General features: G+C 73.4%; 55 protein-coding genes and 4 tRNA genes (1 of these 59 running past the window's edge). 41 read left to right on the forward strand and 18 right to left on the reverse strand.

All coding sequences use genetic code 11. The features are described 5' to 3' along the window. Window positions 1-405 precede the first annotated feature (405 nt). The 4 genes from ACFSHS_RS12095 to ACFSHS_RS12110 are packed head-to-tail and all read right to left on the reverse strand — an operon-like array spanning window position 406 to window position 4515. Window positions 406-1257 (reverse strand): ABC transporter ATP-binding protein, encoded by an 852-nt coding sequence (locus ACFSHS_RS12095; RefSeq protein WP_376875948.1) that lies wholly within the window; start codon window positions 1255-1257, stop codon window positions 406-408. Further along, window positions 1254-2282 (reverse strand): ABC transporter ATP-binding protein, encoded by a 1029-nt coding sequence (locus ACFSHS_RS12100; protein ID WP_376875951.1) that lies wholly within the window; start codon window positions 2280-2282, stop codon window positions 1254-1256. The genes ACFSHS_RS12095 and ACFSHS_RS12100 overlap by 4 nt, the downstream gene beginning before the upstream one ends. Continuing rightward, window positions 2272-3270: a branched-chain amino acid ABC transporter permease gene (locus ACFSHS_RS12105; RefSeq protein WP_376875954.1), complete on the reverse strand. Its 999-nt coding sequence runs from the start codon at window positions 3268-3270 to the stop codon at window positions 2272-2274. Before ACFSHS_RS12105 ends, ACFSHS_RS12100 begins: the two co-directional genes overlap by 11 nt. 3 nt (window positions 3271-3273) lie before the next feature. Further along, on the reverse strand, window positions 3274-4515 hold the full coding sequence (locus ACFSHS_RS12110) for an ABC transporter permease subunit (RefSeq protein ID WP_376875957.1): 1242 nt from the start codon (window positions 4513-4515) through the stop codon (window positions 3274-3276). Between the two features lie 331 nt (window positions 4516-4846). Between ACFSHS_RS12110 and ACFSHS_RS12115 the strand changes: the two genes are divergently transcribed. Further along, window positions 4847-5467, forward strand: coding sequence for a GNAT family N-acetyltransferase (locus ACFSHS_RS12115; RefSeq protein ID WP_376875960.1), 621 nt, complete (start codon window positions 4847-4849; stop codon window positions 5465-5467). 8 nt (window positions 5468-5475) lie between these two features. On the opposite strand, the gene ACFSHS_RS12120 is transcribed toward ACFSHS_RS12115, so the two are convergent. Continuing rightward, window positions 5476-5889, reverse strand: a complete 414-nt coding sequence (locus ACFSHS_RS12120) for a PaaI family thioesterase (protein ID WP_376875963.1) — start codon at window positions 5887-5889, stop codon at window positions 5476-5478. Between the two features lie 195 nt (window positions 5890-6084). Here ACFSHS_RS12120 and polA point away from each other — a divergent pair, with 195 nt between their 5' ends. Further along, window positions 6085-8826 (forward strand): DNA polymerase I, encoded by a 2742-nt coding sequence (gene polA / locus ACFSHS_RS12125; RefSeq protein ID WP_376875966.1) that lies wholly within the window; start codon window positions 6085-6087, stop codon window positions 8824-8826. Here polA and ACFSHS_RS12130 read toward each other — a convergent pair. Continuing rightward, entirely contained in the window at window positions 8823-9401 is a 579-nt protein-coding gene (locus tag ACFSHS_RS12130; protein WP_376875969.1) for a histidine phosphatase family protein, read from the reverse strand. The genes polA and ACFSHS_RS12130 overlap by 4 nt on opposite strands. A gap of 101 nt (window positions 9402-9502) precedes the next feature. Next, window positions 9503-10339, reverse strand: a complete 837-nt coding sequence (locus ACFSHS_RS12135; RefSeq protein ID WP_376875972.1) for a class I SAM-dependent methyltransferase — start codon at window positions 10337-10339, stop codon at window positions 9503-9505. Window positions 10340-10560: 221 nt separating this feature from the next. On the opposite strand from ACFSHS_RS12135, the gene rpsA reads away from it, so the two are divergent. Further along, window positions 10561-12027, forward strand: coding sequence for a 30S ribosomal protein S1 (gene rpsA / locus ACFSHS_RS12140; protein ID WP_376875975.1), 1467 nt, complete (start codon window positions 10561-10563; stop codon window positions 12025-12027). A 121-nt stretch (window positions 12028-12148) separates the two neighbouring features. On the opposite strand, the gene ACFSHS_RS12145 is transcribed toward rpsA, so the two are convergent. Next, a complete protein-coding gene (locus ACFSHS_RS12145; RefSeq protein ID WP_376875977.1) occupies window positions 12149-12421 on the reverse strand; it encodes a hypothetical protein in 273 nt (90 codons plus the stop codon). 160 nt (window positions 12422-12581) lie between these two features. Between ACFSHS_RS12145 and coaE the strand changes: the two genes are divergently transcribed. Together coaE and ACFSHS_RS12155 are read left to right on the forward strand one after the other, a co-directional pair. Then, window positions 12582-13178, forward strand: a complete 597-nt coding sequence (coaE, locus tag ACFSHS_RS12150; RefSeq protein ID WP_376875980.1) for a dephospho-CoA kinase — start codon at window positions 12582-12584, stop codon at window positions 13176-13178. Beyond that, the gene (locus ACFSHS_RS12155) at window positions 13175-13402 is read left to right on the forward strand and encodes a hypothetical protein (RefSeq protein WP_376875982.1); all 228 of its coding nucleotides are present in this window, start codon (window positions 13175-13177) and stop codon (window positions 13400-13402) included. Before coaE ends, ACFSHS_RS12155 begins: the two co-directional genes overlap by 4 nt. Before the next feature lie 53 nt (window positions 13403-13455). On the opposite strand, the gene ACFSHS_RS12160 is transcribed toward ACFSHS_RS12155, so the two are convergent. The 4 genes from ACFSHS_RS12160 to ACFSHS_RS12175 all read right to left on the reverse strand — a co-directional run bounded on the left by ACFSHS_RS12160 (window position 13456) and on the right by ACFSHS_RS12175 (window position 14331). Then, a tRNA-Val gene (locus ACFSHS_RS12160) sits at window positions 13456-13530 on the reverse strand. A 53-nt stretch (window positions 13531-13583) separates the two neighbouring features. Continuing rightward, a tRNA-Cys gene (locus tag ACFSHS_RS12165) sits at window positions 13584-13654 on the reverse strand. Between the two features lie 41 nt (window positions 13655-13695). Then, a tRNA-Gly gene (locus tag ACFSHS_RS12170) sits at window positions 13696-13768 on the reverse strand. A gap of 95 nt (window positions 13769-13863) precedes the next feature. Then, window positions 13864-14331 carry an SsgA family sporulation/cell division regulator gene (locus ACFSHS_RS12175; RefSeq protein WP_376875985.1) on the reverse strand — a complete coding sequence of 156 codons (468 nt, stop codon included), beginning with the start codon at window positions 14329-14331 and terminating at the stop codon, window positions 13864-13866. 189 nt (window positions 14332-14520) lie between these two features. On the opposite strand from ACFSHS_RS12175, the gene ACFSHS_RS12180 reads away from it, so the two are divergent. The 4 genes from ACFSHS_RS12180 (at window position 14521) to ACFSHS_RS12195 (ending at window position 16506) form a co-directional block, all read left to right on the forward strand. Then, the gene (locus ACFSHS_RS12180; protein ID WP_376875988.1) at window positions 14521-15153 is read left to right on the forward strand and encodes a sigma-70 family RNA polymerase sigma factor; all 633 of its coding nucleotides are present in this window, start codon (window positions 14521-14523) and stop codon (window positions 15151-15153) included. Continuing rightward, entirely contained in the window at window positions 15150-15926 is a 777-nt protein-coding gene (locus tag ACFSHS_RS12185; RefSeq protein ID WP_376875991.1) for an anti-sigma factor, read from the forward strand. The genes ACFSHS_RS12180 and ACFSHS_RS12185 overlap by 4 nt, the downstream gene beginning before the upstream one ends. Window positions 15927-16009: 83 nt before the next feature. Further along, window positions 16010-16408 carry a TIGR02611 family protein gene (locus tag ACFSHS_RS12190; RefSeq protein WP_376875994.1) on the forward strand — a complete coding sequence of 133 codons (399 nt, stop codon included), beginning with the start codon at window positions 16010-16012 and terminating at the stop codon, window positions 16406-16408. Window positions 16409-16434: 26 nt separating this feature from the next. Further along, a tRNA-Val gene (locus ACFSHS_RS12195) sits at window positions 16435-16506 on the forward strand. Between the two features lie 55 nt (window positions 16507-16561). On the opposite strand, the gene ACFSHS_RS12200 is transcribed toward ACFSHS_RS12195, so the two are convergent. The 3 genes from ACFSHS_RS12200 to ACFSHS_RS12210 all read right to left on the reverse strand — a co-directional run bounded on the left by ACFSHS_RS12200 (window position 16562) and on the right by ACFSHS_RS12210 (window position 19676). Next, the gene (locus ACFSHS_RS12200) at window positions 16562-17278 is read right to left on the reverse strand and encodes a DUF4190 domain-containing protein (RefSeq protein ID WP_376875997.1); all 717 of its coding nucleotides are present in this window, start codon (window positions 17276-17278) and stop codon (window positions 16562-16564) included. 189 nt (window positions 17279-17467) lie between these two features. After that, window positions 17468-18832 (reverse strand): multicopper oxidase family protein, encoded by a 1365-nt coding sequence (locus ACFSHS_RS12205; protein ID WP_376876000.1) that lies wholly within the window; start codon window positions 18830-18832, stop codon window positions 17468-17470. A gap of 10 nt (window positions 18833-18842) precedes the next feature. After that, window positions 18843-19676, reverse strand: coding sequence for a hypothetical protein (locus tag ACFSHS_RS12210; protein WP_376876003.1), 834 nt, complete (start codon window positions 19674-19676; stop codon window positions 18843-18845). 205 nt (window positions 19677-19881) lie between these two features. Here ACFSHS_RS12210 and ACFSHS_RS12215 point away from each other — a divergent pair, with 205 nt between their 5' ends. The 20 genes from ACFSHS_RS12215 to ACFSHS_RS12310 all read left to right on the forward strand — a co-directional run bounded on the left by ACFSHS_RS12215 (window position 19882) and on the right by ACFSHS_RS12310 (window position 40195). Continuing rightward, complete coding sequence (locus ACFSHS_RS12215) at window positions 19882-20430, forward strand: MOSC N-terminal beta barrel domain-containing protein (protein ID WP_376876006.1); 549 nt, start codon at window positions 19882-19884, stop codon at window positions 20428-20430. 9 nt (window positions 20431-20439) lie between these two features. Then, window positions 20440-21543: a CapA family protein gene (locus tag ACFSHS_RS12220; protein ID WP_376876009.1), complete on the forward strand. Its 1104-nt coding sequence runs from the start codon at window positions 20440-20442 to the stop codon at window positions 21541-21543. A gap of 57 nt (window positions 21544-21600) precedes the next feature. Then, complete coding sequence (thrS, locus tag ACFSHS_RS12225) at window positions 21601-23649, forward strand: threonine--tRNA ligase (RefSeq protein WP_376876012.1); 2049 nt, start codon at window positions 21601-21603, stop codon at window positions 23647-23649. A gap of 14 nt (window positions 23650-23663) precedes the next feature. Continuing rightward, complete coding sequence (locus ACFSHS_RS12230; RefSeq protein WP_376876015.1) at window positions 23664-24197, forward strand: HIT family protein; 534 nt, start codon at window positions 23664-23666, stop codon at window positions 24195-24197. Beyond that, window positions 24198-24836, forward strand: a complete 639-nt coding sequence (pgsA, locus tag ACFSHS_RS12235; protein WP_376876018.1) for a phosphatidylinositol phosphate synthase — start codon at window positions 24198-24200, stop codon at window positions 24834-24836. Then, window positions 24833-25774 carry a phosphatidylinositol mannoside acyltransferase gene (locus ACFSHS_RS12240; protein WP_376876021.1) on the forward strand — a complete coding sequence of 314 codons (942 nt, stop codon included), beginning with the start codon at window positions 24833-24835 and terminating at the stop codon, window positions 25772-25774. Before pgsA ends, ACFSHS_RS12240 begins: the two co-directional genes overlap by 4 nt. Next, complete coding sequence (locus tag ACFSHS_RS12245; protein WP_376876024.1) at window positions 25774-26982, forward strand: glycosyltransferase family 4 protein; 1209 nt, start codon at window positions 25774-25776, stop codon at window positions 26980-26982. Before ACFSHS_RS12240 ends, ACFSHS_RS12245 begins: the two co-directional genes overlap by 1 nt. 11 nt (window positions 26983-26993) lie before the next feature. Next, a complete protein-coding gene (locus ACFSHS_RS12250; RefSeq protein WP_376876027.1) occupies window positions 26994-27542 on the forward strand; it encodes a LemA family protein in 549 nt (182 codons plus the stop codon). A gap of 53 nt (window positions 27543-27595) precedes the next feature. After that, window positions 27596-28492 (forward strand): pyridoxal 5'-phosphate synthase lyase subunit PdxS, encoded by an 897-nt coding sequence (gene pdxS / locus ACFSHS_RS12255; RefSeq protein ID WP_458199687.1) that lies wholly within the window; start codon window positions 27596-27598, stop codon window positions 28490-28492. Then, a complete protein-coding gene (locus tag ACFSHS_RS12260; protein WP_376876033.1) occupies window positions 28489-29592 on the forward strand; it encodes a heparan-alpha-glucosaminide N-acetyltransferase domain-containing protein in 1104 nt (367 codons plus the stop codon). The genes pdxS and ACFSHS_RS12260 overlap by 4 nt, the downstream gene beginning before the upstream one ends. Before the next feature lie 11 nt (window positions 29593-29603). Continuing rightward, a complete protein-coding gene (gene pdxT, locus ACFSHS_RS12265; RefSeq protein WP_376876036.1) occupies window positions 29604-30278 on the forward strand; it encodes a pyridoxal 5'-phosphate synthase glutaminase subunit PdxT in 675 nt (224 codons plus the stop codon). Continuing rightward, on the forward strand, window positions 30275-31027 hold the full coding sequence (locus ACFSHS_RS12270) for a YebC/PmpR family DNA-binding transcriptional regulator (protein WP_376876039.1): 753 nt from the start codon (window positions 30275-30277) through the stop codon (window positions 31025-31027). The genes pdxT and ACFSHS_RS12270 overlap by 4 nt, the downstream gene beginning before the upstream one ends. A gap of 135 nt (window positions 31028-31162) precedes the next feature. Continuing rightward, window positions 31163-31732, forward strand: a complete 570-nt coding sequence (gene ruvC, locus ACFSHS_RS12275) for a crossover junction endodeoxyribonuclease RuvC (protein WP_376876042.1) — start codon at window positions 31163-31165, stop codon at window positions 31730-31732. Beyond that, on the forward strand, window positions 31708-32367 hold the full coding sequence (gene ruvA / locus ACFSHS_RS12280) for a Holliday junction branch migration protein RuvA (protein ID WP_376876045.1): 660 nt from the start codon (window positions 31708-31710) through the stop codon (window positions 32365-32367). The genes ruvC and ruvA overlap by 25 nt, the downstream gene beginning before the upstream one ends. Next, complete coding sequence (ruvB, locus tag ACFSHS_RS12285) at window positions 32364-33509, forward strand: Holliday junction branch migration DNA helicase RuvB (protein WP_376876048.1); 1146 nt, start codon at window positions 32364-32366, stop codon at window positions 33507-33509. The genes ruvA and ruvB overlap by 4 nt, the downstream gene beginning before the upstream one ends. Before the next feature lie 161 nt (window positions 33510-33670). Next, on the forward strand, window positions 33671-34009 hold the full coding sequence (yajC, locus tag ACFSHS_RS12290; RefSeq protein WP_376876051.1) for a preprotein translocase subunit YajC: 339 nt from the start codon (window positions 33671-33673) through the stop codon (window positions 34007-34009). A gap of 14 nt (window positions 34010-34023) precedes the next feature. After that, the gene (gene secD / locus ACFSHS_RS12295) at window positions 34024-35709 is read left to right on the forward strand and encodes a protein translocase subunit SecD (RefSeq protein ID WP_376876053.1); all 1686 of its coding nucleotides are present in this window, start codon (window positions 34024-34026) and stop codon (window positions 35707-35709) included. Then, a complete protein-coding gene (gene secF, locus ACFSHS_RS12300) occupies window positions 35706-37025 on the forward strand; it encodes a protein translocase subunit SecF (RefSeq protein WP_376876056.1) in 1320 nt (439 codons plus the stop codon). Before secD ends, secF begins: the two co-directional genes overlap by 4 nt. After that, window positions 37022-37636 (forward strand): adenine phosphoribosyltransferase, encoded by a 615-nt coding sequence (locus tag ACFSHS_RS12305; RefSeq protein ID WP_376876059.1) that lies wholly within the window; start codon window positions 37022-37024, stop codon window positions 37634-37636. Before secF ends, ACFSHS_RS12305 begins: the two co-directional genes overlap by 4 nt. A gap of 93 nt (window positions 37637-37729) precedes the next feature. Then, on the forward strand, window positions 37730-40195 hold the full coding sequence (locus tag ACFSHS_RS12310; RefSeq protein WP_376876062.1) for a RelA/SpoT family protein: 2466 nt from the start codon (window positions 37730-37732) through the stop codon (window positions 40193-40195). A 50-nt stretch (window positions 40196-40245) separates the two neighbouring features. Here the strand turns inward: ACFSHS_RS12310 and ACFSHS_RS12315 are convergent, their stop codons facing one another. Next, window positions 40246-41085 carry a peptidylprolyl isomerase gene (locus tag ACFSHS_RS12315; protein ID WP_376876064.1) on the reverse strand — a complete coding sequence of 280 codons (840 nt, stop codon included), beginning with the start codon at window positions 41083-41085 and terminating at the stop codon, window positions 40246-40248. A 176-nt stretch (window positions 41086-41261) separates the two neighbouring features. Here ACFSHS_RS12315 and ACFSHS_RS12320 point away from each other — a divergent pair, with 176 nt between their 5' ends. From ACFSHS_RS12320 to aspS, 4 genes are all read left to right on the forward strand, one after another. Next, window positions 41262-41957: an MBL fold metallo-hydrolase gene (locus ACFSHS_RS12320; RefSeq protein ID WP_376876067.1), complete on the forward strand. Its 696-nt coding sequence runs from the start codon at window positions 41262-41264 to the stop codon at window positions 41955-41957. Then, window positions 41954-43216, forward strand: coding sequence for a histidine--tRNA ligase (hisS, locus tag ACFSHS_RS12325; protein WP_376876070.1), 1263 nt, complete (start codon window positions 41954-41956; stop codon window positions 43214-43216). The genes ACFSHS_RS12320 and hisS overlap by 4 nt, the downstream gene beginning before the upstream one ends. Before the next feature lie 109 nt (window positions 43217-43325). After that, complete coding sequence (locus tag ACFSHS_RS12330) at window positions 43326-44309, forward strand: aldo/keto reductase (protein ID WP_376876073.1); 984 nt, start codon at window positions 43326-43328, stop codon at window positions 44307-44309. Between the two features lie 17 nt (window positions 44310-44326). After that, on the forward strand, window positions 44327-46102 hold the full coding sequence (aspS, locus tag ACFSHS_RS12335) for an aspartate--tRNA ligase (protein ID WP_376876076.1): 1776 nt from the start codon (window positions 44327-44329) through the stop codon (window positions 46100-46102). Between the two features lie 77 nt (window positions 46103-46179). Here aspS and ACFSHS_RS12340 read toward each other — a convergent pair whose 3' ends face one another. Together ACFSHS_RS12340 and ACFSHS_RS12345 are read right to left on the reverse strand one after the other, a co-directional pair. Next, window positions 46180-47052 carry an endonuclease domain-containing protein gene (locus ACFSHS_RS12340; protein ID WP_376876079.1) on the reverse strand — a complete coding sequence of 291 codons (873 nt, stop codon included), beginning with the start codon at window positions 47050-47052 and terminating at the stop codon, window positions 46180-46182. Between the two features lie 169 nt (window positions 47053-47221). Further along, window positions 47222-48082 (reverse strand): aldo/keto reductase, encoded by an 861-nt coding sequence (locus ACFSHS_RS12345; protein WP_376876082.1) that lies wholly within the window; start codon window positions 48080-48082, stop codon window positions 47222-47224. Window positions 48083-48116: 34 nt separating this feature from the next. Here ACFSHS_RS12345 and ACFSHS_RS12350 point away from each other — a divergent pair, with 34 nt between their 5' ends. The 8 genes from ACFSHS_RS12350 to ACFSHS_RS12385 form a co-directional block, all read left to right on the forward strand. After that, window positions 48117-49451 (forward strand): replication-associated recombination protein A, encoded by a 1335-nt coding sequence (locus ACFSHS_RS12350; RefSeq protein ID WP_376876085.1) that lies wholly within the window; start codon window positions 48117-48119, stop codon window positions 49449-49451. Between the two features lie 148 nt (window positions 49452-49599). Then, window positions 49600-50025: a DUF948 domain-containing protein gene (locus tag ACFSHS_RS12355; protein ID WP_376876088.1), complete on the forward strand. Its 426-nt coding sequence runs from the start codon at window positions 49600-49602 to the stop codon at window positions 50023-50025. After that, window positions 50025-50324 carry a hypothetical protein gene (locus ACFSHS_RS12360; protein ID WP_376876091.1) on the forward strand — a complete coding sequence of 100 codons (300 nt, stop codon included), beginning with the start codon at window positions 50025-50027 and terminating at the stop codon, window positions 50322-50324. Before ACFSHS_RS12355 ends, ACFSHS_RS12360 begins: the two co-directional genes overlap by 1 nt. A gap of 73 nt (window positions 50325-50397) precedes the next feature. Continuing rightward, window positions 50398-53079 carry an alanine--tRNA ligase gene (alaS, locus tag ACFSHS_RS12365; RefSeq protein WP_376876094.1) on the forward strand — a complete coding sequence of 894 codons (2682 nt, stop codon included), beginning with the start codon at window positions 50398-50400 and terminating at the stop codon, window positions 53077-53079. A 74-nt stretch (window positions 53080-53153) separates the two neighbouring features. Then, entirely contained in the window at window positions 53154-53765 is a 612-nt protein-coding gene (gene ruvX / locus ACFSHS_RS12370; protein ID WP_376876096.1) for a Holliday junction resolvase RuvX, read from the forward strand. Next, window positions 53762-55669, forward strand: coding sequence for an endolytic transglycosylase MltG (gene mltG / locus ACFSHS_RS12375; protein ID WP_376876099.1), 1908 nt, complete (start codon window positions 53762-53764; stop codon window positions 55667-55669). The genes ruvX and mltG overlap by 4 nt, the downstream gene beginning before the upstream one ends. Continuing rightward, on the forward strand, window positions 55666-56469 hold the full coding sequence (locus tag ACFSHS_RS12380; protein ID WP_376876102.1) for a shikimate dehydrogenase: 804 nt from the start codon (window positions 55666-55668) through the stop codon (window positions 56467-56469). The genes mltG and ACFSHS_RS12380 overlap by 4 nt, the downstream gene beginning before the upstream one ends. Before the next feature lie 4 nt (window positions 56470-56473). Then, window positions 56474-56702: the start of a prepilin peptidase gene (locus ACFSHS_RS12385; RefSeq protein ID WP_376876105.1), read on the forward strand. It continues 434 nt past the right edge of the window; only the first 229 of its 663 coding nucleotides appear in the window; the start codon lies at window positions 56474-56476; its stop codon lies beyond the right edge, outside the window.

A 56702-nucleotide genomic window follows, 5' to 3' on the forward strand; every position in this document is an offset into this window, starting at 1 on the left:
CCGTCTCGGTGCCGGGCCACTGTGCTGCGGTGGGGAGCCACCTGCGGATGCCGGGGCCGAGCGGCGGATCCGGATCGTCGGTGGTGCGGTCCAGTGCCGAGCGAGGGGTCGACGGGGCGTTCCTCCCGTCCGGCTCCGGCCGTCGGCTGTCGAGTGGTGGCACCGGGCCGAGCCACCTTCCACGACCGCGTCCTCGGCACCCCTTCGGACCTGACGAACGCGCGGACACGCCACGGCCCTCGTGAGCCTGCGTTCCGTACCGCAGGAGGGTCGGGACAGGGCTGCGGCAGCAACGTCCCGGTCGCCGCCGCGGAGGACCGCGCTCGACGAGACGGCGCCGGTCACTCCTCGGGGAGTGGCCGGCGCCGTCTCGGGGGCCCGGCCGCGCGGGCCGTGTGCTGCGGCCTAGTGCGCCTTCGCCAGCGTCCCGAGGTAGAGCTCGATGACCTTCGGGTCGTGCATCAGCGACTCACCGGTGTCGGTGTAGGCGTTGCGGCCCTGGTCGAGCACGTAGCCCCGGTCGCAGATCTGCAGGCACCGCCGGGCGTTCTGCTCGACCATGATGATCGAGACGCCGGTGGCGTTGATCCGGCGGCAGCGGATGAACACCTCGTCCTGGTAGGCGGGGGACAGGCCCGCCGACGGCTCGTCCAGCAGCAGGACCGACGGGTCCATCATCAGCGCCCGGCCCATCGCGACCATCTGCCGCTCACCGCCCGACAGCGCCCCCGCCTTGCCCTTGCGCCGCTCGCCGAGCAGCGGGAACAGGTCGATGACGTAGTCGAAGCGCTCCTTGAACGTCTTCGGCCGCAGGTAGACGCCCATCTGCATGTTCTCCTCGATGGTCAGCGAGGGGAACACGTTGTTGTTCTGCGGCACGTAACCGACGCCCAGCGACACCAGCCGGTGCGCCGGCGCGGAGGTGATGTCCTCGCCGCGCAGCGACACCGTCCCGGACCGCACGGGGATCAGCCCGAACAGTGCCTTGAGCAGCGTCGACTTTCCGGCACCGTTCGGCCCGATGATGCCGACGAGCTCGCCGTCCTGCAGGTAGAAGTCGCAGCCACGCAGGATGTTCACGCCGGGCACGTAGCCGGCCACCAGGTCGTCGGCGCGCACGAGCGCGCCCTCGGCGAGGCGCATGTGCTCCTCACGGGTGGCCGCCTTCTCGGCGGGGGAGAGCTGCGTGGAGGCGACGGTGTCGGCGCGGGTGAGGTCCTCGCCGGACTCGTCGACCTCGAACAGTGGCTCGCTCATCGCTCGGTCCTCTCCGGGCCAGCGTCGGTGCTCAGCACGTCACCGTCGGTCTGCTCCTCGCGCGCGATCGCCTTCTCCGCCTGGGCGAGGACCTGGTCCTCCTCCTCGACCGTCAGCGGGGCGTCGTGGTGGGCGCCCAGGTAGGCGTCGACCACGGCCTGGTTCTGGCTGATCGACTCGGGTGGCCCCTCGGCGATGATCCGGCCGGCGGCCATGACGACGACCCAGTCGCTGATGTCGCGGACGACGTCCATGTCGTGCTCGACGAAGATCACGGTCATGCCCTGCTCGCGCAGGTCCTTGACGTGCCCGAGCAGGCTCTGCGTCAGCGCCGGGTTCACCCCGGCCATCGGCTCGTCGAGCATGACCACCTTCGGGTCGCTCATGAGCGCCCGAGCCATCTCCAGCAGCTTGCGCTGACCACCCGACAGCGTGCCGGCGAAGTCGTCCTTCTTCGCGTCCAGCTTGAAGCGCCGCAGCAGCTCCATCGCCTTCTCGGTGTTGGCCTTCTCCTGGGCGCGCCACGTGCCCGGCACGAGCGCGCGGAGGAAGCTCTCACCCCGCTGGCCCTGCGCCCCCAGCAGCATGTTCTGCAGCACGGTGAGCCGGGACAGTGCCTTGGTGAGCTGGAAGGTGCGGACGACGCCCAGACGGGCCACCTGGTGCGGCGCCAGCTTCCCCAGCGACTGGCCGTTGAACGACCACGTGCCGGTGTCGGGCTGGTCGAAGCCGGTGAGCAGGTTGAACAGCGTCGTCTTGCCCGCGCCGTTGGGCCCGATCAGGCCGGTGATCCCGCCGCGCTGGATCTCCAGGTGGTCGACCGAGACGGCGGTGAGGCCACCGAAGGTCCGCGTCACGCCGTCGACCACGACGGCGGGGTCGGGCTTGGCGACGCCGACCTCCCAGGGGAGGTCGCGCAGCGCCATCTGGGCCAGCCGCCGGGGCGCGCCGCCGTCGCCGGGGGCAGCGCCGGTCGAGCCGGCGCCGGACGCCGTGGCGCCGTGCGGGGTCGGGTCAGCGGGCATCGAGCATCACCTCTCGTCGGTCGCCGAAGATGCCCTGTGGTCGGAAGACCAGCAGCAGCATGAGGCCCAGCCCCACGAGCACGAAGCGGATCGCCGCCACGTCGGTCGCGGTGAGCAGGCCCTCCGGGATGACGCCGTTGCTGATGAGCGTGCGCAGGCCGGTGTCGGCGAACTGCACGATGAACAGCAGCAGCATGGCCCCGATCACCGGGCCGAGCACCCGCGCCGCACCACCGAGGATCAGCGCCGCGTATGCCAGGAAGGTGTTCGCGTTCTGGTACTGGTCGGGGATGGCCGAACCGGTCCCCACGGCGTAGATCATCCCGCCCAGCGCACCGAAGACGCCACCGAGCACGAGCGCCTGCATCTTGTAGACGTAGACGTTCTTGCCCAGCGCCCGCACGGCGTCCTCGTCCTCGCGGACGGACTTGACGACCCGGCCCCACGGGCTGCGCATCAGGGCCCAGACCAGCAGGCAGCCGAGGATCACGAGGACCCACCCGACCAGCGCCACCCACAGCTCGGCGCCGGACCACGACGTGCCGAGGATGGAGTACCGCTGGCTGGTCTCCCACGGGGCGAGCGCGACGAAGTCGCGGTTGAACGCGGCCAGACCCCGGGTGCCACCGGTGACCTCCGTGGCCGACACCGAGCGGAACAGCAGCCGCAGCCCCTCCGCGGTCGCGATGGTCGCGATCGCCAGGTAGTCGGTGCGCAGCCGCAGGGTCGGCAGACCGAGCAGCAGCGCCAGGACGACGGCGGCGAGCAGGCCGACGACGACCCCGACCCAGAAGTTCAGGCCCCACTGGGTCACCGAGACGGCGATGCCGAACCCGCCGAGCATGGCGAAGGCGATCTGGCCGAAGTTGAGCAGCCCGGTGTACCCGAACTGCACGTTGATGCCGATCGCGAGGAGCGCGAAGAAGATCGCCTGGAAGCCGAGACCGGCCTTCAGGGCGATCGACAGCGCGTCGAGCAGCTCTCCCATGGCTCAGCCGATCCGTGCGCGGCTGCCCAGGATCCCCTGGGGCCGGATGACGAGGATGACGATCAAGAGCAGCAGCCCGCCGACGTACTTCATGTCGTCGGGGATGACCAGCGTGGACATCTGGACGAAGACGCCCACCACGAGGCTGCCGACGAGCGCGCCGTAGGCGGTCCCGAGCCCGCCCAAGGTCACCCCGGCGAACATGAGCAGCAGGAGCCGGAAGCCCATGTCCCACTGCACTTGATCGGACAGGCCCAGCAGCACGCCGCCCAGAGCGGCCAGGGCCCCGCCCATCATCCAGACGACCATGATCACCCGGTTGACGTCGATGCCGGACGACGCGGCCAGGTCGCGGTTGTCCGCGACCGCCCGCATCGCCTTGCCGATCTTCGTCCGCTGCAGCATGACGGCGACGAGGATCAGCACGACCACCGAGATGACGATCGAGAACAGCGCCCGGTTGGTCAGGTTGAACAGGCCGTAGTCGACCGCCCGCTGGGACTGGTACTGCCCGTACGGGCTCGACCGGCCGCCGTAGAAGATCTGGATGGCGTAGCGCAGCAGCAGCGACAGGCCGATCGAGACGACCAGCGCCGCGATCAACCCGGTTCCGCGGCGGCGCAGCGGCCGCCAGATGCCCAGCTCGTTCAGCGCGCCGACGACGCCCCCCACGACCATGGCGAGCAGAGTGGCCGGGACCAGGGGGATCCCGCCCTGCACGTTGATGTACCAGGCGACGACGGCGCCGATGGTCACCAGCTCGCCGTGCGCGAAGTTGGTCAGCCCGGTGGTGCCGAAGATCAGCGACAGCCCGACGGCGCACATGGCGATCAGCAGGCCGAAGCGCAGGCCGTCGACCAGCAGCTGCACCGCCCGGATGCCGCCCCCGCCGGCTCCGCGGCTGCCGTCCTCGAGGCCGATGTTGACCGGCTGGCGCCGTCCCTCGTCGACCGTCACGGTCCGGCTGTTCGAGCCGCTGAGCGACACCCCCTCGGGGAGGTCGTCGGCGTCGATGCTCACCACGTACTGGCCGGGGCCGGGGAGGTCGACCGACCAGCGGCCGTCCTCGTCGGTCTCCACCTCGTCGATCCGCTCGCCGTCGGCGGTCTCGACGAGCACCTCGACGCCCTCGATCGGGCCGCTGAGGCTGGTCTGGAGAGTGCCGGCCACGGCCTCGCCCTGGGCGTGCGCCACGCCGGGCGTGAGGGCCGCCAACCCGAGTCCGAAGGCCAGGACCAGCAGCATCCGGACGAGCCGGTGCCCTCCCGACGGCCGCCGGTGGCCCGCGGATCCGTGCGGGGCCCTGCCGGGGCCCGATCGTCGACCGTGCCGGCGGGCACGGTTTCCCGCGTGCGTCACTCGACCTCCCAGGGCGGATGATTGAGCACGGACCCTAACCCGGTTGTGTTGCGGAGCTCTCTCTCCTGACTGACCTGTGACCTTTCCGCGACACGCCGCTGTGATGACGGTGCGTGTTCGTGCGGCGCGTCGGCGTGATCAGGGCTGATCAGCGGTGCAGTCTTCCCCCACCGTCCGGGGGAGGGCTCCTGTGCCAGGAAGTGGTTCGCGGTCCCGCGTGGTCACGCGCACGGCGCGTCCGGCCGACCTGCCCGCCGTCCTCTCGCTCGTCCGCCAGTACCGTGCCGACGCCCACGCGGAGGAGGTCCTCACCGGGCACACCCGCCTGAATGCCGCGGCGTCCGGGTTCCGCCGCCTGCTCGAGGACGGGGGGCACCGTGTCGTCCTCGCCGTCGTCCCGGGGCCCGACGCGGCCGCCGGGGGCGACGGCGGGGAGGTCGCGGTCGGCCTCGCCGTCCTCGGACTGGACCCGCTGTCGCTGGTGCTGGGCAATCCCCAGGTGACCGTGGACTCGTTCGTCGTCCACCGCGAGCACCGGCGACTCGGCGCCGGCGCCGTCCTGCTGGCCGCGGCGGCGGCCTACGCCCAGGAGAACGGGGCGGCGCACGTCGTCGCGGCGGTCGGGGGCCACGAGGCGGAGCGGCAGCGCTTCTTCGCCCGCATGGGCTTCGCGCCGCTCACCACGCGCCGGATCGTGGCCCTGGACTCGCTCAGCCGGTCGCTGGTCGCTTGGCAGCGCGGCGGCGTGCCTTTCCCGGCACCCCGCCGCGGACCGATCCGGAGGCGGCCGGTCGGCCGGGCGGCGCCGTCGACGGGTGCCGTCGCCGCCGAGGGCTGAGCCGGTCGTCAGCCCGCCCGCTCCGGCAGGGCCATGGTGGTCAGCCGCGCGGTGGCGGTGGGCCGTCCCTCGTCGTCGGTGACCTGGATGAGGAACGTCGACAGGGTTCGTCCGCGCCGGACCGGCGTGCACACCGCCGTGACCGTGCCCGATGTGGCCGCGCGCAGGTAGCTCACGTTGAGCTCGATGCCGACGACCTGGCGCTGTGGCCCCGCGGCGAGCGCGCCCGCCATCGACCCGATGGTCTCCGCCAGCGTGCACGTGGCTCCGCCGTGCAGGAGGCCGAACGGCTGCTCGTTCCCCGGCACCGGCATCGTGGCGACCAGTCGGTCGGGGTTCCAGTCGGTGACGCGGACACCGAGCTTGTCGTCGAGCGGGCTGGCCATGCCTGCGGGCAGCCAGTCAGGGGGAGGCGTGGTCACCCCGGCACGGTAGCCAGTCGCGGCTCCGGTGCAGGGTCCCGGCCCGAGCTCGCGCGGGTCGGGGGGCAGTGTGGCCCCGGTGCAGGGTCCCGCCGCGAGCTCGCGCGGGTCGGGGGCAGTGTGGCCCCGGTGCAGGGTCCCGGCCTGAGCTTGCGAGGGTCGGGGGGCAGCGGGGTCCTTCTAGGATCGGACGTGATGTCCGCACCGGTCTCCACCTCCGCGTCCACCCCCGTCGCCACGTCCCCGGGGCTGCGTCCGCGGCTCCTCCTGCTCGACGGCCACTCGCTGGCCTACCGCGCGTTCTTCGCCCTGCCGGTCGAGAACTTCTCGACCACGACGGGCCAGCCGACCAACGCCGTCTACGGCTTCACGTCGATGCTGATCAACGTCCTGCGCGACGAGCAGCCCACGCACCTGGCAGTCGCCTTCGACGTCAGCCGGAAGACCTTCCGCAGCGAGATCTACGCCGACTACAAGGCCAACCGCTCGGAGAGCCCGACCGACTTCCGCGGCCAGGTCAGCCTCGTGCAGGAGGTCCTGGCCGCCCTGCACATCCCGGTCATCACCGCGGAGGGCTACGAGGCCGACGACGTCATCGCCACCCTCACCGTCCAGGCGGTCGAGCAGGGCATGGACGTCCTCATCTGCACCGGTGACCGGGACGCGCTGCAGCTGGTCAACGAGCACGTGACGGTGCTCTACCCGCGCAAGGGCGTCTCCGACCTGACCCGGTTCACCCCGGAGGAGGTCGAGAGCAAGTACGGCCTCAGCCCCGCCCAGTACCCCGATTTCGCGGCCCTCCGGGGCGACCCGAGCGACAACCTGCCCAGCATCCCGAGCGTGGGGGAGAAGACCGCGGCCAAGTGGGTGCGCGAGTACGGGTCCCTCGACGCGCTGGTCGACCAGGTGGACACCGTCAAGGGCAAGGTCGGCGAGAAGCTGCGGGAGCACCTGTCCTCGGTGCTGCAGAACCGCCGGCTGACCGAGCTCGACCGCTCCGTGCCGCTCGAGGTGGGCCCGGCCGACCTCGTCGTCCAGCCGTGGGACCGCAACGAGGTCCACACCCTGTTCGACAACCTCCAGTTCCGGGTGCTGCGCGACCGGCTCTTCGCGACCCTCACCAGCGCCGAGCCCGAGGTCGAGGGGGGCTTCGAGGTCACCGCCGACGAGGTGCCCGCCGGCGGCCTGGGCGACTGGCTGCAGGCCAACGCCCGCACGGGCCGCACCGGCGTGATCTTCCGGGGCAGCTGGGGGCGGGGGACCGGTGAGCTCACCGGTCTGGCGCTGGCCGCGGCGAACGACCACGCCACCTTCGTGGACGTGGGGCCCGACCTCGACATCGCCGACGAGCAGGCCCTGGCCGCGTGGCTGGCGGACCCGACCACCCAGAAGGTGGTGCACGAGGTCAAGGGCCCGCTGCTGGCGATCTGGTCGCGCGGCTGGGAGCTGAACGGCGTCATCAGCGACACCGCCCTCGCCGCCTACCTGGCCATGCCCGGTCAGCGGTCCTTCGACCTCGGTGACCTGGCCGTCCGCTACCTGCGCCGCGAGCTCAAGGACGCCGCCGAGCCCGAGGGCCAGCTGACCCTCGACGGCATGGGTCCGAGCGAGGCCGACCTGGCCGCCGCGGCCGCGCACGCCGACGTCCTCAAGGCCGTCGCCGTCAACGACCTGTCCGACGCGCTGGAGACGGTCCTCGGCCAGCGCGGCGGCGACCAGCTGCTCGGCCGGATCGAGCTGCCACTCACCCGGGTGCTCGCGGCCATGGAATACCGCGGCATCGCCGCGGACCTGGACTTCCTGCACGACCTGCAGAAGGAGTTCGCCGACGGCGTGGCCGCGGCGGCGGCGGAGTGCTACGCGGTCATCGGCCGTGAGGTCAACCTGGGTTCCCCCAAGCAGCTGCAGGCGGTGATCTTCGACGAGCTGGGGCTGCCCAAGACCAAGAAGAACAAGACCGGCTACACCACCGACGCCGACGCGCTCACCTGGATCTTCGAGCAGACCGGCCACCCGTTCATGGAGCACCTCCTCCGCCACCGCGACGTCACCCGCCTCCGCACGGTGATCGACGGCCTGATCCCGATGGTCGACGACGGCGGGCGCATCCACACGACCTTCCAGCAGACGATCGCCGCCACCGGCCGGCTGTCCTCGACCGACCCGAACCTGCAGAACATCCCGATCCGCACCGCCGAGGGCCGGCGCATCCGCCAGGCGTTCGTGGTCGGTAAGGGCTACGAGTCGCTGATGACGGCGGACTACAGCCAGATCGAGATGCGGATCATGGCCCACCTCTCCGGCGACGAGGGGCTGATCGAGGCGTTCATGTCGGGGGAGGACCTGCACTCCTTCGTCGCCTCGCGGGCGTTCGACATCCCGATCGAGGACGTCGACCCCGAGATGCGCCGCCGGATCAAGGCCATGAGCTACGGCCTGGCCTACGGGCTCTCGGCGTACGGCCTCTCGCAGCAGCTGAAGATCACCCCCGAGGAGGCGCGGGGGCAGATGCACGCCTACTTCGAGCGCTTCGGTGGCATCCGCGACTACCTCGACACCGTGGTGGAGGAGGCCCGGCTGACCGGCTACACCGAGACCACCCTCGGCCGCCGCCGCTACCTCCCCGACCTCACCAGCGACAACCGTCAGCGGCGCGAGATGGCCGAGCGCATGGCGCTCAACGCACCCATCCAGGGCTCGGCCGCCGACGTCATCAAGGTGGCGATGCTCAACGTCGAGAAGGCCATCGCCGCCGAGGGGCTGGCGTCACGCATGCTGCTGCAGGTCCACGACGAGCTGGTGCTCGAGGTGGCGCCGGGGGAGCGGGAGGCGCTGGAGGGGCTGGTGCGCCGGGAGATGGCCGGCGCGGCGCAGCTGTCGGTGCCGCTGGAGGTCTCGGTCGGCTTCGGCCGGACCTGGGACGAAGCCGCGCACTAGGACGTCGCGGTCGGGCCGTCGAGGCGCCGCCAGCCGTGCACCACCCGGCGGCTGTCCGCGTCGAAGCGGAAATAGCTGCCCTGCCCCGGCTGGTCGTGCCGGCGGTCGATCGGGACGCCGAGCAGGTGGCACAGCAGCAGCGTCCCGACGCCGCCGTGCGAGACGATCGCCAGGTCGCCGGTCGCGCGCGACACCGCTCGCTCCGCCGCCGCGACGATGCGGCGCTGCGCGTCCACGGCACGCTCCCACCCGCGGATGCTCTCCCGCGGCCGGGCGAAGAACTGGTCGGCCACCGCCTCGAACTCGGCGGGCGGCAGGTACCCGGTCCCGGAGCGGTCGTTCTCGTGCAGCGCCTCGTCCACCGTGCGGGGCGCGGCGGCGCGCGCCGCGAGCGACTCCGCCGTCTCGACGGCCTTGCGCTCGGCGCTCGACACCACACTCGTCAGCGCCGGCACCCACGGTTGCGCCAGGAGGTGCTCCAGTCGCGCCCGTCCGGCGGGGCTGAGCGCCCACTGCGGAACCGGCACGTCCGGCCGCACCGCGACTTCCGGGTGGGTGATGAAGAAGACCCGCACGCGGGCAGTCCACCGTGCCGCCGGTCCTCCGGTCCACACCCGGCCGGATGGCGTCCGACTCCGGCGGTGCCGTCCGCACGCGACGGGCCGGGGCGGTCACCTCAGCGGCGGCAGACCAGGACGAGCGTGCCCGGGACGAGCGCGCCGCGGGCGGGTGACCACTGGCCCCAGTTCTGCGTGCGGCCCGGCGTCCACTCGGGTTCGACCAGGTCCTCGAGCACGAGGCCCGCGCCCACGACTGCCCGCACCCAGTCACCGACGGTGCGGTGGTGCTCGACGTAGACCGTCCGCCCCGCCGCGTCGGTCTCCACGTACGGGGTGCGGTCGAAGTAGGAGGACACGATCCGCAGGTCCTCCGGATCGGGGGAGTCGGGGAAGGGCCAGCGCATCGGGTGGTTCACCGACGCGACGAACCGGCCCCCCGGCCGCAGCACACGGGCCACCTCCCGCAGTGCCGCCCCGACGTCGGCGACGAACGGCAGACCACCGAACGCCGAGCACGCGAGGTCCAGCGAGGCGTCGGTGAAGGGCAGCGCGCCTGCGTCGGCCTGCACCAGCGGGAGGTCGATCCCCGTCGACCGGTTCAGCTCCGCCGCGCGGGCGAGCATCCCGGCGGAGAGGTCGAGAGCCACGACGTCGGCCCCTTGGCGCCGCAGCCAGCGCGCGCACGGTGCGGACCCACAGCCGATCTCGAGCACGCGACGCCCCGCGACCTCCCCGAGCAGGTGCGCGTCGGCCTCCCGCAAGCCCTCGGGGCACCACAGGAAATCGACGTCCCCGAGGTCAGCACCGTGCTCGGTGAGGTAGGCGGGGGCAGCGGCGTCCCACCACCGGCGGTTGGCCCGCACCGACTCCTCGGCACCGGCCGGGCGGCGGGCGACCCCACCGGCCGCGGGATAGCCGTCGTCGGCGAGCGGGAGGGAGGGAGAGTCGACCATGGCGCGCCGATCGTGACACGCCGGGAGACCGGTTTCCCGCGTCGCACCCAGGTGGACCGGCGGGTCTCGGCGTCCGTACCATGGGGGACGCGCCAGAGGTCTGTCGTGGTTTTCCCCATGCGGGAACGCCAAGCCCGGCTCTCCCCGCTGAACCTCCCCGCGGCTCCACGGTCGCGGGTCGTCCTGTCCCTACGCATTCCCCGTCCGGAGCAACCAACCACATGACCTCCACCCAGGTCCGTCCTTCCAGCACCCCCCAGGTCGCCGTCAACGACATCGGCTCTGCCGAGGACTTCCTCGCGGCGATCGACCAGACGATCAAGTACTTCAACGACGGCGACATCGTCGAAGGCGTCATCGTCAAGGTCGACCGGGACGAGGTGCTGCTGGACATCGGCTACAAGACCGAGGGCGTCATCCCCTCGCGCGAGCTCTCCATCAAGCACGACGTCGACCCCAACGAGGTCGTCAGCGTCGGCGACGAGGTGGAAGCCCTCGTCCTCCAGAAGGAGGACAAGGAAGGCCGGCTGATCCTGTCCAAGAAGCGCGCCCAGTACGAGCGCGCGTGGGGCACGATCGAGGCCAAGAAGGAAGCCGACGAGGTCGTCACCGGCACCGTCATCGAGGTCGTCAAGGGCGGCCTGATCCTCGACATCGGCCTGCGCGGGTTCCTCCCCGCCTCGCTGGTCGAGATGCGCCGCGTCCGCGACCTGCAGCCCTACGTGGGCCGCGAGCTCGAGGCCAAGATCATCGAGCTCGACAAGAACCGCAACAACGTCGTCCTCTCCCGCCGCCAGTGGCTGGAGCAGACCCAGTCCGAGGTCCGCAGCGAGTTCCTCAACAAGCTCGCCAAGGGCCAGGTCCGGACCGGCGTCGTCTCCTCGATCGTCAACTTCGGTGCGTTCGTGGACCTGGGCGGCGTCGACGGCCTGGTGCACGTCTCGGAGCTGTCCTGGAAGCACATCGACCACCCGTCCGAGGTCGTCGAGGTGGGCCAGGAGGTCACCGTCGAGGTCCTCGACGTCGACCTGGACCGCGAGCGGGTCTCCCTGTCGCTGAAGGCGACGCAGGAGGACCCGTGGCGTCAGTTCGCCCGGACCCACCAGATCGGTCAGGTCGTCCCGGGCAAGGTCACCAAGCTGGTTCCTTTCGGTGCGTTCGTCCGCGTCGACGAGGGCATCGAGGGCCTGGTGCACATCTCCGAGCTGGCCGAGCGCCACGTCGAGATCCCCGAGCAGGTCGTGCAGGTCGGCGACGAGCTCCTGGTCAAGGTCATCGACATCGACCTGGACCGCCGCCGGATCTCGCTGTCGCTCAAGCAGGCCAACGAGGGCGTCGTAGGCGAGGACGACCAGTTCGACCCCGCGGCCTACGGCATGGCCGCCTCGTACGACGAGCAGGGCAACTACCTCTACCCCGAGGGCTTCGACCCCGACACCGGCGAGTGGCGCGAGGGTTACGAGGCCCAGCGCGAGGAGTGGGAGCGGCAGTACGCCGAGGCCCAGGCTCGCTACGAGGCGCACCGCAAGCAGATCGCCGCGGCGAAGGAGGCCGACGCCGAGGCCGCCGCCGGTGGCAACTACTCGAGCGAGGGTGTCGACTCGGTGGGCGCCGAGGTCTCCGGTGGCACGCTGGCCAGCGACGAGGCCCTCGCCGCGCTGCGGGCCAAGCTCGCCGGCGGTGAGTGAGCAGTAGCTCGGCTCTGAACGCCAGAGGCCCGGCACCCTCTCGGGGTGCCGGGCCTCCGGCGTTCTCGGGTACGAGAGAAGGCCCGTGGACGGTCGTCCACGGGCCTTCTCGCGGCGCCGCTCAGAGGCTGAGGATGATCGCGAACGCGGTGCGGGGGCGGCCGCCGGAGCCGGCCAGGAAGCTCCACGTGTGGCGCCCGCCCGACGGCGCCGCGAACAGCCACTGCAGGAACGTGCTCCGCCGGGCGGTCCCGGTGCGTTGGAACTGCATCCGCTCGCGGACGGCAGGGATGTCGGTGCAGCGCACCCCGGTGGGGGCACCGAGCCGGTGACGTCCGGCGCCCCGGCGGGCGGCGCGGAACGACGAGGGACCGGTGGGGGTGGGACGGGACATGGTCGAGTTCTGCCTCTCTCGGCGGGGAAGATCGCCGGGACGGACGTTAGTGCCGTGACGCGTGTGACTCGTGCGACGCGCCGGACGGGGCGGGCGTGCGTTACCCGCCCGTGACCTGACGCGGGTCGGCCGTCCTCCCGGCAGTGGCTAGTGTCCGGTCGTGCTGCGCATCGGACTGACCGGCGGGATCGGCTCGGGGAAGAGCACGGTCTCGGCCCTCCTGGCCGCGCGCGGTGCGGTGATCGTCGACTCGGACCGCATCGCGCGTGAGGTGGTGGCCCCGGGCAGCCCGGGCCTCGCGCAGGTCGTCGAGGCCTTCGGCGAGGGAGTCCTGGCGCCCGACGGCTCCCTCGACCGGGCGGCCCTCGCGGCCGTGGTCTTCTCCGACCCCGAGGCGCGCCGGCGGCTCGACGGCATCGTCCACCCCCTGGTCCGGGCGCGGGCCACCGAGCTGGCCGCCGCCGCCCCGCCCGACGCCGTGGTGGTGCACGACGTGCCGCTGCTCGTCGAGACCGGCCAGGCGTCCTCCTACGACCTCGTGCTGGTCGTGGAGGCAGATGCCGCGACGCGGGTGTCCCGGCTCGTCCAGCGGGGCCTCACGGCCGAGGACGCCCGTGCCCGGATCGCCGCCCAGGCCTCCGACGAGGAGCGCCGGGCGGTGGCCGACGTCGTCCTGGACAACAGCGGCCCGCCGGAGCAGCTGGCGGAGCAGGTGGACCGCTTCTGGACCGAGCGCGTCGCCCCGGTGGCCGGGTGAGCGGGGCTCCGCCGGTGCGGCCGACCCCGGCGCCCGAGGTCCGCCGGGCCCAGGTGACGACCTGGGTCGCGCTGGTCGTCGTCGCCGGGGGATCGGCCGGTGCCTTCCTGCTCGACCAGGACGCCAACCCCGTGGCGCAGGGGCTGCTCGCCGTGGTCGCGGCCCTGGAGATCATGCTCGCCGTCGTCTGGTGGCGCTCCCGCAGGCGGCGCGACCGTCCCTGATCGCCCTTGGCCGGGAACGACGAGAGCCCCAGGTCGACGACCTGGGGCTCTGCTGGTGGGCGATACTGGGATCGAACCAGTGACCTCTTCCGTGTCAGGGAAGCGCGCTACCGCTGCGCCAATCGCCCCTCCCGGCCTCGCGACCGGACCCTCCTCCGCGCTCGTGCTCCGCGAGGAGACGAGGTGGAGACGGGATTTGAACCCGTGTAGACGGCTTTGCAGGCCGTTGCCTCGCCTCTCGGCCACTCCACCGCACGCGGGCGCCAGTCTCTCGACCAGCGCCCGAGGTTCCGAGCGGACGACGGGATTCGAACCCGCGACCCTCACCTTGGCAAGGTGATGCTCTACCAGCTGAGCCACGTCCGCGTTGCGTGGAGAACTCTAACCGACGCCCCTGGGCCCTCCAAGCAGGGGGGTCCCTGCGCGTCCCGGATCGGGGCCGCAGGGACCGTTCCCGCAGGTCAGCGACCCGAAGGGTCCGCCCCACCGTTGGACAGCAGGACGTGCAGCTCGTCGTCGAGGTCGAGCTGCTCGCTCTCCGACCCCGAGGGCACGAGGGCCTCGGTGTGCCGGAGGAAGGCGGCCACCGTCGCCCGGGACAGCTCGAAGAGCGCCTCGCCCGAGGGTGCCCGCAGGTGGAGGAACAGCACGTCGCTGGCGCCGTGCGCCGGCCACAGCCGGACGTCGCCCTCCCCGGCCGGTGCCTGCAGCCCCGCCTGGAGCAGCTCGCGGCTCAGCAGCCAGGCGATGCCGCCGTCGTCGGGATCGACCACGCCGCTCTCGTCGCCCACGTCACCGAAGGCGATCCGTACGGCGAACGGGTCGGCGGCGTCGTAGCAGAGCAACGCCGGTACCTCGGTCCACGACTGCGGACCGACCAGCTGAAGCGTGATGGGGGAGGAGTACCCGCGGGTCCATCGGCTCGGCATGTCAGGTCAACGACCGTCGGGTCTCGGAGTGACGAGGCATTGCACTTCCTTCACATCTGTCACACCCGTCACGCGGGCGGGTCATCGTCGCCCCTGACATGCCCGCGACGGGCGGTGGTGAACCGTCGAACCCGGCCGATGAACCGCCGCACGGGCGGTGTGCGAAGACCGCATGTGAGCATGGGAGCCGTGATCTCCACGGCGCGGCGTCCGGACGATGCGGCCGGGGACGCTGACGTCGTCCGCCGCATCCGTGCGGGGGACCGCAGCGCGGTGGACGACCTCTACGAGCGGTTCCGCCGCCCGGCCTTCGCGCTGGCACGGCGGATCCTCGGCGACGACGCGCTGGCCGAGGACGTGCTGCAGGAAGTGTTCCTGAGCGTGTGGCGGGACCCCGCCGCCTTCGACCGCGGGCGGGGCAGCGTGGCCTCGTGGCTGCTCGCCGTCGTGCACCACAAGGCGGTGGACGCCGTCCGGCGCGAGGAGTCGCAGCGCCGGCGACAGGCGCAGGCAGGGGACGAGCTGGTGCTGGACGCGCCGACGGCGACGCGCGACGTCGAGGAGGAGGCCTGGTCCCGCATGGTGGCCGAGCAGGTGCGATCGGCGATGGGTCTGCTCCCGGCCGGTCAGCGCGAGGCGCTGACGCTCGCCTACTACGGCGGCTACACGCAGCGGGAAGTGGCCGCGCTGACCGGCACGCCGCTGGGCACGGTCAAGACGCGCATGCTCGCCGGCATGCGGCGGCTCAGGCAGGAGCTCGGCGGCCCACCGGGCGGGGGCGCCCTCGGGGACGCCGTGACGGTCGAGGAGTCGCAGGCATGACCGCCGGCCACGCGATCTTCGACGAGCTCGCCGTCGGCTGGGCGCTGCACGCGCTCGAACCCGAGGACGAGGCGCTCTTCGCCCGCCATCTGCCCGGCTGCGCGCGCTGCGCGGCGACCGTCGCCGAGACGACCGAGGTCATGGGGGCGATGGCCGCCGACCTGCCGCCGGCCGAGCCCTCGGAGGGGCTGCGGTCACGGCTGCGCGCCGCGGTCGCCGAGACCGGGCAGGCGCACCGTGCCGCCGTCCCGGCGGATCCGCCGCCCGTGTCCGTCCTCCCGGCCCGGCCCTCCCGTCGCCGTGGACTGTCCCTCGCGCTCGCCGCGGCGTTGCTCGCCGCGGCGGTCGGGCTGGGCTCCTGGATCGTCGGCCTGCGCTCCGACCGTGCCGAGCTCGCGGCGGTCGTCGCCGAGCAGCGGGAGGTCGTCGACGCGCTCCTCACCCCAGGGCGCGCCACGATCGCGCCCCTGACCCGGGACGGCCGGACGGTCGCCACGGTGGTGGCCCGGGACGACGAGCTGCACGTCGTCAGCCAGGGCCTGCCGGTCAACGACGCCGAGGCCACGAGCTACGTGGTCTGGGGACTGGGCGGGGACGCGCCGGAAGCACTGGGGACCTTCGACGTGGAGAGGACACAGATCGGCCTGCGAACCGTAGGCTCCGGGTCGACCGGTCTCGACGACTTCGCGCAGTACGGCATCAGCATCGAGCCCGGCCAGGAGGCTCCGTCGGCACCGACGGAGGTCGTCGCGACCGGGCAGGTGACCAGCTGAGCGACCAGGAGACCGCGGCACGGCCGGCGCCGGCGCACCGGGAGACCGCGTCCGAGCGCCGCGCACGCTACGACGCCGACGAGGTGCGCAGCCTGCGCGAGCGGGTGGCCCACACGCGCTGGCGGCGCCGGATCGCGGCCCGGCGCAGCCTCGAGCACGGCTACCGGGTGGGCGTCGGCATCGTGGGTGCGGTGATCGTGTGCCTCGGGCTGGCGACCATCCCGTTGCCGGGTCCCGGTTGGCTGACCGTCATCGCCGGCCTGTTCGTCCTGGCCACCGAGTTCACCTGGGCCGAGCGGCTGCTCGAGTTCACCAAGAAGCACGTCAAGCGGTGGACCGACTGGGTGAGCGCGCAGCGGGTGTGGGTGCGGGTGCTGATCGCGGCGGCCACGGCGGCGTTCGTCTACGGCATCCTCGTCGTCACCCTGCACCTCGTGGGCGTACCGGACTGGGTGCCGGGGTGGGTGCCGCTCTGGCGGTGAGGATCTGGCACAATCGATCGCGTCCCGGGCGATTGGCTCAGTGGTAGAGCGCTTCGTTCACACCGAAGAGGTCACTGGTTCGAACCCAGTATCGCCCACAGACGCAGAACGCCCCCTCCCGCGGCCGGGAGGGGGCGTTCGCGCGTTCGGCTCCTACTCGACGTAGCCGTTGGCGGCGCAGTCCTGACCCACGAGCATGCCGCCCTCGGTGAGCGCGCCCTCGAGGTAGCTGGGGTCCTCCCCCGCGCTCACCGCGTCGGCGGTCAGCTGCAGGCCGTCGGACAGCTGCTGCACGCTCTGGACGAAGGCCGGGTCCGACGTGCCGGCGGCCGCGCCCTCGATCGCGGTGCGGGTGGTTGCGACCACCTGCGCGAACTCCTCGGGGGTGGTGGCGGCCATCATCCCGCTGTCCATGTCCACCAGCGCGGGAAGGATGACCTGGCACGCCGCGACGACGCCCTGGGCATCGGTCCCGGGCGTCACGGCGCCCGCGCCGGTGTCGGCCGGCAGCTCGAGCTCCTCGGCCGGGGTCTCGACCACGGCGTCGGACTGCGCGGCGGTCTCCGACGCCTCCTGGACCGCGGCGAACGCCAGGGCGAAGATCGCGATGCCGATCACGATGAAGACGATCGACAGGATGAGGCCGGCGAGGGCCAGCCCGCGGCCGCCTTCGCGGCGCTTCTTGATCTGGCTGAGGCCGATGGCGCTGAACACGAGGCCCAGCGGGGTGAACACGAAGGCGAAGACCAGGCCCAGGATGGCCATGGTGTTCGTCTTCTGCGGCTGCTGCGGATACGGCGCGTGAGCCGGCTGCTGGGCCGGGTACGGCTCCGCCGGGAGCTGGTCCTGGCCATAGGGGTGCTGCGACACGTGGTCTCGCTTTCGTGGGGCCGCCTGGTCGGCAGCCTGGAGGTGGTCGCGGGAACACTAGGTTCGATCGAGAACGACCTGGTCCGGGACGGCGGAGACACCCGGGGCGCCGGCCGCATCCGTCCCGGGCGACCCACGACCCACCGTCGGCACCACGGCCAGGGACTCGACGACGGTCGTCGGCGGTGCTCACCGGTACTCGACGAGCCGCACCATCCCGTCCTCCATGTGGTGGTGGTTGTGGCAGTGGAACAGCCACCGGCCCGGGTTGGTCGCCAGGAAGTCGAAGGTCACCTCGCCGCCCCGCGCGGGAACGGCGACGGTGTCCTTGACCGGTCCGAGCCCCGTCGGCGTCAGGACCTGGAAGTGGTGGCCGTGCAGGTGCATGGGGTGCCACTTGGAGCTCGTGTTGCGCATCCGGACGCGGACCCACTCGCCCTCGGCCACCGGCAGCGGGTCGGCGTCGGGAAAGCTCTGCCCGCCGATCTGGGTTCCCGAGAGCACGAAGTCGTAGGTCCGGTCGGGAGCGCCGGCGGGCAGCGACAGCGGCTCGCGCGCCACGACCTCCTCGTAGGCGACCAGCCGGCCGTCGAGCTCCGCCGGCCGTTCCGCCACCGCGGGAGCCGGCGACGCGTCGCTGCCGGTGCAGCGCAGCACCGCGCGGCCCCAGCCCGGCCGCCCCTCCGGCTGCACGCCGATCTGCCAGACCCCACCGGACGGCGCGGCCTCGAGGAGGACGTCGTACCGCTCGCCCATGCCCAGCCGCAGCGCGTCGACCGTCACCGGCTCCACCGGCATGCCGTCGGTGTGGGTGACGGTCAGCCGGTGGCCGGCGACGGCGACCCGGAACCCCGTGTCGGCAGCGATGTTCATGACCCGCAGGCGCACCCGGTCGCCCGGCCGCGCCTCGAGCACCGGCGGGTCCTCGGGCGGGCGGCCGTTGACCAGCAGCAGGGGATAGGCGCGGCCACCGAAGGACACCGCGTCCGCCGGGTCCGGGTCGGCCCCGGCCGGCTCGTGACCGGCGTGGGCGTCCATCCCGTCCCGCCAGTCGTCGAGCATCAGGGTGTACTCCCGGTCGTAGGACAGCTCCTCGTGCCGCGGTTCCACGATCAGCGGCCCGTAGAGACCGCGGTCCAGCTGGACGCCGACGTGCGCGTGATACATGAACGAGCCGGGGATCGGGGTCTCGAACTCGTAGGCGAAGCCGGCCCCCGGGGCGACGGGGTCCTGGGTGACGCCCGGGACGCCGTCCATGGCGTTGGGCGGGGCGAGTCCGTGCCAGTGGACCGTCGTGTCCTCGGACAGCTCGTTGCGCAGCTGCACCCGCAGCACCTCCCCGGCCCGGAGACGGATCTCCGGGCCGGGGACGGTGCCGTAGCCCCAGGTCGGTACGGCGTGCCCGGCCAGGTCCAGGCGCATCGGCGCCGCCGTCAGCCGCAGGCCCCCGGCGGTCCGGGGACCTGCGGCCGGCTCGCGGCCGGTGCAGCCGGTGACGAGCGTCAGGCCGGCGGCCGCGGTCAGCCCCAGGAACTGGCGTCGTGTGACCGGCATGCGGGTCCCGTCACCCGGCCGTGAACTCGGCGACCATGCCCAGGGTGAAGTGCGGCGGGCCGTCGCCCTCGTGCTCGTGCGTCGTTCCCTGCGGGATGAAGCACGCCGCCCCGTACCGCCCGGGCTCCAGCCGAAGGAACGTGGTGTCCGAGCCGCCCGGCTCGGCGAAGGCGGCACCGGTGAAGGTGATCATCGACATCAGCTGCTCCTCGGGCAGCGCGAGGAGCTCCTGGACGGGCTGGGTGACGTCGTCGTTGATGCGGGCGATGCCGATCTCGTGCAGCTCGTCGCCCTCGTTCGTGAAGGTCACGGCGACGACCCCCGCCTCCACCGTCTCGGGGATGCCCTCGTACTCGTAGTTCACCCCGGTGGCCTCGATCTGCTCGTAGCCGCACTCGGCGAGCATGTACTCGTCGATGCCGTCGTCGGCCTCCTGGTACTCCGGGCTCTCCAGGACCGACGGGTCGCCGCCGGCGAGGGCGTCCCTGACGATCCCGGCCGCCGTGTCGACGTGGTCGGCGACCTCCTCGGGAGCGGTCTCCTCGGCGCGGGCGAGCAGGGGCTCGACCTGGCCGGCGAACTCCTCCAGGGCGGCCTGCTGCTCCTCCGGCGGAGCGCTCTCGTCGATCGGCGGGCCCATGCTGAAGGCGGCCTCCACGTCGACCGACGCCTCGCAGAACTCGGCGGGGTCGGCGGCGGGCTCCGCCGGGCTGCTCGCCGCCGCCTGGGTGTCCTCCCCGCCCGGGTCGTCGGAGCCGCAGCCCACCATCGTGGCCGCGATCACGAGCGAGGCTCCGCCCACCAGCCAACGGCGCACTGCCGGCAGTCCGGTCGTCCTGTGCATGGTCTCCAACCTCTCTGGTGACGGACGGCGGGCGCCGGCCGTGTCGACGGTGCAGAGTCGCGGGGAGGAGGCCGCGGCGGAGGGGGTGGATACACGGCGCGACGCGGGAACACGCGGCTGACCTGCGATCCGTCACGGATCGTCAGCACGGTGGGCGGCTTGGTGACACCGCGGCGCACAGACATCCCCCGGTACCGTCCCGGTCGTGACGACGGGACGACCGGTGGGCCGGGTCGAGGAGATCCGGATCTACCCGGTCCGCTCCCTCGCAGGGAGGGCGCTGACCCTGGCGGAGGTCCTGCCGGGCGGCCTGGCCGGCGACCGCGTGTGGACGGTCCTCGGAGCCGACGACTCGCCGGTCCGGCCGAAGGAGGCACCCGCCCTGCGCGATGTGGAGCCGACCGGTGACCCGTCGGCCGACGCCGCGCGCCTCACCGAGCTCCTGAACCGGCCCGTGCGGCTGGCGCCCTCCCCGGCCGCGCGGCCGGACGTCGCGCCCGTGCACCTGGTCTCGCGCCAGGCCGTCGACCGAGCCGCCGCGGGCGAGGTGCCGGAGGGCTGCTCGGCGGAGGACCCCCGCGCCAACCTGCTGCTCGACCTCGACGGCGACGAGCGGGCCTGGGTGGGGCGCGAGCTGCGCGTCGGCGGGGCTGTCCTGCGGATCACCCGCACCCCGAAGCACTGCCTGGGCGTCTACGCCGACGTCCTCGCTCCCGGCCCGGTGCGCACCGGGGACACCGTCCTGCTGGTCTAGCCTGCCGCCGTGCGGAGGTGCCGGGCCAGGGCAGCCCTGGGGCTTCTCCTGCTGGTCGGCGGGTGCTCCGGTGCCGCCGAGCCCGCAGCGGACCGGCCGCACGCCGTTCGTCCGCCGACGCCTCCGGAGTCATTCACCCTGCTGGCTACCGGCGACGTGCTCGTCCACCAGGACCGGGTGCTCACCTCCGGTGCCCGCAGGGCCGACGGCGGCTACGACTTCTCCGGCGTCCTCGCGCCCGTCGCCCCGCTCATCGGCGCCGCGGACCTGGCGATCTGCCACCTGGAGACGCCGGTCGCCCCGGAGGGCGGCCCGTACCGGAGGTACCCAAGCTTCGCCGTCCAGCCGGAGATCGTGCCGGCGCTGGCCGGCGCCGGTTACGACCTGTGCTCCACGGCGTCCAACCACTCGCTCGACGACGGGACCGAGGGCCTGGTCCGCACCCTCGACGCGCTCGACGCGGCGGGCATCGCGCACACCGGCACCTACCGCACGGAGGCCGAGAGCCTGGCGCCCTCGCTGGTCGACGTGGGCGGGGTGACGGTCGGGCACGTCGCGGCGACGTTCGGCCTCAACGGCGTACCCCTGCCGGAGGGCCGGGCGTGGTCGGTGGACGTCGCCGCCGTGCCCGACGTCACGGGGATGCTCGCCGCGGCGGCGCGGGCCCGGGCCGCGGGGGCGGACGTCGTGGTCGCGAGCCTGCACTGCTGCCAGGAGTACGACCACGACCCGACCGGAGCGCAGGTCGCGGCGGTCCACGCGCTGCTCGCCTCGCCCGACGTCGACCTGGTGCTGGGCCATCACGCGCACGTGGTGCAGCCCTTCGAGCGGATCGGCGGGGAGTGGGCCGCCTACGGGCTCGGCAACCACGTGGCCGAGCACGCCACCCGCGGGTACGCGACGGAGGACTCGGTGGCCGCACGCTTCACGTTCACCCGCGGGGCCGACGGGCGGTTCGCGGTCACCGGCGCCGAGGCCGTGCCGCTGCGGATCGAGATCGGGGCCGACGCGGTGACCGTACGGCCGGCCGACCCGGCGACCTCCGGGCGGGTGGCCGAGGTGCTCGGCCGGCGGGGGGCCGTGGCGGCCGGCCTGGATATCGTCCCGGGCTGAGCGGAGGCTTCGCACTAGGCTCGGGGGGCCTGTTTCGCCGACCCTCCGGGAGTTCTCGTGTCGACCCCGCCCTCGCCCACCGCTGTCGCCCCGATCCGGGTGGCGGCCGGAACCACGGCGATGCAGGCGCTCAAGGACGCCGGAGTGCCGCTGAAGGGCGCCGACGGCGCGGTGGTCGTGCGCGAGGTGGCGACCGGCGACCTCAAGGACCTGGCGTGGGTGCCCGACGCCGACGTCGAGGTCGAGCCGGTGCCCGCGGCCAGCGCCGATGGCCGCGCGGTCATCCGCCACTCGACCGCGCACGTCCTGGCGCAGGCGGTCCAGGAGCTCTTCCCCGGCACCCGGCTGGGCATCGGGCCGCCGGTGGAGAACGGCTTCTACTACGACTTCGACCCCGAGCGCCCCTTCACGCCCGAGGACCTCACGGCGCTCGAGAAGAAGATGCAGGAGATCGTCCGGGCCGGTCAGCACTTCGCGCGGCGGGAGATCAGCGACGAGGACGCCAAGGCGGAGCTCGCCCACGAGCCGTACAAGCTCGAGCTCATCGGGCTCAAGGGCGGCGAGGCCCCGTTCGAGGACGATGGCGCCTCCGTGGAGGTCGGCGGAGCCCAGCTGACCATGTACGACAACCTCGACGCCCGCACCGGCGACCGCGTGTGGACCGACCTGTGCCGTGGTCCGCACGTGCCGCGGACCAGCGCCATCCCCGCGTTCAGCCTCACCCGCTCGGCCGCGGCGTACTGGCGGGGCAGCGAGAAGAACCCGCAGCTGCAGCGGGTGTACGGCACCGCGTGGGAGAGCAAGGAGGCGCACAAGGCCTACCTCGAGCAGGTCGCCGAGGCCGAGCGGCGCGACCACCGCCGGCTGGGCGCCGAGCTGGACCTGTTCAGCTTCCCCGACGAGATCGGGTCCGGGCTGGCCGTCTTCCACCCGAAGGGCGGTGTCATCCGTCGGGAGATGGAGAACTACTCCCGGCAGCGGCACGAGGCGGCGGGCTACGAGTTCGTCAACACCCCGCACATCACCAAGGGCCAGCTGTTCGAGACCTCCGGGCACCTCGGCTGGTACTCCGAGGGCATGTATCCGGCCATGCACCTCGACGAGGAGCGGGACGCCGACGGCAACGTCCGACGGCAGGGCCAGGACTACTACCTCAAGCCGATGAACTGCCCGATGCACAACCTGGTCTACCGGTCGCGCGGGCGGTCCTACCGCGAGCTGCCGCTGCGGCTGTTCGAGTTCGGCACGGTGTACCGGTACGAGAAGTCGGGCGTGGTCCACGGCCTCACCCGGGCCCGCGGGTTCACCCAGGACGACGCGCACATCTACTGCACCCCCGAGCAGATGCAGGGCGAGATCCGGTCGCTGCTGCAGTTCGTCCTCGACCTGCTCGCCGACTACGGCATGACCGACTTCTACCTGGAGCTGTCCACCCGCGACCCGGAGAAGTCCATCGGCAACGACGAGGACTGGGAACGCGCCACGGACGCACTGCGCGAGGCGGCCGAGGCCAGCGGGCTCGACCTGGTCCTCGATCCGGGCGGTGCGGCCTTCTACGCGCCGAAGATCTCGGTGCAGGTCCGCGACGCCATCGGCCGCTCGTGGCAGATGTCGACCATCCAGGTGGACCTCATGCTGCCCGACCGCTTCGACCTGGAGTACACCGCGAGCGACGGCAGCCGGCAACGGCCGGTGATGATCCACCGGGCGCTGTTCGGCTCGATGGAGCGGTTCTTCGGCGTGCTCACCGAGCACTACGCCGGCGCGTTCCCGGCCTGGCTGGCGCCGGTGCAGGTCGTGGGCATCCCGGTCACCGACGAGCAGGTGCCGTACCTGACCGACGTCGCGCTGAAGCTGCGGGCCCGTGGCATCCGCGTGGAGATCGACGACTCGGACGACCGGATGCAGAAGAAGATCCGGACGGCGAGCAAGCAGAAGATCCCGTTCGTGCTCATCGCCGGCGCCACGGACGCCGACGCGGGAGCCGTCTCCTTCCGCTACCGCGACGGATCGCAGCGCAACGGTGTGCCGGTGGACGACGCGGTCGACCAGGTCGCCGCGTGGGTGGCCTCGCGGTCCAACCTCGACCCCTCGGCGGCCGGATGAGCGACGACGGGCCGATGACGCCCTTCGAGCACCTGTGGACGCCGTACCGGATGGCCTACATCCGGGGCGAGGGCAAGCCCACGGGCGAGCACGACTGCCCGTTCTGCCTCATCCCGACGATGAGCGACGAGGAGGGCCTCGTCGTGGCTCGGGGGACGGCGGTCTTCGCCGTCCTCAACCTCTACCCGTACAACGCCGGGCACCTGATGCTGGTCCCGTACCGGCACGTGCCCGACTACACCGACCTGACGCCCGCGGAGGTCGCAGAGCTGGGCGCGTTCACCCAGGCGGCGATGCGCACGGTGCGCGCGGTCAGCGGCGCGCACGGCTTCAACATCGGCATGAACCAGGGGTCGGTGGCCGGCGCCGGCATCGCCGACCACCTGCACCAGCACGCCGTGCCGCGCTGGGGCGGCGACACCAACTTCATGCCGGTCATCGGGCTGACCCGGGTGCTGCCCCAGGTGCTCCGGGAGACCCGGGCGCTGCTCGCCGAGGCCTGGGTCACCGATGCGGCGTCCGGGGTCCCCTCCGTCCGGGAGGCCTGAGTGCTCGGCAGCAACGCGCGAGCGGCCGTCGCCCGCTTCTGGGCGCCGGTCGTCGCGCGGCTGGCCCGCGCCGGGGTCACACCCGACATGATCACGATCACCGGCACGGTGGGCGCCGTGGTGTCCGCCGTGGTGCTCATCGGGACCGGGCACCTGTTCTGGGGCGCGTTCGCGGTCACCGTCTTCGTGCTCCTCGACATGCTCGACGGGGCACTGGCCCGCGCCCGCGGCGGCGGATCGGTCTTCGGCGCGGTCCTGGACTCCACCGGCGACCGGGCCGCCGACGCGGCGATCTTCGGCGCGCTGGTCTGGTGGTTCTCCGGGGCGGGGGACAACCGGCTGCTGGTCCTGCTGGCGCTGGTGTGCCTCGTCCTCGGCGTCCTCACCTCGTACGTCAAGGCGCGGGCCGAGGGCGTCGGACTGGCCTGCGACGTCGGCATCGTCGAGCGCACCGAGCGGCTGATCCTGGTGCTGGTGGGCACCGGCTTCACGGGGCTGGGCATCCCGTACGCGGTGCACGTCGCGCTGTGGGTGCTCCTGCTCGGCAGCGCGGTCACGGTCGGCCAGCGGTTCCTCGCCGTCCGCCGCGCCGCCGGAGACCGTTCGCTGCCCGCACCGCCGTCCCGGCCGGCGCCGTGAGCGGCACGCTCGGCGCCCGGCTCACCGACGCCGGCTTCGCGGCCGGCTGGCACGCGGTCCGCCTGCTGCCCGAGCCGGCGGCCCGGGCGGCGTTCGACGCCGCCGGTCGCTGGGCCGGGGGGCGGGAGGGCCGGGGCACCCGCCAGCTCCGGGCCAACCTGCGCGTGGTCACCGGCGGCCGGCTCGGCGAGCCGGAGCTCACCGAGCTGACCAGCCGCGCCGTCCGGTCCTACGCCCGCTACTGGCAGGAGGCGTTCCGGCTGCCGACGCTGCGCACCGACCGGATCGTGGCCGGCACGGAGGTCGTCGGCCTGGAGCACCTGGAGAAGGCCCGCGCCGGCGGGCGCCCGCTGGTGATGGCCCTGCCGCACAGCGGCAACTGGGACGCCGCCGGCGTCTGGTTCATCGACTGGCTGGACGGGCCGTTCATGACCGTCGCCGAGCGGCTGAAGCCGGAGTCGCTGTACGAGCGGTTCCTGGCCTACCGGGAGTCGCTCGGTTTCCGGGTGGTGCCCCTCACCGGTGGGCCCCGGCCGAGCACCGAGGTGCTCCGCGACTGGTTGTCCGCCGGCGGGGTCACCTGCCTGCTCGTCGACCGCAACCTCGGCAGCGGGGGAGTGCCGGTCCAGTTCTTCGGTCGCCCGGCGACCGTGCCCGGGGGCGCCGCGCTGCTGGCCGCCCAGACCGGTGCGGCGCTGGTCCCGACCGTCTGCCAGTTCACCGAGCGCGGCTGGCGGCTGGTCTTCTCCCCGCAGGTGCCCGTCGAGGGCCCTGGCCGGCTGAGGGACCGGGTGGCCGGCGCGATGCAGGGGGTCATCGACGCGTTCGCGACCTCGATCGCCGACCGGCCAGAGGACTGGCACATGCTGGGCCGGATCTGGCCGGACGTGCCCCCCGACCCCCCGCGCGCCGCCCGTCCGTCCGCCGGGGAGGCGTGATGCGCATCGGCCTGGTCTGCCCCTACCAGTGGGACGTGCCCGGCGGGGTCCAGTACCACGTCCGCGACCTGGCCGAGACCCTGCTCGGCATGGGGCACCACGTGGAGGTCCTCACCCCGGCCGAGCGCGAGGAGTCCCTCCCGCCCTACGCCACCTTCGCCGGCCGTACCGTCCCGATCCCGTACAACGGCTCGATGGCCAGCATCCAGTTCGGGCCGGTCTCCGCGGCCCGGGTGCGGCGCTGGCTGCGGGAGGGGCGTTTCGACGTCGTCCACGTCCACGAGCCGGCGCCCCCGTCGGTGTCGCTGCTCGTCTGCATGATCGCCGACGGCCCGATCGTCGCCACCTTCCACGCGGCGACGACGCGCTCGAAGTGGCTGGCTGCGTGGGGGCCGGTCGTCCACCCCTGGCTGGAGCGGATCAGCGGCCGGATCGCCGTCTCCGACTTCGCCCGGCGGGTGCAGGTCGAGCACCTCGGCGGCGACGCCGTGATCATCCCGAACGGCGTGCACGTCGGCTTCTTCGCCGAGGGACCCGACCTGCCCGGGTACGCCCGCGGGGTCGACGGTCCCACCATCGGCTTCCTCGGCCGCTACCTCGAGCCGCGCAAGGGGCTGCCGATCCTGCTCGAGGCCATGCGCACCGTCGTCCGCCACCACCCCGGCGCCCGGCTGCTGATCGCCGGCCGCGGGGACGCCGACGAACTGCGTGAGCTGGTCGGGGAGGACCTGCGCCCGCACGTCGGCCTGCTCGGTGAGCTCTCCGAGGCGGACAAGGCGGCCTTCCTGCGCTCGGTGGACGTCTACTGCGCCCCCAACCTGCTCGGCGAGTCGTTCGGCGTCGTCCTCATCGAGGCGATGGCCGCCGGCGCCCCCATCGTGGCCAGCGATCTCGACGCGTTCGCCCGGGTGCTCCAGGACGGCGCGGCGGGCGTGCTGGTCCGCCGTGGCGACGCCGCGGCGCTCGCCCGGGCGCTGTGCTCGCTGCTGGCCGACCCCGCCCGCCGGGCGGCGCTGTCCGAGATCGGGCCGCGCACCGCGGCGGCCTACGACTGGGAAGTCCTGGCCCGCCGCATCCTGGCGGTGTACGAGACCGTCGTCCTGCCCGACGGGGGCGCGGTCACCGCGGGTGACGAGCACGACGTCCCCGGGGTACCCCCGGCGCACCGGCAGGCCGGAACCTCCCCACGGCGCGGAGCGCACCGCTAGCCTTCCGCTCCGTGACGCCCGACGCCTGGTTGCTGACGCTCGGAGCCCTGCTCCTGGTCCTGCTGGCGTGGACGGTCTGGACGCTGACCCGGCTGCGCCGGCTGGAGGCCCGCGTCGCCCGGGCCTGGGCTGCCCTCGACGGCCAGCTGCGGCGGCGCGCCGCGCTGGCGGAGGAACTGGCGCGCGACCACGCCGGCGCGCTGGGGGAGCACCGGGCGGCGGCCCTGGCGGCGGCGGCCGCAGGGGCCCGCTCCCCCCGGGACGGGGACCGGGAGACGGCCGAGAACGCGCTCGGGCGGGAGCTGCGGGACCTGCCGGCCGACCTGCCCGGCGTGCCGGGTGCCCTGCAGGCCGACCTCGCCGGCACGAGCACCCGGGTCGGGCTGGCCCGTCGTTTCTACAACGACGCGGTCCGCGACATCCGGGCGCTGCGGCGGCACCGCTTCCCCCGGCTGCTCCGCCTGCACGCCGGCCGGCCCCTGCCCCGGTACTTCGACATCGACGACCGGCTCGAGGAGGTGGTCGGAGCCCTGGGCGGCAACGGCCGGGGGGTGTCCTGACCCGCCGTACGATGGCGGCTCCCGATCGTCCGTCGAACCAGAGGCAGCACACCGTGGCAGCGCAGACCCCCTCCACCGGCACCGACCGCGTCAAGCGCGGCATGGCCGAACAGCTCAAGGGGGGCGTCATCATGGACGTCGTCACCCCGGAGCAGGCGAAGATCGCCGAGGACGCCGGCGCGGTCGCCGTCATGGCGCTCGAGCGGGTGCCCGCCGACATCCGCGCGCAGGGCGGCATCGCCCGCATGAGCGACCCCGACATGATCGAGGGCATCATCGGCGCCGTCTCGATCCCGGTGATGGCCAAGGCGCGCATCGGTCACTTCGTGGAGGCCCAGGTCCTGCAGGCCCTCGGCGTCGACTACATCGACGAGTCCGAGGTCCTCACCCCGGCCGACGAGGCGCACCACATCGCCAAGAGCGGGTTCACCGTGCCGTTCGTCTGCGGCGCGACCGACCTCGGCGAGGCGCTCCGCCGCATCTCCGAGGGCGCGGCCATGATCCGCTCCAAGGGCGAGGCCGGCACCGGCAACGTCGTCGAGGCCACCCGGCACATGCGGTCGATCCGCGCCGGCATCAAGGCGCTGGGCACGCTCGACGAGACCGAGCTGTTCGTGGCGGCCAAGGAGCTGCGCGCGCCGTACGACCTGGTCGCCGAGGTGGCCCGGCTCGGCAAGCTGCCGGTCGTGCTGTTCACCGCCGGCGGCATCGCCACGCCCGCCGACGCGGCGATGATGATGCAGCTGGGCGCCGAGGGCGTGTTCGTCGGCTCCGGCATCTTCAAGTCCGGCGACCCCCGGCGGCGCGCCGCCGCGATCGTCCAGGCGACGACGTTCCACGACGACCCCGACGTGATCGCCAAGGTCTCCCGCGGTCTCGGCGAGCCGATGGTCGGCATCAACGTCTCCACGCTGCCGGAGAGCGAGCGGTACGCCACCCGCGGGTGGTGACGGGAGGACCGGACACCTCCGGTCGCATCGCGGGTCTGGACCTCGCGCGCGGGCTCGCCGTCCTCGGCATGTTCGGCGCCCATCTGGACATCGGCGACGAGCTCACCGCGGCGCCGTCGAGCTGGGCTGCCGTCGTCGACGGCCGCTCCTCCGTCCTGTTCGCCACGCTCGCCGGGGTGTCGATGGCGCTGCTGTCCGGCCGCACCCGGCCGGCCGACGGGATCGACCTCGTCCGCGCCCGGCTGCGGATCGCGGTCCGGGCGGCCTGGGTCTTCGCGATCGGCGCGGTGCTCGAGTGGCTGCACACGTTCGTCGCGATCATCCTCGGCGTCTACGCCGTGGTCTTCGTGCTCGCGCTGCCGTTCCTCCGCTGGCCGCCCCACCGGCTGCTCGCCGCCGCGGGGCTCGTCGCGCTGGTGGGCCCGCCGCTGAACGCCTTCCTCGGGCAGGTCCTGTCGGTCGCCGACGCGGAGGCGCACTACGTGGCCGAGCTGCTGGTCACCGGCACCTACCCGGCCATGCTCTGGGTGGCCTTCGTGCTGGTGGGGCTGGGCGTCGGCCGGCTCGACCTGGGTGTCCCCGCCGTCCGGGCGCGGCTGGGCGCCGCCGGCGCGGCCGCCGCCGTGCTCGGCTACGGCGGTGGCTGGCTGACCACCGGCCTCGTCGCCGACGGCGTCCCGTCCGACGGGCCGGAGGAGGGGTTCGCCGCGCCCGTGGGGAAGTGGGAGGCCGCCTGGCTGACCGGCGCCCAGCCGCACAGCGGCACGACGTTCGAGCTGGTCGGGTCCGGCGGCTTGGCCGTCCTCGTGATCGCGGCGTGCCTCGTCGTGGCCGACCGGCTGCCCGTGCCGACCGCCCCGCTGCGCGCCGTCGGGGCCCTGGCCCTCTCGGTGTACACCGCCCAGATCGTCGTCCTCTGGGCGATGGAGTCGGTCGATCCGGGCAGCGCCGAGGGCGTCGGCGTGTGGCTGCTGTTCGTGCTCACCGCCCTCGCCGGGGCCGGCGTGTGGTGGTGGAAGCTCGGGCGGGGGCCCCTGGAGCGGCTGCTCACCGCCACCTCGGCGCGTGCGGCCGACGCCCGGCCGGCGCATCCGACGTAGCCTCGTCGGTCGTGTCCACCGCCACCGCCCGCCCCGTCGTCGGGGTGCTCGCCCTCCAGGGCGACGTCCGGGAGCACCTGACCGCGCTGCGCGAGCAGGGAGCGGACGCCGTGCCGGTCCGCCGTCCCGAGGAGCTCGCCGCCGTCGACGGGCTGGTCCTGCCCGGCGGCGAGTCGACCACCATCGCGAAGCTCGCCGCGCGGTCCGGCGTGCTGGCGCCGTTGCGGGCCGCCGTGCGCACGGGGCTGCCCGCCTACGGGTCGTGCGCCGGGATGATCCTGCTCGCCGACCACATCCTCGACGCGCCGCCGGACCAGGAGACGGTCGGCGGCCTCGACGTCACCGTGCGCCGCAACGCCTTCGGCCGGCAGGTCGACTCCTTCGAGAGCGAGCTGGTGTTCGAGGGGCTCACCGGGGGCCCGGTGCGCGCGGTGTTCATCCGGGCGCCGTGGGTGGAGAAGGCCGGCCAGGAGGTCGAGGTCCTCGGGCGGATCGTGGGCGGAGGGGCCGACGGTAGGATCGTGGCCGTCCGCCAGGGCAACCTGGTGGCCACGAGCTTCCACCCCGAACTGACCGGGGACCGCCGGGTGCACGCGCTGTTCGTCGACATCGTCCGCCGTCACCTGGCCCAGCAGGCCGACAGCGCTCATCACGGGGCCGTCGGGAACGAGAGGGGTCTGTCGTGAGTGGCCATTCCAAATGGGCGACGACGAAGCACAAGAAGGCCGGGATCGACGCCAAGCGCGGCAAGCTCTTCGCCAAGCTGATCAAGAACATCGAGGTCGCGGCCCGCACCGGCGGCGGAGACCCCGCGGGCAACCCGACGCTCTACGACGCCATCCAGAAGGCGAAGAAGTCCTCGGTGCCCAATGACAACATCGACCGCGCGGTCAAGCGCGGTTCGGGCGCCGAGGCCGGCGGCGTCGACTACCAGGGCATCACCTACGAGGGCTACGCCCCCGGAGGCGTCGCCGTCCTCATCGAGTGCCTGACCGACAATAAGAACCGGTCGGCCATGGAGGTGCGCACCGCGATGACCCGCAACGGCGGGTCGATGGCCGACCCCGGCTCGGTCTCCTACCTCTTCTCCCGCAAGGGGGTCGTGGTGGTGCCGAAGACCGACGCCGTGGACGAGGACACCGTGCTCATGGCCGTGCTGGACGCCGGCGCCGAGGAGGTGCGCGACCTGGGGGACACGTTCGAGGTGGTCTCCGAGCCCGGCGACCTGGTCGCCGTCCGGAGCGCGCTGCAGGACGCCGGGATCGACTACGACTCCGCCGAGGCCGGGTTCGTGCCGAGCGTGACGGTCGAGCTCGACGAGGACGGCGCCGGCAAGGTCTTCCGGCTGATCGACGCCCTCGAGGACCTCGACGACGTGCAGAACGTGTACGCCAACTACGACGTCTCCGACGAGGTGCTCGAGAAGGTCGGGTGAAGGAGCTCGTCCTCCCCGCCCCTCGCGGGCTCGGGGCGGGACCCGGGGACGAGGCCGCGGGCGTGTCGGCGCCGTGGTGTCGTGCCTGCCGGTTAGCCTCGGTCGAACAGGCGTTCGGCTGACTGGGGGCAACTCATGCGGGTGCTGGGCATAGACCCCGGGCTCACCCGGTGCGGGTGGGGTGTCGTCGACGGGCGTCCCGGGGCACGTCCGACGGCGGTGGGCGTCGGGGTGGTGCGCACGCCGGCCGAGCTGGACCTGGAGCTGCGGCTCCTGGAGCTGCACACGGCCGTGACCGCGCTCCTGCGCGAGCACCGGCCCGACGTCGTGGCCATCGAGCGGGTCTTCACGCAGAACAACAAGGGCACGGCCACCGGGACGGCGCAGGCCGCGGGCGTGGCCGCGCTGGCAGCCGCCCAGGCCGACCGGCCGGTCGCCTGGCACACGCCGAGCGAGGTCAAGGCGGCCATCTCCGGCAACGGCCGCGCGGACAAGGAACAGGTCACCCTCATGGTGACCCGGGTGCTGGGTCTGAGCGAGGTCCCCAGGCCGGCCGACGCCGCCGACGCGCTGGCCCTGGCCGTCTGCCACGCATGGCGTGGCCCGGCCCAGCAGCGGCTGCGCTCGGCGGCGCTGGCCGGCGGCATCGGCGCCCCCGTGGTGCAGCGCACCCTCCCGCGGTGGACGGGGGTGGCGGCCCGATGATCGCCTCGGTGTCCGGGCGGGTGGCCGCGGTGTCGCCGGACGGCGCGGTCGTGGAGGTGGGCGGCATCGGGCTGGCGGTGCAGTGCACCCCGGGCACGATCGCCCGGTTGCAGGTGGGGGAGAACGCGCGCCTGTCGACGAGCCTGGTGGTGCGTGAGGACTCGCTCACGCTCTACGGCTTCGCCGACGACGACGAGCGGCAGCTGTTCGAGCTGCTGCAGACGGCCAACGGCGTCGGCCCGCGCCTGGCGCAGGCGGTGCTGGCCATCCATCCGCCGCGCGAGGTGCGCCGGGCGGTCTCGACGGCCGACGTCAAGGCACTCATGCAGGTGCCGGGCATCGGCAAGAAGGGCGCCGAGCGGCTGATCCTCGAGCTGCGGGACCGGCTGGGCGCCACCACCTCCGACACCTCCCTCGACGCGCCCGCCCCGGCCGGCCTGCCCTCCGTCACGCCCGTGGCGCCGTGGCGCGACCAGCTCACCTCGGCGCTGGTCGGTCTCGGCTGGACCGCCAAGGAGGCCGACGGCGCCCTCGCCCGGCTGGCGCCGGTCGCCGACGAGCAGATCGCCGCGACCGGCGTGGTGGAGGTCGCCGTCCTCCTGCGCCAGGCGCTGCAGCTGCTGGGCAGGTCATGAGCGCCCCGTTCGACCGGTCCCTGACCGGCGACCTCGCGGACGGCTCCGGCCGCGATTTCTCGGTGTCCGCGGGGGCAGGGGACGAGGAGCGGGTCGTCGAGTCCGCGCTGCGGCCCCACTCGCTCACCGACTTCATCGGCCAGCCCAAGGTCGCCCGCCAGCTGGCGCTGGTCCTCCAAGGGGCCAAGCGGCGCGGCCGGCCGCCGGACCACGTGCTGCTCTCGGGGCCGCCGGGTCTGGGCAAGACCAGCCTGGCGCTGATCATCGGCTCGGAGCTCGGCACCTCGGTGAAGATCACCAGCGGCCCGGCGATCGAGCGCTCCGGTGACCTCGCCGCGATGCTGTCCAATCTCGCGCCCGGCGACGTCCTGTTCATCGACGAGATCCACCGCATCGCCCGTCCGGCCGAGGAACTGCTGTACATGGCGATGGAGGACTTCCGGGTCGACGTCGTCGTCGGCAAGGGGCCCGGCGCCACCGCCATCCCGCTGGAGATCAGCCCCTTCACGCTGGTCGGCGCCACCACGCGGGCCGGGCTGCTCACCGGGCCGCTGCGCGACCGGTTCGGCTTCGTCGGCCAGATGGAGTTCTACGAGCCCGCGGAGCTCCACCAGGTGCTGCGCCGCAGCGCCGACCTGCTGGGCGTCGAGCTGACCGAGGACGGCTCCGCCGAGATCGCCGGCCGATCCCGCGGCACACCCCGGATCGCCAACCGCCTGCTGCGCCGGGTCCGCGACTACGCCGAGGTCGAGGCCGACGGCCGGGTGACTCGCGAGGTGGCCCAGGCAGCGCTGGCGCTGTACGACGTCGACGTGCTCGGGCTCGACCGGCTCGACCGGGCGGTGCTCGAGGCCCTCGTCGTCCGCTTCGGCGGCGGGCCGGTGGGCGTCGCGACCCTGGCCGTCGCCGTGGGGGAGGAGCCGAACACCGTCGAGGAGGTCTGCGAGCCCTTCCTCGTCCGGGCCGGACTCCTCGCCAGGACGCCGCGGGGCCGGGTGGCGACCGAGGCCGCCTGGCACCACCTCGGGCATCCGCTGCCGCGCGGCGGCGCGCTGATCAGCGGCGCCGGCGGGGCCCTCGGCGGGGCGACCGGCGCACCGACGACCCCGGGTGCGTCGTCAGAGCCGCTGTTCGACGCATAGACTGCCGCTCGCTGGCGCGCAACTCGTCCGGCCGCGGCCGCGCGCGTCCCGTCCGGTCGCCCGCGCGCCGTGCGAGTGAGGCAACCGACGCACCCGAGCGGCCCCACCGGGGGGCCGCACCCACCGCGGACCTGGACGCGCGGTAGAGAGGCACACCTGTCGTGGAGCAGTTCTTTCCGATCATCATCCTGGCACTGCTGGCGATCATGCTGTTCGTCCTGCCCGCCCGGCAGCGCAAGCGCATGCAGGCCCAGGCCCAGGCGCTGCAGGAAGCTTTGAACGTCGGCACCCCGGTGATGATGGCCGGCGGGCTGCACGGCACCGTCGCGGCGCTGGGGGAGACCACGGTGGACGTCCAGATCGCCCCGGGCGTCGTCGTCACGTACGCGCGGCAGGCGGTCCTGGAGATCCGCACGCCGGCCGGCACACCCGGCACCGACGGCCCCGACACCGGGACACCTGGCGCGTCCGGCGGACGACCGGCCGACGGCACCGTCTGAGCCGGGGGACCACCGTGGCACAACGCTCGCTGCCGGCAGGCCGGTACTTCGCCGCCTTCCTGCTCATCGTCGCCGTCCTGTACGGGCTCATCTACTTCACCGGCACCACCCGCACACCGCAGCTGGGGCTGGACCTGCGCGGCGGCACGACCGTGACCCTCAGCGCACGGACGCCCGACGGTCAGGCGCCGGCCCCCGAGGACCTCGAGCTGGCGCGCCAGATCATCGAGCAGCGGGTCAACGGCCTCGGCGTCGCCGAGGCCGAGGTCGTCACCGAGGGCGACTCGAACATCGTCATCTCCGTGCCGGGTGACGACGGCGAGCAGGCGCGCCAGCTCGGTGAGACCGCGCAGCTGCGCTTCCGCCCGGTGATCCAAGGGCCCGAGCCGGCAACCCCGGCCGCCTCCGGGAGCGCCGCCCCCACCGACACGGCCGCCCCCACCGACGCCGCCGCGCCCACCGACCCCGCCGCGCCCACGGCACCCTCCGCCGCGCCGACCGACAGCGCCGCCGCGACGGGATCCGCGGCGCCGTCCGACGGCGCGGTCGCGGACCCCGCGACCGACCCCGATGCGCCCCCGGTGACCCAGGAGCAGGCGGCGGCGGCCTACGCCACGCTGACCTGCGACGGCGAGTCCCAGGGGTCGGTGGACCGTCCCGACGACCACGTCGCCTCCTGCAGCGAGGACGGCACGCTCAAGTACCTGCTCGGCCCCTCGGTCGTCGAGGGCACCGCGGTCACCGACGCCACCGCGGGCACCCGCGCGGGCACCGGCGAGTGGATCGTCCAGCTCGACTTCACCGCCGAGGGTTCGGCGGCCTGGGCCGAGTACACGGCGGCCAATGTCGGCAAGAACGTGGGCATCACGCTCGACGGCCGGGTCATCTCCGCCCCGACGATCAACCAGGCCATCTCCGGCGGGACCGAGATCTCGGGCAGCTTCGACCAGGAGTCCGCCACCGAGCTGGCCAACCAGCTCAAGTACGGCGCGCTGCCGCTGAGCTTCACCCAGGCGACCGCGCAGTCCATCTCCACCGAGCTCGGCGAGGACCAGCTGCAGGCCGGCCTGATCGCCGGCGCGATCGGCATCGCGCTGGTCTTCCTGTACTCGCTGGTCTACTACCGCCTGCTCGGCCTCGTGATGATCGCCAGCCTCCTGCTGTCCGGTGTGGTCGTCTACGCCTGCCTGGTGCTGCTCGGCCGGGAGATCGGCTTCACCCTGAGCCTCGCCGGGATTGCCGGCTTCATCGTCTCGCTGGGCATCACCGCGGACTCGTTCGTCGTCTACTTCGAGCGGCTCAAGGACGAGATCCGCGAGGGCCGCAGCTTCCGGTCGGCCGTGCCGCGGGCGTGGGTCCGTGCCCGGCGCACGATCCTCTCGGCGGACGCGGTCAGCTTCCTGGCCGCGGCGATCCTCTACCTGCTGGCGATCGGCGACGTGAAGGGCTTCGCGTTCACCCTCGGCATGTCGACGGTCCTCGACCTCGTCGTCGTCTTCCTCTTCACCCACCCGCTGATGGCCGTGCTGGCGCGGTTCCGGTGGTTCGGCGGCAGCCGCATCTCCGGCCTGGGCCGCGTCGAGCACACCCGTCGTCCGTCCCCCCGGCCCGCCACGGCCGGCCGGGACCTCGTCGGCGCCGGCAGCCCCTCGGCCTCCGGCGGCCGGACCCGCGGCGCCGCAGACAGGAGCACGTCATGACCCGCACGCCCGACGAGGAGCTCGTCGAGCAGCCCTCCGACGAGCAGGCCCTGGCCGACGCCGGGCTGACCGCGGAGGACGGCACCGCGCCGCCGCGTGCCCGCGGGGGATTCCGCGGTCTCGGGCACCGTCTCTACAACGGCGAGGCCGGTCTCGACGTCGTCGGCAACAGCCGGCTGATCTACCGGATCACCGCGGTCGTGGTCCTGCTGTGCCTGCTGTCGATGGTCTTCCGCGGCTTCAACTTCGGCATCGACTTCGCGGGGGGCAACAGCTTCCGTGTGCCCGGCACCGAGCAGCAGCTCGAGCAGGTGCGCGAGGCTGCCGAGGAGGCCGGCGCGGAGGTCGCGACCGCCCAGGTCGTCGGCGGCGACGAGGTGCTGCTGCGCACCGGCAGCCTGGACAACGACACCGAGCGCGCCGTCATCGAGGCCGTCGCCGACGCGGCCGGGGTGCAGGCCGACCAGGTCAGCCCCGAGTCGGTCAGCGCCGAGTGGGGCCGGGACATCACCGACCAGGCGCTCATCGCCCTCGTCGTCTTCCTCGTGGCCGTGGTCGTGTTCCTCGCCCTGCGGTTCCAGCCCAAGATGGCGATCGGCGCCATGGCGGCCCTGGTCCACGACATCGTCGTGACCGCAGGGGTCTACTCGCTGGTCGGCTTCGAGGTGACGCCGTCCACCGTGATCGGCTTCCTCACCATCCTCGGCTTCTCGCTCTACGACACCGTCGTGGTCTTCGACAAGGTGGACGAGAACGTCAAGGACCTCGAGCGCAGCGCCCGCATGACATGGAGCGAGGCGGCCAACCTGGCGGTCAACCAGACGCTGATGCGCTCGATCAACACGTCGGTCATCGCGCTGCTCCCGGTGGCCGGCCTGCTGTTCGTCGGCGCCGGCCTGCTCGGGGTGGGCACGCTCAAGGACCTCGCGCTGGTGCTCTTCGTCGGTCTCGCGGCCGGCGCGTACTCCTCGATCGTCCTGGCCACGCCCATCGTCGCCGACCTCAAGGAGCGCGAGCCGGAGGTCCAGGCACTCCGCCGGCGCGTCCAGGCGCGCCGTTCGTCGGCGGCCCGCGCGGGCGGGCCCCGCGCGGCGGCGGCCTCCGGTCCGGTGGCCAGCGCCCGGAGGGCCCGCCCGGCCCGCGGGGGCGTCGCGGTCGCGGAGCTGCCGGATTCGGTCGAGGCCGACGTCGTGGTCGAGTCGCCGTCGTCGGTCCGGCCGGACACCGGCAGCGGCGCCACCGCGGCGCCGCGGCCGGGGGCCCGGCCGCAGCGTCCGGGCGCGAAGGGCCGCCCGCCGGGCAAGAAGCGCCGATGACCGGCGCCGCCACGGCGGGTGCGCCGCGGCCGGGGGAGCTGCCGCTCGACGAGCTGATCGCCTCGCTCACCGTCGACGTCCCCGACTATCCCGAGCCCGGGGTGCTGTTCCGTGACCTGACGCCGGTGTTCGCCGACGGGGTGGCCTTCCGGCGCATGGTGGAGGGGCTGGCCGCGCCCGCCGCGTCCGACCCGCGGGCGGCGGCCGTCGCCGGGGACGGCGGAGTGGACGGGGACCCCGGGTTCGACGTCGTCGTCGGCGTGGAGGCCCGCGGCTTCCTGCTCGCCGCCGCGGTCGCGCTGGCCAGCGGCGTGGGTGTGGTGCCCGTCCGCAAGGCCGGCAAGCTGCCGCGGGAGCGGATCGCCGCCGACTACGCACTGGAGTACGGGACGGCGACCCTGGAGCTGCACGCCGATTCCGTCCGCCCCGGTGCCCGGGTGCTCGTGGTCGACGACGTCCTCGCCACCGGCGGGACCCTCGGCGCCGCGATCGCGCTCGTCGAGCGGCTCGGCGGAGTCGTGACCGCGGTCTCGGTCGTGGTGGAGCTCGCCGCGCTCGGTGGACGTGTGCGGTTGGCACCGCACACGGTGCACGCCCTCTGGACCACCTGACGGAGGGAGACGTCACCCGTCGGACCGGGCCCGGCGGGGCCCGGCGCCGCTAGCATGGGACGGTCATCTCTCCTCAGCCGAGCAGGAGTCGCCGTGGCGCCCGACGTAGCCGCAGACGCGGCTCCCGCGCGGCCGGGCGAGCCCGCCGGTGCGGGACAGGCCCCTCCTGCCGGTCCACCGGCGGGCGAGGTGGCCACCGGCACCCCCGTCCGCGCCCCGCTGCCCGACCGGCCCGTCGTCCGCCGTCCCGACGACGTCGGCTCCGAGCCCGGTGACCCCGACGGCGTCCCCCGGCGCCGCGTCCGCGACCGGCTCGCCCGCCGCATCGTCGCCAGCCCGCGGACCCCCGTCGTGCGCCCGGTCCTGGAGCCGCTGGCCGCACTCCACCGGCAGAGCCACCCCAAGGCCGACCTCGTGCTCCTGCAGCGTGCCTACGACGTCGCCGAGGCGGCGCACGCGGGGCAGAAGCGCAAGAGCGGCGACCCCTACATCACCCACCCGCTCGCCGTCGCCACCATCCTCGCCGGGCTGGGCATGGACACCACCACCCTCGTGGCGGCCCTGCTGCACGACACGGTCGAGGACACCGGTGTCACGCTGGACTCGATCACCGCCGACTTCGGCTCGGAGGTCACCCACCTGGTCGACGGCGTCACCAAGATCGACAAGGTGAAGCTGGGCGACGCCGCCCAGGCGGAGACGATCCGCAAGATGATCGTGGCGATGGCCCGCGATCCGCGGGTGCTGGTCATCAAGCTCGCCGACCGGCTCCACAACATGCGCACGTTGCGCTTCCTCCCGCCCGAGAAGCAGGAGAAGAAGGCGCGCGAGACGCTGGAGATCCTCGCCCCACTGGCCCACCGCCTGGGCATGAACACCATCAAGTGGGAGCTCGAGGACCTCGCGTTCGCGACGCTCTACCCCAAGCGCTACGACGAGATCGTCCGCCTGGTCGCCGAGCGGGCGCCGTCCCGGGACACCTACCTGGCCGAGGTCACCTCGCAGGTCAGCGAGCAGCTCAAGGCCGCGAAGATCGACGCGGTCGTCACCGGCCGTCCCAAGCACTACTACTCGATCTACCAGAAGATGATCGTCCGCGGCCGCGACTTCGCCGATATCTGGGACCTCGTCGGCATCCGGATCCTGGTCGACTCGGTGCGGGACTGCTACGCGGCGCTGGGCATCATGCACGCGCACTGGCAGCCCCTGCCGGGGCGCTTCAAGGACTTCATCGCGATGCCGAAGTTCAACATGTACCAGTCGCTGCACACGACGGTGATCGGTCCGCAGGGCAAGCCGGTCGAGCTGCAGATCCGCACGCACGACATGCACCGCACCGCCGACTACGGCATCGCCGCGCACTGGAAGTACAAGGAGAGCGCGCGGGCCGGCGGCAAGCCCCGGCCGGGCGAGCTCGGGGCGCCGAAGGCCGGGTCGCCCGACGACATGCTGTGGCTCCGCCAGTTGCTGGACTGGCAACGCGAGGCGCAAGAGCCCGGCGAGTTCCTGGAGACGCTGCGCTACGACCTCGGCCCGCAGGAGGTCTTCGTCTTCACGCCCAAGGGTGACGTGATCAGCCTGCCCGGTAACTCCACGCCGGTCGACTTCGCCTACGCGGTGCACACCGAGGTCGGGCACCGCACGATCGGTGCCCGGGTCAACGGCTCGCTGGTCTCCCTGGACAGCAAGCTGTCCAACGGCGACGTCGTCGAGGTCTTCACCTCCCGGTCACCGACCGCCGGCCCCTCGAAGGACTGGCTGCAGTTCGTCGGCTCCTCACGGGCGCGCACCAAGATCCGGCAGTGGTTCACCAAGGAGCGCCGCGAGGACGCCGTCGAGGCCGGGAAGGAAGCGCTCACCCGCGCCATGCGCAAGGCCGGGCTCCCGCTGCAGCGGCTGCTCGGCGGGGAGGCGCTCTCGACGCTGGCCAAGGACCTCCGCTACGCCGACGTGACCGCCCTGTACGCGGCCGTGGGGGAGAACCAGATCTCCGCGGCCTCGGTGGTGGACAAGCTGATCACCGCCCTCGGTGGCAGCGAGGGCGCCGTCGAGGACATCGCCGAGACCGCCATCCCCACCCGCCGGTCGATCCCGCGGCGCAGCGCCAGCGGGGACCCCGGCGTCGTCGTCCACGGGATGTCGGACGTGTGGGCCAAGCTCGCCAAGTGCTGCACGCCGGTGCCCGGCGACGACATCCTCGGGTTCGTCACCCGCGGCGGCGGCGTCAGCGTGCACCGGACCGACTGCACCAACGCCGCGGACCTGCAGCGCAAGCCCGAGCGGCTGGTGGAGGTCGAGTGGGCGAGCCAGCCCGGCTCGGTGTTCCTGGTCGCGATCCAGGTCGAGGCCCTCGACCGGCACCGCCTGCTGTCCGACGTCACCAAGGCGCTGGCCGACGAGCGGGTGAACATCCTGTCGGCGTCGGTGCAGACCAGCCGCGACCGCGTGGCGATCAGCCGGTTCACCTTCGAGTTGGCCGACCCGGCCCACCTCGGCGCGGTGCTGCAGACGGTGCGCAACGTCGACGGCGTCTTCGACGTCGAGCGCGTCACCGCCTGAACCAGCTTTCTGTACGGGAAGCTCGGAGCTTTCGGTGCAGAACGCTGGGTTCAGGCGACGACGGACAGGGTGTTGATGGTGACCGGGATCGCGGGGGCGCCGTCACCCTGCGGGCCGACGTCCTTGATGCCGCCGGCGGCGACCTCGTCGAGGACCGCCAGGCCGGCCTCGTCCACGGTGCCGACGACGGTGTACTCCGGCGGCAGTTCGGTGTCGACGAAGCACAGGAAGAACTGGCTGCCGGTGGTGCCGGGAGCTGCGGTCTTGGCCATCGCGATGGTGCCCCGCGGATAGGTCGTCTCGGGGGTCACCTCCTCGGCGTACTTGTAGCTGGGCCCGCCGGAGCCGGTCCCGGTCGGGTCGCCGCACTGCAGCACGCCGAAGCTGGGCTGGTTGACCAGGCGGTGGCAGGAGCTGCCGTCGAAGAAGGACTCCTGCGCCAGGTAGGTGAAGCTCGCCGCGGCGCACGGGGCCTTGGCGCGGTCGAGGGTGAGGGTGAGGTCGCCCTGGTCGGTGCTCATCAGGAGGGTGCTGGTGCCCTGCGCGAGCGTGGCCTCGGGGCTGGGCGGGGTGCCGACGTCGGTCAGGTTGGGATTGCCCGAGTCGTCGGCGGCGTAGGTGCAGGTGACCGTGCCGTCGGCGTTCGTCGAGGGCGCCGCGGCGCTGGTGGCCGTGTCCGACGGAGTGGGATCGCCCGCCGCCTCGGCGTCGTCGTCGCCCTTGAAGACGCCGGTGATCAGCAGCGCCGCTCCGACCACGACCAGGACGGCGAGGGCGGAGGCGAGGATGCCCAGGTTCCGGCGGCGCTTCTTCGCCTGTTCGGCGCGGCGCTCCAGTTGGCGCTGCAGGTGACGCTGCGCGGCCTGGCGGCGCTGCTTGTTGGTCGGCACGTGTGCGGTACTCCTCGGACGAACGGGTGCTCGGGCGCTCGGCGGGCGCGTCCCTCGGACGGTTTCCCCCGGCTCGGCGGCCGAGTCTAGGTCCCGAAACTGTGCGTCCCGTGGCGGCGCCCGGGAACGCCCGGCTCCCGGCGGGGCGCCCGAGCCGGCCCGCGTAACCTGCACGGGTGCTCATCCGCTCCTTCCCCGCCGGCGCGTTCGGCACCAACTGCTACGCCGTGGCCTCGGGCCCGGGGCAGGAGTGCGTCGTCGTCGACCCCGGCATGGACGCCGTCGAGCCGCTGGCCCGGATGCTGGCCCAGGACGGGCTCAAGCCGGTGGCCGTGGTCCTGACCCACGGGCACCTGGACCACACCTTCTCGGTGCTGCCGGTGTGCGACGGCTACGACATCCCGGCCTACCTGCACCCGAGCGACTTCGCGATGCTCTCCGACCCGGCGCGGTGGCACGGCCCGCAGCTGGCGCCTCTGATCACCGGGGTGCGGCTGCCCGACCCGTCGGAGGTCCGAGCGCTGGACGACGGCGCCGTGCTCTCGCTGGCCGGCGTGGAGCTGACCGTGCGCCACGCGCCCGGGCACACGCAGGGATCGGTGATGTTCTCCGTCGACCTGGGGGAGGCGCCGGGCCTCCTCGCCGGGGACGTGCTCTTCGCGGGCTCGGTGGGCCGCGTCGACCTGCCCGGCGGCTCGTGGGACGCGATGCTGCGCTCCCTGCGGGACGTCGTCCTGCCGCTGGACGACGCGACCGTCGTCCTGCCCGGCCACGGCCCGGCCACGACGATCGGCCGGGAGCGCGCGACCAACCCCTACCTCGCCGAGGCGGCGGCCGGTGCCGGACCCGAGCCGAGCAGGAGGGGTCTGTGAGCGGCCTCACCGCGCCCAAGGGCGCCTTCGACACGCTGCCGCCGGACTCCGCCCGCTTCCTCGCGGTGCGCGACACGCTGACCGCGCCGCTGCGGCGGGCCGGGTACGGCTACGTCGAGACGCCGGTGTTCGAGCACACCGAGGTCTTCTCGCGGGGGGTGGGGGAGTCCACCGACGTCGTGACGAAGGAGATGTACACCTTCGCCGACCGCGGTGGCCGTTCGCTCACCCTGCGCCCGGAGCTCACGGCCGGGCTGATGCGCGCCTTCATCGAGCACCGGCTGCACGACGGCGCGCTGCCGGTCAAGCTCTGGACCGTCGGCTCGGCGTTCCGCTACGAGCGTCCGCAGGCCGGCCGGTACCGGCACTTCACCCAGGTGGACATGGAGGCCCTCGGCGTCGACGACCCGGCGCTGGACGCCGAGGTGGTGGCGCTCGGTGTGCAGGGGTTCCGCGACCTGGGACTGACCGACTTCGAGCTGCTGCTCACCTCGCTCGGCGACGCCACCTGCCGGCCGCAGTACCGCGAGCTGCTGGTGGCCTACCTGGAGAAGCTCGACCTCGACGAGGAGACCCGGCGGCGCGCGGAGATCAACCCGCTCCGCGTGCTCGACGACAAGCGGCCCGAGGTGCAGGCGCAGCTCGACGACGCCCCGCTGATGGTCGACCACCTGTCGGACTCGACCAGGGCCCACTACGACGCCGTCCGCCAGCACCTCACCGACCTCGGGGTCGCCTGGACCGAGGCGCCGCGACTGGTGCGGGGCCTGGACTACTACACGAAGACCACTTTCGAGTTCCTGCACAACGGGCTCGGCGCGCAGTCGGCGATCGGGGGTGGCGGGCGCTACGACGGCCTGTCCGCGGCGCTCGGCGGCCCCGACGTCTCGGGCATCGGGTACGCGGTCGGTGTCGACCGCACCCTCCTGGCCGTGCAGGCCGAGGGGCTCGACATCGGTGCGACCGCGCGCGTGCAGGCTTTCGTCGTCCCCCTGGGCGCCGAGGCGAAGCGGCTCGCCGTCCGGCTGGTCGCGCAGCTGCGTGCGGCGGGGATCTCGGCGGACACCGTGTACGGGGACCGGGGGCTCAAGGGCTCGATGAAGGCCGCCGACCGGTCCGGCGCCTCGCACGTGGTCGTGGTGGGTGAGCGCGACCTGGTCGCGGGCGTCGGCCAGGTCAAGGACATGCGCACCGGCGAGCAGCGGGCGGTTCCGGTGGGCGAGCTGTTCGACACGGTGCGTGCGAGTGTGGGGAAGTGAGCGCTGTGAGAGCGACGCCCGAGCGAGCATCGCCTCAGGCTGGGGGCACCTCCCGCTTGCGGGGGACAGCGACCGAGGAGCGGAACGAGGGCGGAGCCGAACGATGAGCATGGAATCCCGTCCTCTCGGACGAACCGGCGCCGACGTCAGCGTGATCGGGCTGGGCACGTGGCAGCTCGGCGGTGACTGGGGCAACGTCGACGACGACGCGGCGGGCCAGGTGCTCGACGCCGCCCTGGACGCCGGCGTGACCCTGCTCGACACCGCCGACGTCTACGGCGGCGGCCGGTCGGAGGAGCGCATCCGCAGGGCGCTGGTAGCACGTGCGGACCGGCCCTTCGTCGCCACCAAGGCGGGCCGTCAGGCCAACCCGCACACCGCCGAGCAGTACTCACCGGAGAACCTGCGCGGCTGGATCGACCAGTCCCGGCGCAACCTCGGCGTCGACACCCTGGATCTCGTGCAGCTGCACTGCCCGCCGACCGAGGTGTACTCCGACCAGCGCGTCTACGACGCCCTCGACGGTTTCGTGGCCGACGGCTCCATCGCCGCCTACGGCGTCTCGGTCGAGACCGTCGCGGAGGGGCTGACCGCGTTGCAGCACCCGGGCGTCGCCACCATCCAGGTCATCCTCAACATCTTCCGGCGCAAGCCGCTGGAGGAGCTGCTGCCGGCGGCCGCCCGGGCCGGGGTGGGCATCCTCGCCCGGGTCCCCCTGGCCAGCGGCTTGCTGAGCGGCAAGTACGACGAGTCCACGACGTTCCCGCCCGACGACCACCGCAACTTCAACCGGCGGGGCGAGGCCTTCGACGTCGGCGAGACCTTCTCCGGCGTGCCCTTCGACGTCGGGGTCGCCGCCGCGCGCGAGGTCGCCGAGATCGCCGGGGACGCCGTGCCGCTGGCCGCCTTCGCCCTGCGCTGGGTCATCGACCAGCCCGGCGTCACCACGGTCATCCCGGGCGCGCGCAACGTCACGCAGGTCCGGGGCAACGTCGCGGCCGCGACCCTCGCGCCGCTCACCGATTCCCAGCTCAGCGACCTCGAGCGCGTGTACGACGAGCGCATCCGCGCCCACGTCCACGACCGCTGGTGACCAGAAAGGCTCTTCACGTGCTTCGCACCCACGACGCCGGCTCGCTGCGCGCGTCCGACGCCGGCACCACCGTCACCCTCGCCGGCTGGGTGGCCCGCCGACGCGACCACGGTGGTGTCGTCTTCCTCGACCTGCGCGACGCCTCGGGCTACGTCCAGGTCGTCGTCCGCGAGGAGGAGGCCCACCACCTGCGCAACGAGTACTGCGTGCTCGTGCGAGGTGAGGTGCGCCGCCGCCCCCAGGGGAACGAGAACCCGGAGCTGCCCACCGGCGAGATCGAGGTCGCCACCACCGAGCTGCGGGTGCTGTCGGCCTCCGCGCCGCTGCCCTTCCCCATCGAGACCGACCAGGCGGCCTCGGACGACGTCCGCTACAAGTACCGCTACCTCGACCTGCGGCGGCAGGGCCCGGCGAAGGCCATCCGTCTGCGGTCGGAGGTCAGCCGCATCGCCCGGGAGGTGATGGCGGGGCACGGGTTCGTCGAGGTGGAGACCCCCACCCTCACCCGGTCCACCCCCGAGGGCGCCCGCGACTTCCTCGTGCCGGTCCGGCTGCAGCAGGGCAAGTGGTACGCGCTGCCGCAGTCACCGCAGCTGTTCAAGCAGCTGCTCATGATCGGTGGGCTGGAGCGCTACTACCAGATCGCGCGCTGCTTCCGGGACGAGGACTTCCGTGCCGACCGGCAGCCGGAGTTCACCCAGCTGGACTTCGAGATGAGCTTCGTCGAGCGCGACGACGTGCTGGCCGTCGCCGAGGACGTCGTCCGCGCGCTCTGGCGCGAGCTGGCGTCCTACGAGGTGCCGGAGATCCCGCGGATGACCTACCGCGAGGCGATGGACCGGTTCGGGTCGGACAAGCCGGACCTGCGCTTCGGTATCGAGCTGACCGAGCTGACCGACTACTTCTCCGACACCCCCTTCCGGGTGTTCCAGGCCCCCTACGTCGGCGCCGTCGTCATGCCCGGTGGGGGCTCGCAACCGCGCCGGGCGTTCGACGCCTGGCAGGACTGGGCCAAGTCCCGCGGCGCCCGCGGCCTGGCCTACGTCACCGTCGGCGACGACGGCACGCTCGGCGGCCCGGTGGCGAAGAACATCTCCGACGCCGAGCGGGAGGGGCTGGTCGAGGCCGTCGGTGCGAAGCCGGGTGACTGCGTCTTCTTCGCCGCCGGCCAGCGCCGCTCGTCGCAGGAGCTGCTCGGGGCGGCGCGGAACGAGATCGCCAAGCGGCTGGAGCTGATCGAGCCGGGCACCTGGTCGTTCCTGTTCGTCGTGGACTTCCCGATGTTCGAGCAGACCGAGGACGGCGCCTGGACGTTCATGCACCACCCCTTCACCTCGCCCACCCCCGAGTGGCGGGAGACCTTCGCGGAGAACAAGGGTGAGGCGCTGTCGGACGCCTACGACCTGGTGGTGAACGGGAACGAGCTGGCCAGCGGCTCGGTGCGGATCCACGACGCCGCGCTGCAGGAGAAGGTGTTCGAGACCCTCGGCATGTCACGCGAGGAGGCCCGGGAGCGGTTCGGGTTCTTCCTGGAGGCGTTCGCCTACGGCCCGCCGCCGCACGCCGGCGCCGCCATCGGCTGGGACCGCACCTGCGCGCTGCTGTCGGGCGTCGAGTCGATCCGCGAGGTCATCGCCTTCCCGAAGACCGGTGCCGGCTTCGACCCGCTCACCGGTGCGCCGACGCCGATCACCGAGGCGCAGCGCAAGGAGGCCGGCATCGACGCCATCCCGGAGGAGCCGCCGCTGCCCGGCGAGCCCGGCGCACCGGGGCCGACGAACCCGGCGCACTGAGGGCGGACGTCTCCCCCGAGCCGATCATCGGCATGTGGCTGTCGCGACCGGCGTGTCTATCCGCCACATGCCGATGATCAACTGGAGGGGGACCGCCATCCCCGGCTGACGAGGGCGCGGCGTGTTCGCTCGACCACGGCCGTGGGTCCGTGGACGTGCCGGTTGGCGAACCTCAGCACGAGCCAGCCGCCGGCCGCCATGAGGGAATACCGGTCGATGTCCCGCCCGAACTGCTCGTCGTCCGCGTGCTGCCGGCCCTCGTACTCGAGCAGGACGCGCCACTCCGGGTAGCCGAGATCGCCGTGCGAGACCACCCGGCCCCACCGGTCCTGCACGGGCACCTGCGGCTCCGGGTGCGGCAGATCACTGGTCACGAGCCAGTAGCGCATCAGGCTCTCCGGGCGGGACATGGCCAGTGGGGACAGGATCGGTGCGCATGCGCGGGCCCGGACCACCCCACGCACTCGACCGGCTCTCGACAGTCGCTCCCCGATGGTGGCGGCGGTCATGTGCCCGGCGCGACGGAGTGCGTCGCCCACGGCCACCAGCTCCCAGGGCGGCAGCACGGCGGCCAGGTCGAGGAAGGTCTGCGCGCCGGACGTCAGGCGCAGGTCACGGTGGACGACCACGTCCGGTCCACCCAACCGCCGGGCGTGGACGACCAACCCGCTGTGCTGGGGCAGGACCCGGCGCGGGGTGAGCACGACGTGCGGACGGAGGGGGGCGTCCACCGGTGCGCCGAGCAGCGCGGCGGCGGTGGCATGGCTGAAGGCGGCGTCCGGCGGGAGCAGGGAGGCGAGGAGTTGCAGGCGCTCGCACTCGTCGATCGCGTCGTCGAGGCGCACGGTCAGGTCGTGGGCGAGCCGGAGGTACCGGCTTCCGCGCAGGACGCCTCGGGTCAGGCCGGCAGCTCGTGCGGACGCGGCGGAGTAGGACGGAGGCAGCGGCATTCCCCGACCCTGGGGCCGGCGGCACCCTCAGCACGCTCCGCGCAGGGATCTGTGGACGGCACCCGGTTGATCATCGGCAAGTGGCTGGTCGACACGCCGGCGGCGACCGCCGGATGACGATGATCAACCGGGGCTAGGAGGTGGACGCGTCAACTCGCGTCAACTCGCGTCAACTCGCGTCCAGGCGGGCCAGCTGGTCGGCGCTGAGCTGCAGGTCGGCGGCGGCGGCGGAGTCGACGATGGACGCGGGACGGGAGGCGCCCGGGATCGGGATGACGACGTCGGCCTGCGCCAGGTGCCAGGCCAGCGTCACCTGGTAGACCGAGACGCCCAGCTCGTCGGCCACCTCCGCGAACGCCGGCGCCGCGGCATCCAGCGAGCCTGCGGCCGACACCCCGCCGAACGGGCTCCACGGCAGCCACGCCAGCCCGTGCTTCGCGCAGTGCTCCAGCTCGACCGCCGACGAGCGGTACCCGGGGGAGAACTGGTTCTGCACGCTGACCAGCGCCTCACCCAGGACCGCCCGGGCGGAGTCGATCTGGGGGATCGACGCGTTCGAGATCCCGACCATGCGCACGAGGCCGTCGTCGTACAGCGCCCGCAGGGCGGCCATCGACACCTCCCACGGCGTGGCCGGATCGGGCCGGTGGAGCTGGTAGAGACCGATCGCCTCCACGCCCAGCCGCCGCAGGGACGCCTCGCACGCCCGCCGCAGGTAGGACGGCGACCCGTCGAGACCCCACTCGCGGCCGGCGCGGGTGTGCCCGCCCTTGGTGGCGACGAGCACGTCGCCGGCGCCGGGACCGTAGGAGGCCAGCGCCTCGGCCACCAGCGACTCGTTGTGCCCGAACTCCGACTCGTCCCACGAGTAGGCGTCGGCCGTGTCGATCAGCGTGACGCCGGCGTCCAGCGCGGCGTGGACGGTCGCGACGGCGTCCTCGCGGGCGGGCCGGTCCTCCTTGGTGGACAGCGGCATGGCGCCGAGACCGATGGCGCCGACGGTCACGTTCCCGATGCGTCTGTGCTCCACGGGCCTGTCGTGCCCCGCGGGTAGCGTCGCAACCGTGAGTTCGCTGTTCGACGCGCCCGAGGAGACCGGGCCGGCGCCGGTCGACCCGGGCGCGCCGCTCGCGGTCCGCATGCGACCGCGGTCGCTCGACGAGGTCGTCGGCCAGCAGCACCTGCTCGGTCCGCGCGCGCCGCTGCGAAGACTGGTCGAGTCCGACGAGCCGATGTCGCTGGTCCTCTACGGCCCGCCCGGTACCGGCAAGACCACCCTCGCCCACGTCATCTCACTGGCGACCAAGCGGCAGTTCGTCCAGCTCTCGGCCCTCGACGCGGGGGTCAAGGAGGTCCGGGCGGTCATCACCGCGGCCAAGCGCGAGCTCACCTACGCCGGCCGCCGCACGGTGCTCTTCATCGACGAGGTCCACCGGTTCTCCAAGACCCAGCAGGACTCCCTGCTGTCCGCCGTGGAGGACCGGATCGTCAGCCTCATCGCGGCGACCACGGAGAACCCGTTCTTCTCCGTGGTCAGCCCGCTGCTGTCGCGCAGCCTCGTGCTGTCCCTGCAGCCGCTGTCGGACGACGACATCCGTGCCGTGCTCCGCCGGGCGCTCACCAGCGACCGGGGGCTCGACGGGGCGGTGACCCTCACCGAGGAGGCCGAGGAGCACCTGGTCCGCGTGGCCGGCGGCGACGCCCGCAAGGCGCTGACGGCCCTCGAGTCCGGCGCCGGCGCGGCCAGGGCCGCGGGCGCCGACGTCCTGGACCTCGCGACGCTGGAGACGGCCGTCGCCCAGGCCGCGGTCCGCTACGACCGGCAGGGCGACCAGCACTACGACGTCGCCAGCGCCCTCATCAAGTCGATCCGCGGCAGCGACGTCGACGCCGCCCTGCACTACCTGGCCCGCATGGTGGAGGCGGGGGAGGACCCGCGGTTCATCGCCCGGCGGCTGGTCATCTCCGCCAGCGAGGACATCGGCATGGCCGACCCCACGGCGCTGCTCACCGCCGTCGCGGCGGCCGACGCCGTGGCCTTCATCGGCATGCCGGAGGGGCACTTCCCGCTGGCCCAGGCCGTCGTCCACCTGGCGACCGCGCCGAAGTCGAACGCCGTCACCGTGGCCCTGAGCGAGTCGGTCGCCGACGTCCGCGCCGGCCTGGCCGGCCCGGTGCCGCCCGGGCTCCGCGACGCGCACTACGCCGGCGCGAAGAAGCTCGGTCACGGCGCGACCTACGTCTATCCGCACGCGCACCCCGACGGCGTCGTCCCGCAGCAGTACCCGCCCGACGCGCTGGTGGGGAAGGACTACTACCGCCCCACCGGGCGGGGAGTGGAGGCCAGGCTCGGCGAGCGGCTGGCCAAGCTGCGGGCCATCGTGCGGCGCGGCCGCTGAGCCCCCCGCGAGCGGCCGGCGACGAGGGCGGTGGGCAGCCTGCCGATACGACTCCGGGGACCGGCCGCCGCGCGACTACTGTGACCACGCCGGGCCGAACCCGAGACGATCGAGCCGGGCGAACCACAGACCCAGAACAGGAGCGCGCGTGTCCGTAGGAGAGATCGCCGGGCTGGTCGCCGCCGGCGCCTTGGTGCTGCTGGTGGTGCTGCTGGCCGTGCCGCTGCTCAAGCTCGGGCGCACGCTCGACGAGACCACGCTGACCATCCGGCAGGTGCGCGAGCAGAGCGCGCCGATCCTGTCGCAGGCCAGCACGACGGTCACCCACGTCAACAGCAACCTCGAGCGCGTGGACGACATCACCGGCAACGCGGCCAACGTGTCGAGCAACGTCGCCGCGCTGACCAGCGTCGTCGCCGCCACCCTCGGCAGCCCGCTGATCAAGGTCGCCGCCTTCAGCTACGGCGTGCGCAGCGCCGTGAAGAAGCGGCGCGAGGGCCAGGCGATCGCCGAGGCGGCTCAGCGGGACAAGGAGGCACGGCGGGCGCGCCGTGCCGCGCGGCGGGCCGCCTGATGCGCCGGCTGTTCTGGCTGGCGATGGGCATCACCATCGGGGCCCTGGTCGTGCGCAAGCTCAGCCGCGCCGCGGAGAAGATGACCCCCGCGGGCATCGCCGGATCCATCGCCGAGGGCCTGCGCGACCTCGCCGAGGCGATCGGCGACTTCGGGGCCGACATCCGGGCCGCCGCCGCGGAACGGGAGGCGGAGCTGCGCGCGGGCACGGGCCTGGACGCGCCGCTGCCCACCGGCGACCAGGTGCAGCTGCCCGGCCGCCAGCTTCCCGGACGGCACGGTGCGCACAGCGCTGATTGATGTGGCCGACAGCTGACGCCCGTCGCGGGCGCCCGACATCGAGCACCCGACTCGCAGAACTGAGTGAGACCTGATGCAGACCGCCGAGATCCGCCGTCGCTTCCTCGAGCACTTCGCCCAGCGCGACCACACCGTCGTCCCCAGCGCGTCACTGGTGTCACCGGACCCGTCGCTGCTGTTCACCGTGGCCGGCATGGTGCCGTTCATCCCGTACCTGACCGGCCGCGAGCCCGCGCCGTTCCCCCGGGCCACCAGCGTGCAGAAGTGCGTGCGCACCCTCGACATCGAGGAGGTGGGCAAGACCACCCGGCACGGCACGTTCTTCCAGATGAACGGCAATTTCTCCTTCGGCGACTACTTCAAGGAAGGCGCGATCCAGTACGCGTGGGAGCTGATCACCGGGAAGCTGGAGGACGGCGGGCTCGGCTTCGACCCCGACACGATCTGGGCGACGGTCTACCTGGACGACGACGAGGGCGCCGACGCCTGGCACCGCATCGCCGGGCTGCCCAAGGAGCGCATCCAGCGCCTGGGCAAGAAGGACAACTACTGGCACACCGGCGCGCCCGGCCCGGCCGGCCCCTGCTCGGAGATCTACATCGACCGCGGCGCCGAGTACGGGCCCGACGGCGGCCCGGCAGTCGACACCGCCGGTGACCGGTTCCTGGAGATCTGGAACCTCGTCTTCATGCAGTACGAGATCGACGAGGTGCGGAGCAAGGAGGAGTTCCGCGTCCTCGGCGAGCTGCCGAAGAAGAACATCGACACCGGCATGGGTCTGGAGCGGGTGGCCTACCTGCTGCAGGGCGTCGACAACATGTACGAGATCGACGAGGTCTCCCCGGTGTTGCGCCGGGCGGCCGAGCTGGCCGGCGTCACCTACGGCCGCGACCACGACACCGACGTCCGGCTGCGGGTGGTCGCCGACCACGTGCGCAGCGGGCTCATGCTCATCGGCGACGGCGTCACGCCGGGCAACGAGGGCGGCGGCTACATCCTGCGCCGCCTGCTGCGCCGCGCCGTCCGGTCGATGAAGCTGCTCGGCGTCGACGAGGCCACGCTGCCCGAGCTGCTGCCCGTGTCGCGGGACGCGATGAGCGCCAGCTACCCGGAGCTCGCCACCGACTTCGGCCGCATCTCGGCCGTCGCCTACGCCGAGGAGGAGGCGTTCCGCCGCACCCTGTCGGCCGGGACGACGCTGTTCGACACCGCCGTGAAGCAGGCCAAGGCCTCCGGGACGCCGACGCTCTCGGGCGACCAGGCGTTCTCGCTGCACGACACCTACGGCTTCCCGATCGACGTCACCCTCGAGATGGCCGCCGAGCAGGGGGTGACCGTCGACGAGGAGGGCTTCCGGGCGCTCATGAAGGAGCAGCGCGAGCGGGCCCGGGCCGATGCCCGGGCCAAGCGCACCGGCTCGGTCGACGTGCTGGCCTACCGTCGCCTGCTCGCCGAGCACGGGCCGACGGACTGGCAGGCCTACGACACCCTGCGCACCGACTCGCGCGTGCTGGCGCTGGTGCCCGAGGAGGAGGGCGGCGCGGAGGTCACCGGCCCCGGGGAGATCGTGCGCGTCGTCCTGGATCGCACGCCGTTCTACGCGGAGTCCGGCGGGCAGGTCGCCGACGCCGGCGTCCTCACCTGGGACGGCGGGCGCGCCGAGGTCATCGACGTGCAGCGCCCGGTCAAGGGCCTGGTCGCCCATCAGGTGCGGGTCCTCGAGGGCGAGCTGCGCCCGGGGGCCGAGCTGACCGCCGAGGTCGACTACGAATGGCGGCTCTCGGCGTGCCAGGCGCACTCGGGCACCCACGTCCTGCACGCCGCGCTGCGCCAGGTGCTCGGCCCGCAGGCCCTGCAGTCCGGGTCCTACAACCGCCCCGGCTACCTGCGGCTGGACTTCGCCTGGCAGGGGGCGCTCACCCCGCAGCAGCGCACCGACATCGAGGACGTCGCCAACGCCGCCGTCCGCGCCGACCACCGCGTCACCGCCAGCTACATGACCCTGCCCGAGGCGCAGGCGTTCGGTGCGCTGGCGCTGTTCGGCGAGACCTACGGCGAGCAGGTGCGCGTCGTCGAGATCGGCGGCCCCTGGTCGCGCGAGCTCTGCGGTGGCACGCACGTGCGGGGGAGCGCGCAGATCGGCACCCTGGCGCTGACCGGCGAGTCCTCGGTCGGCTCCGGCGCCCGCCGCGTGGAGGCGGTCGTGGGCCTGGAGGGCTTCCGGTACCTGGCCCGCGAGCGCGACCTGGTCCGGCAGCTCGCCGACCTGCTGAAGTCGCCGTCCGACAACCTGGTGGAGCGGGTCAGCGGCATGCTGGCGCGGCTGCGCGACGTCGACAAGGAGCTGGCCGAGCTGCGGGCGCAGCAGTCGGTCGCGGCGGCCGGTCAGCTGGCCGCGGCGGCCAAGGACGTCGCCGGCGTCGCGGTGGTCACCGGTTCGCCCTCGGGCCTGGCCGGTGGCGACCTGCGCACCCTGGCGCTGGACGTGCGGGGGCGGCTGCCCGGTGACCGGCCGGCCGTCGTCCTGCTCGCGTCCGAGACCGGTGGCAAGGTGGCACTCGTGGCCGCCCTGAACCCGGCGGCACTCGAGCGGGGGCTGTCGGCCAACGACGTGCTGCGGGCAGCCGCGGCACCGGTCGGCGGCCGCGGCGGAGGCAAGGCGGACGTCGCCCAGGGCGGCGGCACCGATCCCGCGGGGATCCCCGCGGCACTGCAGGCCGGCGAGCAGGCGGTCGCGACCGCCACGGGAAGGTGACCAACGTGCCCGGAACCGAGTACAACCCCGAGGACACCGGCCCGGTCGGCGGACGGCGTCGTGACCTGCCGGCCGTGCCGCCGGCGCGCCCGCGCGCGACCCCGCCCGCGGCGCCGGAGCCGACGTACCACCCGACCACGGAGATCGACCTGAGCCGCGGCTTCCCCCCGGTGTCGAACGAGACCAGCGAGATCGACCTCAGCGGCGGCTGGCCGCAGCACCTCAAGGTGCCGCCGCGGCAGCCGGGGTCGGGCCGCCGGGGCGGCCGCGTTCTGGGCGTGGACGTCGGGACGGTGCGGGTCGGCCTAGCCCTGTCGGACCCGACGGGCACGCTGGCCAGCCCGCTGGAGACCCTCCGCCGGGCCAAGGACAGGTCCGACATCGACCGGCTGGCCGCCCTCGTGGTGGAACACGAGGTGACGGAGGTGGTGGTGGGGGAGCCGGTGCATCTGTCCGGTGCGTCGGGAGCCTCCGCCCAGGACGCCAACGATTACGCTCAGGAACTAGCCGACCGCATTCCGGATGTGCCGGTGATCCTGATCGACGAAAGGCTCTCCACCGTGACCGCAGCCAGTCACCTGCGTGAGGGCGGCATCGACAGCCGCAAGCAGCGCCCGGTGATCGACCAGGCGGCCGCCGTGGTCATCCTGCAGCAGTTCCTCGATACCCGGCGGCAACGCTCGTGAGCGACCTCGGCGGGGGGCGGCACGCCTCGCCCGACAGCCGGTTCCCGCGCACCGAGGCCCTCGGCTTCGGCGTCCCGCGGTACGAGCCGGCGCGGTACGAGGTCGCCCCGTACGTGACCGGCGGCCTCGAGGCGATCGGGCCGGAGCCCCGGAGCCGGTTGCACCGCGGATCCGGCGTCCTGGACCGGCACGCCGACGAGACCGGCCCGCTCGCCGAGCCCGACTGGTGGTCCTACGCCTCCAGCGACCACCCCGACCACCCGCTGAGCGCGCGCCACGGCGGCGGCGACCCGGGGTCCACCCGGTGGGGCGCCGGCGACGACCTGCCGCAGTCCCATCCGTCCGCGCCGATCCCGCCCCGTCCTCCTGGCGTGTGGGACCGGCTGCACCCGCGCCAGCAGCCGGGCGACGACGCGGAGACCGTGGCGCAGCCGCTGCTCCCGGGCCCGCACCATGACCCGCACCATGACACGCACCATGACACGCGCCATGACACGCGCCATGACACGCGCCTGGACACGCACCTGGACAGGCGGAGCCACGGCGAGGAGACTCCCGGGCCCGTGGGCGGTTTCCGCTCGTCCGACGACCGTGCCGACGACGGGGTCGCGGACGCGCACCACCTCGACCCCGACGACGGGCACGGCTGGGAGGACCAGACCGGTGGCCTCGAGGTCATCGGTGCCCACGTCGAGGAGGAGGAGCCGCGTCGGCGGGGCCGCCGCGGGCGCCGCGCCCGGGCCGAGCGGCCGGAGCCGGGGCGGCACGCCGCGGACCCCCTCGACGAGGACTCGCTCGTGCACGACGAGGCGTTCGGCGAGGACATCCCGGTCAAGCCCTACGACCGGCGGACGGGGCGCAGCCGCCGGCGCCGCAGCCCGGTGGCCGTGATCGTCTCCCTGCTGGTGCTCGCCGGCATCGTGGTCGGCATCGTCCTCGGGGGCCAGAAGCTGATCGAGCTCGTCAACCCGACCGCGCGCGACTACACCGGTCAGGGCGCCGGCGAGGTGCAGATCCGGGTCCAGGACGGCGACACGCTCAGCGACATCGGCCGCACGCTGGTGGAGGCCGACGTCATCGCCTCCGTGGGGCCCTTCGTCGACGCCGCCGAGACCAACGCGGCCTCGGTCGGCATCCAGCCGGGCGTGTACCAGATGCGGCTGCAGATGAGCGGTCGCGCCGCGCTGGACCTGATGCTGGATCCGGTGTCCCGGCTGCTCTCGCGGGTCACGCTGCCCGAGGGGCTCACCGTCGAGCGGACCCTGGCCCGCATCGCCGAGGAGACCGGCCGGCCGATCGAGGAGTACCGGGCCGCCGCGGCCGACACCGCGTCGCTGGGCCTGCCGGCCTACGCCAATGGCCAGCTGGAGGGCTTCCTCTTCCCGGCCACGTACGAGGTGGAGCCCGACGACCCACCGGCCGACATCCTGCGAGCCATGGTCACGCGCGGGGTGCAGGTGCTCGACCAGCTGCAGGTCCCGGTCGAGCAGCGGCTCACCGTCGTGACCAAGGCCAGCCTCGTGCAGGCCGAGGCCGGTTCGGTCGAGGACATGGGCAAGGTCGCCCGGGTGGTGGAGAACCGGATCGCCGACGGCATGCCGCTGCAGATGGACTCCACGGTGAACTACGCCAACGGCAAGGGCGGGATCACCACGTCGGTCCAGGACCGGGCCAACCCCTCGCCGTACAACACCTACCTGCACCCGGGGCTGCCGCCGGGCGCCATCAACAACCCGGGCGAGGACGCCTTGCGCGCGGTGCTCAGCCCGACCCCGGGGGACTGGCGCTTCTTCGTGGTCGTCGACCCCGACACCGGGGACACCCGGTTCGCGGTGACCGGAGCCGAGCACCAGCAGAACGTGCTGCTGTTCCAGCAGTGGCTGCGGGAGCACCCAGAGGGATGAGGGCCGCGGTCCTCGGACGTCCCGTGGCCCACTCGCTCTCCCCGGTCCTGCACCGGGCGGCCTACGCGGCGCTCGGGCTGGTCGACTGGACCTACGACGCCCTGGACATCGGGGCCGAGGACCTCCCGGTGCTCCTGGCCGGTCTCGGCGAGGAGTGGCGGGGGTTCTCGGTGACCATGCCGTGCAAGCAGGCGGCCGTGGACGTCGCCGACGTGGTGGAGCCGCTGCCGCGGCTGCTGCACGCCGCGAACACCCTGGTGCGCACCGATGCGGGCTGGCGGGCGGAGAACACCGACGTCACCGGCATCGGCATGGCGCTGCAGCTGGCCGGGGTCGAGCAGGTGGGCGCGGCCGTGGTCGTCGGCTCCGGGGGGACGGCGGCCGCCGCGGCGGTGGCGCTGGCCTCCCTCGGCGCCGAGCACGTCGACGTCGTCGTCCGCGAGCCGTCGCGGGCCGGGGACGTCATGGGGGTGCTGGCCGCCCTGGGCGTGCCGGCCACGGTCACGCCCCTGGCCGGGGCCGTCCTCGACGCCCCGCTGGTGGTCAGCACCGTCCCGGTGGACGCCCAGCCGGCGCTGCTGTCGCTGCCCTGGCGGGCGGACCACACCGTCCTCGACGTGCTCTACGCCCCGTGGCCGACCGTGCTCGCCGAGCACGTCGCGGGTCTCGGCGGCACGGTCGCCGGGGGCCTGGACGTGCTCTTCTGGCAGGCGACCGTGCAGGTGGAGCTGATGACCGGCCGGCCCGCGCCGATCGAGGCCATGCGCCGCGCACTGGACGCGGCGCTCGCCGCCCGCTGAGCGCGTGGAGCCCGGCCGGCCGGTGACGCTCGGCCTCGTGCTGATCGCGGCGGTCCTCGTCGGGCCGCGGCTGTCCCGCGTGACCGTCCGCATGGCCGCCCGCGACGACGCCGCCGTGCCGTCCGCGCTGCGGACCGGCGTCACCTCCGCTCTGCTGGCGGGCCTGCTGGCCGGCGCCGTCGGGCTGACCGGCCTGCGCCCGGCGACGCTGGCGCTGGCGTGGGCGGCCGGGG

Source organism: Blastococcus deserti (assembly GCF_042682525.1).
GTDB lineage: Bacteria > Actinomycetota > Actinomycetes > Mycobacteriales > Geodermatophilaceae > Blastococcus_B > Blastococcus_B deserti.

Bases quoted from the DNA above. Each gene is read 5' to 3' on its own strand.
- ACFSHS_RS12095 (WP_376875948.1), bottom strand. From the start codon at position 1,257: ATGAGCGAGCCACTGTTCGAGGTCGACGAGTCCGGCGAGGACCTCACC.
- ACFSHS_RS12100 (WP_376875951.1), bottom strand. From the start codon at position 2,282: ATGCCCGCTGACCCGACCCCGCACGGCGCCACGGCGTCCGGCGCCGGC.
- ACFSHS_RS12105 (WP_376875954.1), bottom strand. From the start codon at position 3,270: ATGGGAGAGCTGCTCGACGCGCTGTCGATCGCCCTGAAGGCCGGTCTC.
- ACFSHS_RS12110 (WP_376875957.1), bottom strand. From the start codon at position 4,515: ATGCTGCTGGTCCTGGCCTTCGGACTCGGGTTGGCGGCCCTCACGCCC.
- polA (WP_376875966.1), top strand. From the start codon at position 6,085: ATGTCCGCACCGGTCTCCACCTCCGCGTCCACCCCCGTCGCCACGTCC.
- ACFSHS_RS12135 (WP_376875972.1), bottom strand. From the start codon at position 10,339: ATGGTCGACTCTCCCTCCCTCCCGCTCGCCGACGACGGCTATCCCGCG.
- rpsA (WP_376875975.1), top strand. From the start codon at position 10,561: ATGACCTCCACCCAGGTCCGTCCTTCCAGCACCCCCCAGGTCGCCGTC.
- ACFSHS_RS12145 (WP_376875977.1), bottom strand. From the start codon at position 12,421: ATGTCCCGTCCCACCCCCACCGGTCCCTCGTCGTTCCGCGCCGCCCGC.
- ACFSHS_RS12175 (WP_376875985.1), bottom strand. From the start codon at position 14,331: ATGCCGAGCCGATGGACCCGCGGGTACTCCTCCCCCATCACGCTTCAG.
- ACFSHS_RS12185 (WP_376875991.1), top strand. From the start codon at position 15,150: ATGACCGCCGGCCACGCGATCTTCGACGAGCTCGCCGTCGGCTGGGCG.
- ACFSHS_RS12205 (WP_376876000.1), bottom strand. From the start codon at position 18,832: ATGCCGGTCACACGACGCCAGTTCCTGGGGCTGACCGCGGCCGCCGGC.
- ACFSHS_RS12210 (WP_376876003.1), bottom strand. From the start codon at position 19,676: ATGCACAGGACGACCGGACTGCCGGCAGTGCGCCGTTGGCTGGTGGGC.
- ACFSHS_RS12230 (WP_376876015.1), top strand. From the start codon at position 23,664: ATGACGCCCTTCGAGCACCTGTGGACGCCGTACCGGATGGCCTACATC.
- ACFSHS_RS12245 (WP_376876024.1), top strand. From the start codon at position 25,774: ATGCGCATCGGCCTGGTCTGCCCCTACCAGTGGGACGTGCCCGGCGGG.
- ruvC (WP_376876042.1), top strand. From the start codon at position 31,163: ATGCGGGTGCTGGGCATAGACCCCGGGCTCACCCGGTGCGGGTGGGGT.
- ruvB (WP_376876048.1), top strand. From the start codon at position 32,364: ATGAGCGCCCCGTTCGACCGGTCCCTGACCGGCGACCTCGCGGACGGC.
- secF (WP_376876056.1), top strand. From the start codon at position 35,706: ATGACCCGCACGCCCGACGAGGAGCTCGTCGAGCAGCCCTCCGACGAG.
- ACFSHS_RS12305 (WP_376876059.1), top strand. From the start codon at position 37,022: ATGACCGGCGCCGCCACGGCGGGTGCGCCGCGGCCGGGGGAGCTGCCG.
- ACFSHS_RS12330 (WP_376876073.1), top strand. From the start codon at position 43,326: ATGGAATCCCGTCCTCTCGGACGAACCGGCGCCGACGTCAGCGTGATC.
- ACFSHS_RS12340 (WP_376876079.1), bottom strand. From the start codon at position 47,052: ATGCCGCTGCCTCCGTCCTACTCCGCCGCGTCCGCACGAGCTGCCGGC.
- ACFSHS_RS12360 (WP_376876091.1), top strand. From the start codon at position 50,025: ATGCGCCGGCTGTTCTGGCTGGCGATGGGCATCACCATCGGGGCCCTG.
- alaS (WP_376876094.1), top strand. From the start codon at position 50,398: ATGCAGACCGCCGAGATCCGCCGTCGCTTCCTCGAGCACTTCGCCCAG.
- ACFSHS_RS12380 (WP_376876102.1), top strand. From the start codon at position 55,666: ATGAGGGCCGCGGTCCTCGGACGTCCCGTGGCCCACTCGCTCTCCCCG.